The 57,671-nt window shown below is 59.3% G+C and carries 48 protein-coding genes and 1 tRNA gene (2 of these 49 running past the window's edge); 31 read left to right on the plus strand and 18 right to left on the minus strand.

Annotated features, from left to right (window positions below; genetic code table 11):
- From FHP24_RS15240 to FHP24_RS15255, 4 genes are all read right to left on the minus strand, one after another.
- Positions 1–120, minus strand: the start of a protein-coding gene (locus FHP24_RS15240; RefSeq protein WP_139677091.1) for a transglutaminase family protein. 759 nt of this gene lie to the left of the window's left edge; only the first 120 of its 879 coding nucleotides appear in the window; it begins with the start codon at positions 118–120; its stop codon lies beyond the left edge, outside the window.
- 21 nt (positions 121–141) lie between these two features.
- Entirely contained in the window at positions 142–2,532 is a 2,391-nt protein-coding gene (locus FHP24_RS15245; RefSeq protein ID WP_139677582.1) for a circularly permuted type 2 ATP-grasp protein, read from the minus strand.
- Between the two features lie 36 nt (positions 2,533–2,568).
- On the minus strand, positions 2,569–5,925 hold the full coding sequence (locus FHP24_RS15250; protein ID WP_139677092.1) for a transglutaminase family protein: 3,357 nt from the start codon (positions 5,923–5,925) through the stop codon (positions 2,569–2,571).
- Positions 5,926–6,098: 173 nt separating this feature from the next.
- A complete protein-coding gene (locus FHP24_RS15255; protein ID WP_139677093.1) occupies positions 6,099–6,563 on the minus strand; it encodes a cupin domain-containing protein in 465 nt (154 codons plus the stop codon).
- Positions 6,564–6,716: 153 nt separating this feature from the next.
- On the opposite strand from FHP24_RS15255, the gene FHP24_RS15260 reads away from it, so the two are divergent.
- Together FHP24_RS15260 and FHP24_RS15265 are read left to right on the plus strand one after the other, a co-directional pair.
- On the plus strand, positions 6,717–8,540 hold the full coding sequence (locus tag FHP24_RS15260; protein ID WP_139677094.1) for an ABC transporter ATP-binding protein/permease: 1,824 nt from the start codon (positions 6,717–6,719) through the stop codon (positions 8,538–8,540).
- Positions 8,537–9,271: a DUF1003 domain-containing protein gene (locus tag FHP24_RS15265; protein WP_139677095.1), complete on the plus strand. Its 735-nt coding sequence runs from the start codon at positions 8,537–8,539 to the stop codon at positions 9,269–9,271. The genes FHP24_RS15260 and FHP24_RS15265 overlap by 4 nt, the downstream gene beginning before the upstream one ends.
- A 4-nt stretch (positions 9,272–9,275) precedes the next feature.
- Here the strand turns inward: FHP24_RS15265 and FHP24_RS15270 are convergent, their stop codons facing one another.
- Positions 9,276–10,157 carry a DMT family transporter gene (locus FHP24_RS15270; RefSeq protein ID WP_246091769.1) on the minus strand — a complete coding sequence of 294 codons (882 nt, stop codon included), beginning with the start codon at positions 10,155–10,157 and terminating at the stop codon, positions 9,276–9,278.
- A gap of 399 nt (positions 10,158–10,556) precedes the next feature.
- Between FHP24_RS15270 and FHP24_RS15275 the strand changes: the two genes are divergently transcribed.
- Positions 10,557–11,117, plus strand: a complete 561-nt coding sequence (locus FHP24_RS15275; RefSeq protein ID WP_139677096.1) for a DUF308 domain-containing protein — start codon at positions 10,557–10,559, stop codon at positions 11,115–11,117.
- 28 nt (positions 11,118–11,145) lie between these two features.
- On the opposite strand, the gene FHP24_RS15280 is transcribed toward FHP24_RS15275, so the two are convergent.
- Positions 11,146–13,215, minus strand: a complete 2,070-nt coding sequence (locus FHP24_RS15280; protein WP_139677097.1) for an ATP-dependent helicase — start codon at positions 13,213–13,215, stop codon at positions 11,146–11,148.
- A 434-nt stretch (positions 13,216–13,649) separates the two neighbouring features.
- Between FHP24_RS15280 and FHP24_RS15285 the strand changes: the two genes are divergently transcribed.
- The 4 genes from FHP24_RS15285 to FHP24_RS15300 all read left to right on the plus strand — a co-directional run bounded on the left by FHP24_RS15285 (position 13,650) and on the right by FHP24_RS15300 (position 17,624).
- The gene (locus FHP24_RS15285) at positions 13,650–14,675 is read left to right on the plus strand and encodes an iron ABC transporter substrate-binding protein (RefSeq protein ID WP_394344630.1); all 1,026 of its coding nucleotides are present in this window, start codon (positions 13,650–13,652) and stop codon (positions 14,673–14,675) included.
- 89 nt (positions 14,676–14,764) lie between these two features.
- Positions 14,765–16,333 (plus strand): ABC transporter permease, encoded by a 1,569-nt coding sequence (locus FHP24_RS15290; protein ID WP_139677099.1) that lies wholly within the window; start codon positions 14,765–14,767, stop codon positions 16,331–16,333.
- A complete protein-coding gene (locus tag FHP24_RS15295; RefSeq protein ID WP_139677100.1) occupies positions 16,330–17,379 on the plus strand; it encodes an ABC transporter ATP-binding protein in 1,050 nt (349 codons plus the stop codon). Before FHP24_RS15290 ends, FHP24_RS15295 begins: the two co-directional genes overlap by 4 nt.
- Before the next feature lie 71 nt (positions 17,380–17,450).
- On the plus strand, positions 17,451–17,624 hold the full coding sequence (locus tag FHP24_RS15300) for a DUF1328 domain-containing protein (protein WP_112457707.1): 174 nt from the start codon (positions 17,451–17,453) through the stop codon (positions 17,622–17,624).
- A gap of 62 nt (positions 17,625–17,686) precedes the next feature.
- Here FHP24_RS15300 and FHP24_RS15305 read toward each other — a convergent pair whose 3' ends face one another.
- Entirely contained in the window at positions 17,687–17,923 is a 237-nt protein-coding gene (locus FHP24_RS15305; RefSeq protein ID WP_139677101.1) for a hypothetical protein, read from the minus strand.
- A gap of 291 nt (positions 17,924–18,214) precedes the next feature.
- Between FHP24_RS15305 and FHP24_RS15310 the strand changes: the two genes are divergently transcribed.
- A complete protein-coding gene (locus FHP24_RS15310; protein WP_139677102.1) occupies positions 18,215–20,254 on the plus strand; it encodes a methyl-accepting chemotaxis protein in 2,040 nt (679 codons plus the stop codon).
- Positions 20,255–20,469: 215 nt separating this feature from the next.
- Positions 20,470–20,670 carry a hypothetical protein gene (locus FHP24_RS15315; RefSeq protein ID WP_139677103.1) on the plus strand — a complete coding sequence of 67 codons (201 nt, stop codon included), beginning with the start codon at positions 20,470–20,472 and terminating at the stop codon, positions 20,668–20,670.
- A gap of 346 nt (positions 20,671–21,016) precedes the next feature.
- On the opposite strand, the gene FHP24_RS15320 is transcribed toward FHP24_RS15315, so the two are convergent.
- Positions 21,017–21,091, minus strand: a tRNA-Val gene (locus FHP24_RS15320).
- A 213-nt stretch (positions 21,092–21,304) separates the two neighbouring features.
- On the minus strand, positions 21,305–21,670 hold the full coding sequence (gene cpdR1, locus FHP24_RS15325) for a response regulator CpdR1 (protein WP_112457710.1): 366 nt from the start codon (positions 21,668–21,670) through the stop codon (positions 21,305–21,307).
- Positions 21,671–21,850: 180 nt separating this feature from the next.
- Here cpdR1 and FHP24_RS15330 point away from each other — a divergent pair, with 180 nt between their 5' ends.
- Both FHP24_RS15330 and hisN read left to right on the plus strand, forming a co-directional pair.
- Entirely contained in the window at positions 21,851–22,738 is an 888-nt protein-coding gene (locus tag FHP24_RS15330; RefSeq protein WP_139677104.1) for an N-formylglutamate amidohydrolase, read from the plus strand.
- A 324-nt stretch (positions 22,739–23,062) separates the two neighbouring features.
- The gene (hisN, locus tag FHP24_RS15335; RefSeq protein WP_139677105.1) at positions 23,063–23,839 is read left to right on the plus strand and encodes a histidinol-phosphatase; all 777 of its coding nucleotides are present in this window, start codon (positions 23,063–23,065) and stop codon (positions 23,837–23,839) included.
- 12 nt (positions 23,840–23,851) lie between these two features.
- Here hisN and FHP24_RS15340 read toward each other — a convergent pair whose 3' ends face one another.
- Complete coding sequence (locus FHP24_RS15340; RefSeq protein WP_394344634.1) at positions 23,852–24,823, minus strand: alpha/beta fold hydrolase; 972 nt, start codon at positions 24,821–24,823, stop codon at positions 23,852–23,854.
- 154 nt (positions 24,824–24,977) lie between these two features.
- Here FHP24_RS15340 and aztD point away from each other — a divergent pair, with 154 nt between their 5' ends.
- The 4 genes from aztD to mazF all read left to right on the plus strand — a co-directional run bounded on the left by aztD (position 24,978) and on the right by mazF (position 27,813).
- On the plus strand, positions 24,978–26,213 hold the full coding sequence (gene aztD, locus FHP24_RS15345; RefSeq protein ID WP_139677107.1) for a zinc metallochaperone AztD: 1,236 nt from the start codon (positions 24,978–24,980) through the stop codon (positions 26,211–26,213).
- Between the two features lie 400 nt (positions 26,214–26,613).
- Positions 26,614–27,096, plus strand: coding sequence for an Hsp20 family protein (locus tag FHP24_RS15350; RefSeq protein ID WP_139677108.1), 483 nt, complete (start codon positions 26,614–26,616; stop codon positions 27,094–27,096).
- Between the two features lie 139 nt (positions 27,097–27,235).
- The gene (locus FHP24_RS15355) at positions 27,236–27,478 is read left to right on the plus strand and encodes an AbrB/MazE/SpoVT family DNA-binding domain-containing protein (protein ID WP_139677109.1); all 243 of its coding nucleotides are present in this window, start codon (positions 27,236–27,238) and stop codon (positions 27,476–27,478) included.
- Entirely contained in the window at positions 27,475–27,813 is a 339-nt protein-coding gene (gene mazF / locus FHP24_RS15360; RefSeq protein WP_139677110.1) for an endoribonuclease MazF, read from the plus strand. Before FHP24_RS15355 ends, mazF begins: the two co-directional genes overlap by 4 nt.
- Positions 27,814–27,826: 13 nt before the next feature.
- Here the strand turns inward: mazF and FHP24_RS15365 are convergent, their stop codons facing one another.
- Entirely contained in the window at positions 27,827–28,825 is a 999-nt protein-coding gene (locus FHP24_RS15365; protein ID WP_139677111.1) for a bile acid:sodium symporter family protein, read from the minus strand.
- A gap of 102 nt (positions 28,826–28,927) precedes the next feature.
- Here FHP24_RS15365 and FHP24_RS15370 point away from each other — a divergent pair, with 102 nt between their 5' ends.
- Positions 28,928–29,782 carry a LysR family transcriptional regulator gene (locus tag FHP24_RS15370; protein WP_139677112.1) on the plus strand — a complete coding sequence of 285 codons (855 nt, stop codon included), beginning with the start codon at positions 28,928–28,930 and terminating at the stop codon, positions 29,780–29,782.
- Positions 29,783–29,852: 70 nt separating this feature from the next.
- Here FHP24_RS15370 and FHP24_RS15375 read toward each other — a convergent pair whose 3' ends face one another.
- Positions 29,853–30,905: a threonine aldolase family protein gene (locus FHP24_RS15375; protein WP_139677113.1), complete on the minus strand. Its 1,053-nt coding sequence runs from the start codon at positions 30,903–30,905 to the stop codon at positions 29,853–29,855.
- A 495-nt stretch (positions 30,906–31,400) separates the two neighbouring features.
- On the opposite strand from FHP24_RS15375, the gene gltB reads away from it, so the two are divergent.
- The 4 genes from gltB (at position 31,401) to FHP24_RS15390 (ending at position 39,448) form a co-directional block, all read left to right on the plus strand.
- Positions 31,401–36,101: a glutamate synthase large subunit gene (gltB, locus tag FHP24_RS15380; RefSeq protein WP_394344635.1), complete on the plus strand. Its 4,701-nt coding sequence runs from the start codon at positions 31,401–31,403 to the stop codon at positions 36,099–36,101.
- Between the two features lie 5 nt (positions 36,102–36,106).
- The gene (locus FHP24_RS28750; RefSeq protein ID WP_180356017.1) at positions 36,107–36,265 is read left to right on the plus strand and encodes a hypothetical protein; all 159 of its coding nucleotides are present in this window, start codon (positions 36,107–36,109) and stop codon (positions 36,263–36,265) included.
- 12 nt (positions 36,266–36,277) lie between these two features.
- Complete coding sequence (locus tag FHP24_RS15385; protein ID WP_139677114.1) at positions 36,278–37,732, plus strand: glutamate synthase subunit beta; 1,455 nt, start codon at positions 36,278–36,280, stop codon at positions 37,730–37,732.
- 210 nt (positions 37,733–37,942) lie between these two features.
- The gene (locus tag FHP24_RS15390) at positions 37,943–39,448 is read left to right on the plus strand and encodes a DASS family sodium-coupled anion symporter (RefSeq protein ID WP_139677115.1); all 1,506 of its coding nucleotides are present in this window, start codon (positions 37,943–37,945) and stop codon (positions 39,446–39,448) included.
- 54 nt (positions 39,449–39,502) lie between these two features.
- On the opposite strand, the gene FHP24_RS15395 is transcribed toward FHP24_RS15390, so the two are convergent.
- The gene (locus FHP24_RS15395) at positions 39,503–40,699 is read right to left on the minus strand and encodes an SGNH/GDSL hydrolase family protein (RefSeq protein WP_139677116.1); all 1,197 of its coding nucleotides are present in this window, start codon (positions 40,697–40,699) and stop codon (positions 39,503–39,505) included.
- A 58-nt stretch (positions 40,700–40,757) separates the two neighbouring features.
- Positions 40,758–41,975 carry a lytic murein transglycosylase gene (locus tag FHP24_RS15400; RefSeq protein WP_139677117.1) on the minus strand — a complete coding sequence of 406 codons (1,218 nt, stop codon included), beginning with the start codon at positions 41,973–41,975 and terminating at the stop codon, positions 40,758–40,760.
- A gap of 199 nt (positions 41,976–42,174) precedes the next feature.
- Between FHP24_RS15400 and galU the strand changes: the two genes are divergently transcribed.
- Complete coding sequence (gene galU, locus FHP24_RS15405) at positions 42,175–43,065, plus strand: UTP--glucose-1-phosphate uridylyltransferase GalU (protein WP_139677118.1); 891 nt, start codon at positions 42,175–42,177, stop codon at positions 43,063–43,065.
- A gap of 99 nt (positions 43,066–43,164) precedes the next feature.
- On the opposite strand, the gene fucP is transcribed toward galU, so the two are convergent.
- Positions 43,165–44,445 (minus strand): L-fucose:H+ symporter permease, encoded by a 1,281-nt coding sequence (gene fucP, locus FHP24_RS15410; RefSeq protein WP_139677119.1) that lies wholly within the window; start codon positions 44,443–44,445, stop codon positions 43,165–43,167.
- A 363-nt stretch (positions 44,446–44,808) separates the two neighbouring features.
- The gene (locus tag FHP24_RS15415; RefSeq protein WP_139677120.1) at positions 44,809–46,368 is read right to left on the minus strand and encodes an outer membrane beta-barrel protein; all 1,560 of its coding nucleotides are present in this window, start codon (positions 46,366–46,368) and stop codon (positions 44,809–44,811) included.
- 147 nt (positions 46,369–46,515) lie between these two features.
- Between FHP24_RS15415 and FHP24_RS15420 the strand changes: the two genes are divergently transcribed.
- A complete protein-coding gene (locus tag FHP24_RS15420; RefSeq protein WP_139677121.1) occupies positions 46,516–47,511 on the plus strand; it encodes a KpsF/GutQ family sugar-phosphate isomerase in 996 nt (331 codons plus the stop codon).
- Between the two features lie 11 nt (positions 47,512–47,522).
- On the plus strand, positions 47,523–47,888 hold the full coding sequence (locus FHP24_RS15425; RefSeq protein ID WP_180356018.1) for a nuclear transport factor 2 family protein: 366 nt from the start codon (positions 47,523–47,525) through the stop codon (positions 47,886–47,888).
- 6 nt (positions 47,889–47,894) lie between these two features.
- Here FHP24_RS15425 and FHP24_RS15430 read toward each other — a convergent pair whose 3' ends face one another.
- The gene (locus FHP24_RS15430; RefSeq protein WP_139677123.1) at positions 47,895–48,248 is read right to left on the minus strand and encodes an Atu4866 domain-containing protein; all 354 of its coding nucleotides are present in this window, start codon (positions 48,246–48,248) and stop codon (positions 47,895–47,897) included.
- Positions 48,249–48,274: 26 nt separating this feature from the next.
- Positions 48,275–48,997 (minus strand): SDR family oxidoreductase, encoded by a 723-nt coding sequence (locus FHP24_RS15435; protein ID WP_139677124.1) that lies wholly within the window; start codon positions 48,995–48,997, stop codon positions 48,275–48,277.
- Between the two features lie 111 nt (positions 48,998–49,108).
- Here FHP24_RS15435 and FHP24_RS15440 point away from each other — a divergent pair, with 111 nt between their 5' ends.
- The 8 genes from FHP24_RS15440 to hemH all read left to right on the plus strand — a co-directional run.
- Complete coding sequence (locus FHP24_RS15440) at positions 49,109–50,023, plus strand: LysR substrate-binding domain-containing protein (protein ID WP_139677125.1); 915 nt, start codon at positions 49,109–49,111, stop codon at positions 50,021–50,023.
- A 121-nt stretch (positions 50,024–50,144) separates the two neighbouring features.
- A complete protein-coding gene (locus tag FHP24_RS15445; protein ID WP_139677126.1) occupies positions 50,145–51,308 on the plus strand; it encodes an aminodeoxychorismate synthase component I in 1,164 nt (387 codons plus the stop codon).
- Positions 51,293–51,925 carry an aminotransferase class IV family protein gene (locus FHP24_RS15450; RefSeq protein ID WP_139677127.1) on the plus strand — a complete coding sequence of 211 codons (633 nt, stop codon included), beginning with the start codon at positions 51,293–51,295 and terminating at the stop codon, positions 51,923–51,925. Before FHP24_RS15445 ends, FHP24_RS15450 begins: the two co-directional genes overlap by 16 nt.
- Positions 51,926–52,002: 77 nt before the next feature.
- On the plus strand, positions 52,003–52,914 hold the full coding sequence (locus FHP24_RS15455) for a heme-dependent oxidative N-demethylase family protein (protein WP_139677128.1): 912 nt from the start codon (positions 52,003–52,005) through the stop codon (positions 52,912–52,914).
- 154 nt (positions 52,915–53,068) lie between these two features.
- Entirely contained in the window at positions 53,069–54,520 is a 1,452-nt protein-coding gene (locus FHP24_RS15460) for a homospermidine synthase (RefSeq protein ID WP_139677129.1), read from the plus strand.
- Between the two features lie 174 nt (positions 54,521–54,694).
- A complete protein-coding gene (gene omp10, locus FHP24_RS15465) occupies positions 54,695–55,057 on the plus strand; it encodes an outer membrane lipoprotein Omp10 (RefSeq protein WP_139677130.1) in 363 nt (120 codons plus the stop codon).
- Between the two features lie 215 nt (positions 55,058–55,272).
- Positions 55,273–57,186, plus strand: a complete 1,914-nt coding sequence (locus tag FHP24_RS15470; RefSeq protein ID WP_139677131.1) for a 5'-nucleotidase C-terminal domain-containing protein — start codon at positions 55,273–55,275, stop codon at positions 57,184–57,186.
- Between the two features lie 170 nt (positions 57,187–57,356).
- Positions 57,357–57,671: the 5' portion of a ferrochelatase gene (gene hemH, locus FHP24_RS15475; protein ID WP_139677132.1), read on the plus strand. The gene runs 720 nt beyond the window's last position; only the first 315 of its 1,035 coding nucleotides appear in the window; its start codon is at positions 57,357–57,359; its stop codon lies beyond the right edge, outside the window.

Here is a 57,671-nt window from a genome sequence, read left to right on the forward strand (position 1 = left end):
ACCGACGATCAGACGCTGACGATCCGGCAGGGAAAGGGGAAGGACGCGAATGACATGGCGGGCGCCGAAGGCCGGGGCGTCATAGGCGTAGCCCATGTGGAGAGAGAGGTCGTAGAGCATTCGTCGTTCCTCTCCTGTCGATCAGCTGAAATAGGTCTGGCCGAGAATATCGGAGAGTTTTTCCAGATCATTCTCCAATCGGCGGTAGACATCCTCGTTCATCGTTTCCGGCGTCATCACCGCAAGTCCGGAATGAAGGCGCATGGCCTCGCGGTAGAAGGGCGACATCTGGCCGTTGACGAAGGCGTTCGGCAGTTTTTCCACCTCGTTGCGGATCTCGTTGAGCTGGAACAGAATCGAGCGTGGGTTGAGCGGATCGAGCGCCAGCAGGTCGTTGACCGTCAGCCTTGCGGTATTGACGTTGTAGCGGCGCCGGTGGGTCATGACGCTGTCGCCGATCTCGAGCAACATGTCGAGCGCGCCATCGGGCGCATCCGGGCCGGAGAGGTGGGCAAGCAACCGCGTCATGTGCAGGGCGCGCTCCAGATGACGCCCGATCGACAGGAAACGCCAGCCGGTGAAGCGGTACATGTTTTCATGCACGAGGCCGGCAAAACCTGCGAGCTTGCGCAAGAGAATGGTCGAGGCGTGGGCCGCGTCATCTCCCGGCTGTGCCGCTTCATGAAAACGCTTGGTGGTCTTGGCGAGATCGGTCAAGGCCAGCCAGCCATCCGGCGAAAAACGGTCGCGGATATTGCTTGCCGAATAGATGGCGCTGTTGATGTTGGCGAGCAACGGCGCAGGCACGGCCTTCGCCATGTCCATGTCGATCGACTTCAAATAAAGCGTGACATCGGCAAGCAGCGGCGCGTCGGGATTGGCCGATTCCGCGTAGCGCAAGTGCCAGGCGCGCAGGATGCGCAGCGCCCCTTCGGCCCGCTCGATATAGCGGCCAAGCCAGTAGAGATTGTCGGCAGCGCGGCTCGGCAGCGAGCCCGGCATGGTGCGGGTGAAACTTTCTTCCGGCGGCAGAAGCGTCGATTTCGAGACCGGCTTGTCGGAGACGATCCACACATCGGCCGCAGCACCACCGGATTGCATGGCGATCGCCGCCACATCATCACCGGAGCCGATACGGGCGAAGCCGCCGGGCATGATCTCCCAGCCGTTTTCCGTACGGGCGGCAAAGACGCGCAGCGACATCGGCCTTGGCGTCAGCTTGCCGTCCACCCAGGCAGGCGTCGTCGAGAGCGTGACGACTTCCTGGCCGACGAGTTTTGCGCCTTCGCTGGCAAGCCAGTCACCGACCGTCTCTTTCGCGGTCTCGCGCAGCGACGAACCGAGCACGGACTGGCTGTTGTCGTCGAAGAAGGGCAGGCGGGAATAGGCGGGGCCGATGACCATGCGCTCGATGTTTTTTGCCACATGTTCCCGCTCGGACTGCTGGCCGCACCACCAGGTGGCGATCGAGGGCAGGATCGGGTCTTCTCCCAGCAGATGGCGGCAGATGGTGGGCGCGAATGCGAGAAGCGCGCGCGTTTCAAGGATGCCGGAACCTAACGCGTTGACCAGCGTCAGCGAACCGGACCGGAGCGCCTGCACCATGGCGGGCGTGCCGATATGGGAGTTCTGGTCGAGTTCGAGCGGATCGGCATAGGACGCATCGAGACGGCGCCAGAGCACGCCGACGGGCTTCAAGCCAGCGACGGTGCGTACCATGACGCGGTTGTTGACGACCGTCAGGTCCTCGCCTTCGAGCAGCATGAAACCGAGATAACGGGCTATATAGGCATGCTCGAAATAGGTCTCGTTGGCCGGGCCGGGAGACAATACGGCGATGCGGTCATCCGGATATTGCTTGCGGGACTGTAGTGCATCGCGGAATGCGCCGAAGAAAGAGGCGAGGCGGTGGACGTGGGTCTCGCCGTATATGTCGGAGAAGGAGCGGGTCGTGGCGACGCGGTTTTCGAGCGCGAAACCGGCACCCGAGGGCGCCTGGGTGCGGTCGGCAAGAACCCACCAGTTGCCATCGGGTCCGCGGCCGATCTCGAAGGAGCAGAAATGCAGGTAGTGGCCACCGACCGGCTTTACCCCGACCAGCGGGCGCAAAAATTCCGGATTGGCTGCGATCAGCTGCGGCGGTAGGAAACCTTCCTGCACCAGCCGGTTCTCGCCGTAGATATCGGCGATCATTGCTTCGAGCAGATCGGCACGCTGCTGCAGGCCGCGCGAGACGGTTTCCCACTCCCGGCCGTCGATCAGCACGGGGATGTGCGACAGCGGCCAGTTGCGCTCTCCGGTTCCACTGGCGCCCGGGCCGCCATAGGTTCTGTAGAAGACGCCGGCGTCGCGCAGATAACGGTCGGCGCGGGCAAAACGTTCGTGCAGGTCGCCTTCCGACAGGCGGCTGAGATGGTCGATGAGGTTCTGCCAGACCGGCTTGATTTCACCACGCGCATCGAGCATTTCATCGGCGATGCCGGGCAACGCGGCATAACCGAGGATCGGATCGTTTTCGATCTCCTCATCCATGCGGCGTTCGCTTGCCGGTCCTGTGCTCAATTGACGTCATACTCCTTGCGGTCGGCGTAGATCGAGCGTCAGAGGGAATTCGGGCGAAGGCGTCTCCGGCAGGAGGGGATAAGATCCCGCCGTATGACCCCAGGGCTCGAATCGCGCCAGACGCCGCGCTTCCGCCTCGTTGCCGTTCACCGGGAAGGTCTCATAATTGCGGCCGCCCGGATGTGCAACATGATATCTGCAGCCGCCGATCGCGCGGCCGGACCATGTATCATAGATGTCGAATGTAAGCGGCGTGTTAACCGGCAACATCGGATGCAGGCCGGATCTCGGCTGCCAGGCCTTGAAACGCACGCCGGCAACCGAGACACCGGACTGATCGGTCTGTTTCAGGGGAACGGCACGGCCAGCGCAGGCGACGGTGTAGCGTGAGGGGGTGGAGGTTTCGAGCCGCACCTGCAGCCGCTCGACCGAACTGTCGACAAAACGCACCGTACCGCCGATTGCGCCCTGTTCGCCCATCACGTGCCATGGTTCCAGCGCCTGCCGCAGTTCCAGCTTGGCGCCTTCGTATTCCACCTCGCCGAAGAAGGGGAAGCGGAATTCCAGCTGCGCCTCGAACCACTCGGAACGAAGATCGAAGCCGTTCTCGCGCAAGTCCTGAAGCACGTCCATGAAATCGGCCCAAATGTAATGGCCGAGCATGAAGCGGTCGGCGAGTGCCGTACCCCAGCGGGTGAACTTGCCCTGCAACGGGTTCTTCCAGAAACGGGCGATCAGCGCGCGCACGAGCAATTGCTGGGCAAGCGACATGCGGGCATTCGGCGGCATTTCGAAACCGCGGAACTCGACGAGGCCGAGGCGACCGGTCGGGCCGTCCGGCGAAAACAGCTTGTCGATGCAAATTTCCGAACGGTGGGTATTGCCGGTGACGTCGGTCAAGAGATTGCGGAACAGACGATCGACCAGCCAGGGCAAAGGCGGCTGGCCCTGGCCGGGTGCCGGCACCTGCGCCAGTGCGATCTCGAGTTCGTAGAGGCTGTCGTGGCGCGCCTCGTCGATGCGGGGGGCCTGACTGGTGGGGCCAATGAACAGGCCGGAGAAAAGATAGGAAAGCGAGGGGTGGCGCTGCCAGTGCAGTACGAGGCTCTTCAACAGGTCGGGCCGGCGCAGGAAGGGGCTGTCGTTCGGGTTGGCGCCGCCGACCACCACGTGGTTGCCGCCGCCGGTGCCGGTGTGGCGGCCGTCGATCATGAACTTGTCGGCGCCGAGCCTGCTCTGACGTGCCTCCTCATAGACGGCGGTGGTGATATCGACCGTCTCCTTCCAGCTCGCTGCCGGATGAATGTTGACCTCAATGACGCCCGGATCGGGTGCGACGCGAATGACGTTGATGCGCTCATCATGCGGCGGGGCATAGCCCTCGATATGAACCGCTAGCCCGAGCTCTGCGGCGGCATTTTCGGCCGCTGCTATCAGCTCGAGATAATCTTCGATCTTTTCGACCGGAGGCATGAAGACGCACAGGCGGCCGTCACGCGGTTCGACTGAAATTGCCGTGCGCACTGCGCCACCGATCTCGCCGAGCGTCTGCTCGACGCGGCCCGGGTTGGTCGGGTCGCCTGCCGTGAAAGATGATTCCGGCATGGCGCGGCCTTCCATCGCCGCGCGCCCTGCGGGTACGATGGTCTCGGGCAGTGAGGAACGGGGGATGGAGGGATCGGATTCGTGGATGTAGGGAAACTGAGACGGCGGGATATGAGGCAGAGTGCCGAGCGGCAGGCGGTAGCCGACGGGGCTGTCGCCGGGCACGAGGAAGATACGGCCGCGACGGGTGTTCCATTTCTCGCTAATCCAGCGCTTTTCGCCAGGCTTGCCGCGTGCCTGTGATTGCCAGGCCTGAACCGGCAGCACATAGCCGCTCGGGCTTGTCAGGCCGCGCTCGAAGACGCGGGCTATGCGGTTGCGCTCTTCCGGGTCCTTGAGTTTCGAGTTGGAGGGATCGACGTTGTCGGGCAGCGAGCCTTCCTTGATGATCCATTCCGCCGGGTCCTCGTAGGCGGGCACGACCATTTCCGGCTCTATCCCGAGTTCGGAGGCGAGTGCCGTCAGAAAGTTTTGCGAGTCCGTCTCGCCGACCTCATAGTCACCGCCTTCTTTTGCCACCAGATCCGGGTTCTTCCAGATTGGTTTGCCGTCCTTTCGCCAGTAGAGCGAAAAGGTCCAGCGCGGCAGGCTTTCGCCAGGATACCACTTGCCCTGGCCGTAATGCAGAAAACCGCCGGGCGCGAATTTTTTGCGCAGCTTGCGGACAAGGATGTCCGCCTTCTCACGCTTGGTGGGACCGACGGCGTCTGTGTTCCACTCTTCCGCCTCGAAATCGTCGATGGAGACGAAGGTCGGCTCGCCACCCATGGTGAGGCGCACGTCCTGTGCCTGCAGCACGCGGTCCACTTCTTCGCCCAGGCTGTTCAGGGCTTCCCAGCTTTCATCGGAGAATGGCTTGGTGATGCGCGGATGTTCGGCAACGCGGGTGACGTTCATGGCGAAGTCGAAAGACGTCTCCGCCTCGCCGAAATAGCCGCCGGAGATCGGCGCAGCGTTGCGGTAATGCGGCGTGGCGGCCAGCGGGATGTGACTTTCGCCCGTGAGCAGGCCAGAGGTCGGGTCGAGGCCCACCCAGCCGGCGCCGGGCAGATAGACTTCGCACCAGGCGTGCAGATCGGTGAAATCCACCTCGGTGCCGGAAGGGCCGTTAAGCGCCTTCAGGTCGGGTGTCAACTGGATGAGGTAGCCGGAGACAAAACGGCAGGCGAAGCCGAGATTGCGGAGGATCTGGACGAGCAGCCAGCTGCTGTCGCGACAGGAGCCGATCGCCGATGTCAGCGTCTGTTCAGGCGTCTGTACGCCCGGCTCCATGCGGATGACGTAACCGATCGCCTGCTGCAGACGGGCATTGATACCGACGATCATATCGACTGTCGGCTGGTCGGGCGACATGTCGAAATGTTTCAGATATTCGATCAGAGCCGGGCCGGGCGGTTCCGGGATCATGTAGACCGCAAGGTCTTCGGCGAGTTCCTCGGGATATTTGAACGGCCATCTGGTCGCCTCTTCCTCGACGAAAAAGTCGAAGGGATTGTAGACCGTCATATCCGCGACGAGATCGACCTCGATTTTCAGCTCCGTTGCCGGATCGGGGAAAACGAAACGGGCGAGATAGTTGCCGTAAGGGTCCTGCTGCAGATTGACGAAGTGGTTTTCAGGCGTGACCTTCAGCGAGTGGCTGAGTACCTTGGTGCGCGAATGCGCAGCAGGCTTGAGGCGGATGATCTGGGGTCCGAGACGGACGGGCTTGTCGTATATGTAATGGGTGAGATGGTAGATGCTCGCCTTGATCGACATGCTGTCCCTTCAATTGCCCTTGCCGGGCGTTCCCTTCGATCGCCGATATCCGGCCTCGTTGAGCGGGTCGGTGCATCGTCGTTGAACTAAGTTTGTGCAATGCATGAAAAGAATGCAAGGCGATCTTATGCTTATTTTTCAGCCTCGTCGCCTGGCATCCTATGTGACTGAGTTCAGCCTTCGTCCGAGTAGGGTCTGCCGTCTTTGTGGACGAAGCGGCCATCGGAATTGGAACTCTTCAAGTCTATGTCGGAGCACGTGGTCATGTCCTGATGATGGCGGGAACCGATCTCGATATAGATAGCAACCGTGTCAGACCTGTTGATCATGTGGTGACCATTGCCGGAGTTCTTGGGAAAGGCTGCCACATCGCCTGCGTGCAGCAGGGTTTCACTGTCGTCCTCGATCAGCACGAGTTCGCCTTTCACGACGTAGACCAGTTCGTCCTCGTGCGAATGCCAGTGGCGCTGGCTGGACCAGTTTCCCGGCGGCAGATGCATGAGGTTGACGCCGAAATCCTTGAGGCCACCGGCCTTACCGAGCCGTTGCCGCAGGCGGTCGGCACAGGGAGCGTCGAAAGGAGGCGGATAACCGGAGCCTTTTTCGGTCGGCATGGCAGCGAGATCGATCTTCGGCATGACTGTCTCCCAACTGAGCTTTCTCCAGGCATCATATAGGGTGATGAAAATCGGAAATCGAAGGTGAAGGCGTGTCGTCTGTACAACCCTTTACCGCGTGGTAAGTCTGCAGGCAGCATAGAGTCATGACATTGCGAGAGGAGCCCGTCGCAGATGTCTCAAGCGGCCACAGCAGCAACCGAACCATATGAACTTCCGCTTTCCGGCCAGCTTCGGATGATGATGGGGGCATTCTGGGCGTCACCCGTGCGTCGGCATCTGGTGATGCTCGCGAGCGCGCTTTTGATCATCATCGTCGCTACGACCTATGCGACCTATCGGCTGAACGAGTGGAACGGGCCGTTCTACGACGCATTGGAACGGCGCGACATGGCCGGCTTCCTTCGACAGCTCGGTGTGTTCGGTATCATCGCATTTTGCCTGACGCTGCTGAACGTCATCCAGACCTGGCTGAACCAGATCACCGCGCTGAAAATGCGCGAGGGGCTGGCGCGGGATCTCGCCAATGTCTGGCTGACGCCGGGGCGTGCGCTGAAGCTTGCCGGCGCGGGATCGATCGCCAACAATCCCGATCAGCGGTTGCATGAAGACACCCGTATCCTGGCGGAGAACACGACGGCGTTGTCGATCGGCCTCGTCAACTCCACCATCCTGCTCGGCAGTTTCATCGGCGTGCTCTGGGCGATCTCGACCGATTTCGGCTTCCAGATTGCCGGCCACCATGTCGTTATCCCGGGCTATATGCTGTGGGCGACAATCCTTTATGCGCTGATCGGCTCCGTGCTCAGCAATGTCGTGGGCAGCATGCTGGCGCGGCTCAACGCGGATCGATATGCCCGCGAGGCGGATCTGCGTTCGGCTCTCGTACGTGCCAATGAGAACCTGAAACCGATTACGCTGGCGCGTGGCGAGCCGAACGAGCTTTTACGCGTGCAGGATGCGATCGGCGGCGTACTCGGCATGTTGCGCAAGCTTGCATGGGCGCTCACCAATCTCACCTGGGTATCCTCCGGCTTCGGCTGGCTGGCGCTGGTGGCGCCGATCATCATCGCCTCTCCGATGTATTTTTCCGGCGAACTGACTTTCGGCGGGCTGATGATGGCGGTCGGCGCCTTCAATCAGGTGAACACGGCCCTGCGCTGGTACGTGACCAATTTCAGCGTCATCGCCGATTGGCGGGCAACGCTTGCCCGCGTTTCCTTTTTCCGCAATGCGCTGCTGATGGCCGACACGCCGGCAAAGGAAGGGGAGGTCATCAGCTATAAGCGCGGCACGAAAGACGATGGGCTTTCGGTGACGGGTGTCGAAGTTTATGGCGAGCCGGACAAGGGGGCCGATGGCCACGGCATCAAACTGAAAGAGGACGCATTTACCGTCGAACCCGGTGAGCGCGTGATGGTCAATGGGGATCCCGGGACGGACCGTCATCTGTTCTTCCAGGCGCTTGCCGGCATATGGCCCTGGGGCAAGGGCGAGATCCGGGTGCCGCAGGCAGACAGGGTGATCCTGATGCCGCAGGAAGGTTATCTGCCGACTGCGAAGCTGCGCGAGGTCATGACCTATCCTTCGGGCATTCCCGATGTCACCGACGAGGCGCTGAAGGCTGCCTTGCTGCAGGTGGGGCTCGATCGCTATGTCGAGCAACTGGATAGGGTGGAACGCTGGGACCGGGTTCTTGACAAGGAGGAGGAGGCGGCGCTGCAGGTGGCCAATGCCGTTTTGCGCAAGCCCGACTGGCTTTTCATGGACGATGTGCTGGAAGGATTGGAACCGGAGGTGCGCGTGCAGCTGATCGGCGTTCTTGACGGATTGAAGGACACGACGCTGATTTATGTCGGCCGCTCGGAAGATTTTGCCAACACATTCAAGCCGAAGATTTTCCATGTCGCACCGCTTCATCCGAACGGGACAAACGAAGCGAAACTTCAGGACGGGGATGGAATGGCCACTGCCTCGGACAATGGTGAAAAGCCATGAACAACCATTCTTCCGTCACCAGGAACGGTCAACCCAAAAGCGGGCAATGCGTCGTCTGTGGCCGAACCTTTCCGCTGTCGAAGCTGCACAAGGCAGGAAGCCTCAGGCCACACCTTTACGAGATGATCGCAGAGGAAGTGAAGGATTGCGCGCCGACCAGCCTGATCTGCGATGAGGATCTCGCGCGCTTCCGGCGCCGCTATGTCGAGAGGCTTCTGGAAGAGGAACGGGGCGAGCTTTCCGATCTCGACCAGAAGGTTCTGGACGGTTTCGAGAAAGGCACGCTGACGGTGCAGGCGAATTCCGTGACCGCATCCGACAGAAAGTCGACTTTTGGCGAGAGGGTTGCCGACAAGGTGGCTTCCTTCGGCGGGTCGTGGACTTTCATCCTGTCTTTCCTCGGCGTCCTCGTGATCTGGATGGGCGTCAATGTCGTCGGCATCTTCGCTCAACCGTTCGACCCCTATCCGTTCATTCTCCTCAACCTCGTGCTTTCCTGTCTTGCCGCGTTGCAGGCACCGGTCATCATGATGAGCCAGAAAAGGCAGGAGGAGAAAGACCGGCTCAGAGCCGAGAACGACTACATGATCAATCTGCGCGCCGAGCTCGAAATCCGGCAATTGCACGAGAAGATCGACCACCAGATGGCCAAGCAGTGGGAACGGCTGGCGGAATTGCAGCAGATCCAGATCGAGCTTCTGGAAAAGCGGGATGACCCGCGACGCGAGTGAGGCTTTAAGCTGGTGTCTGGGGGATGCGGCCGGCGTTGGGTCTGCGCAGGTTGAAGAGATTGCCGACGAGGATCAGTGTCGCGCCGACTGCCATCAGTGCATCGACCCCTTCGGCATACATGAAATAACCAATCGCGGCTGAAAGCGGCACACGCAGATAATCCATCGGCATCGCCACCGTCGCGTCGGCATGGGCCAGGGCTTTGGCTATGCAGAAATGCGCGAAGGTCCCCGTGAATGCGATGACGAAAATCCACGGCCAGACGCCGGCCGACGGCCAGGTCCAGGCGCGAAGCGCCGGTATGAGGCCGATGATCGACTGGATGATCAGCATCCAGAAGATGATCTTCGTGGCGCTGTCCGTGCGGGTCAAAAATTTAGTGGCGATGAATGAGACTGCGAAGAAGAAGGCTGCGCCAAGCACGACCAGATGACCTGGATCAAGCGGTGCTGCACCCGGCTTGATGATCAGCAACACGCCGACAAGGCCGAAGCCAATCGCCACACATTTGCGCCAGGTCAGGCGTTCGCCCAAAAACGCTGCCGCCATCAGTGCCGCCCAGATCGGCGCGGTGAACTCGATGGCAATCACCTGAGCCAGAGGTATCAAGGTGATACCCATCAGCCAGGCAAACTGGCCGACATAATGGGCAACGTTACGGGCTATATGGCTTGGCAGGATACCCGTCCGCATTGCCCGAAAGCCGCCTTCGCGAAAGACGAACGGAAGAAGCATGAAGAAGGCGATGACCGAGCGCATCTCCATCGCCTGGAAAACGTCGATTTCGCGAGTGACCTCGCGCCCGGAAACCGCCATGAGCAGAAAAAGGGCGATCGATGCCATCATCCATGCGGCCGCCTTTGCGATCGATTGCGTGTTCTCCACCCGTGTCTCCTCCTGCGGTATGCCAAGTCCGGCAATGCCCTATCGTGTTTCAGCCCGCAATGGAAACGGCCTTATCGCCACACGCGATCGGGTGGGGTTACGAGGATCGCAGCCTTGCCATCCGAAGAGCATGAGTTGCTGCATGGAGGGCAGAATTGCCGATGGCTGATGCCGGCTGCACCTGCATCATGTGTCGCATACACGGTGCGGATCGCGTCCAGAATATAGGCATAGCCGACGCCGGAATGTGCGCCCGTTGCCACAAGCGAGTCGGTCGAATCCGATTTTCCGCCGGTGAGCACCACCCGACATTTTCGACCTATCGGTTGGAAGTTCGGCCGCTGTTGACTCTTTAAATCTATCTACCTATTAGTAGGTAGATAAAATCAGGAGTTTATGATGCCCGTTCAATCTTCCACCCAAGCCAACTGGCTGCGGACCTATTATTTTGTGAGAGCTTTGTTCTCTGTCACCTGGATCACCGCGGCCGTTCTCTCCGGCCAATCGGTGCTGGCACCCTTGCTGCTCGTCATCTATCCGGCGTGGGATGCTTTGGCCAATCTGGTCGATGCCCGGGCCAATGGCGGGTTGGCCGCGAACCGCTCGCAGGCACTGAATGTCGCCGCCAGTTCTTTCATGACACTTGTGGTCATCCTTGCGGTGATGAAAAGCAATTATGCCGTTCTGGCGGCTTTCGGTGTATGGGCGGTGCTGTCCGGCCTGTTGCAGCTCTATACCGGCGTTCGGCGCTGGCGTTCTTTTGGCGCGCAGTGGGTGATGATCCTCAGCGGTGCGCAATCGACATTGGCCGGCGTCTTCATGGTCAGCCGATCGGTGGGGACTACGGCTCCCAGCATTCTCGATATCGTGCCTTATGTCGGATTTGGCGCCTTCTATTTTCTGCTTTCCGCCCTGTGGTTGACGGTTGCCGCCTCTCGCAGCGCGAGATCCGGCGTGTAGAGCATTTCCGGCTTTTGCTGGGATTGCTCTATCGCCACATGCCGCGCATGCGGGCGGTGACGTCGATGCGAACCTGCTGGCGATGCTGTCTCTCGGCATCCGACATGGGGGCGACCACCGGCCATGCGGCGGTTTCGAAAAACTGCAGCAAGGTCGCCGGGATAAAACGGGTGCGGGCGGCGTAGACATGCCGATCGCCCTGCGAATGTTGCCCATGCACGAAAAAGCGCTGCGGGGTGATGAGATGCAGATGATCCTTGGCGCGGGTCATGGCGACATAGAGCAACCGGCGTTCCTCCTCGATCTCGGCAGTCGAGCCGACGCCGAGATCCGATGGAATGCAGCCATCGACGCAATTCAGCAGAAAGACCGAGCGCCATTCCTGCCCCTTGGCGGAATGGATGGTCGAGAGGATCATGTAATCTTCATCTAGCAACGGCACGCCGGCCTGGTCGCTCGTCGCATCGGGCGGGTCCAGCGTCAGCTCGGTCAAGAATCGTTCGCGTGAGGCATAACCCGAGGCGATCTGTTCGAGCTGCAAAAGATCCGCCTTGCGGGTCTCGGCATCCTCGTGGACGCGTTCGAGATGCGGCTGATACCATTCACGGGCGGTGCCGATTTCAGCCGGCCAGCCGTCGTTTTTCCGGATGGCGGTCAGCATTTCGATAAAAGCGGGCCAATCCGCACCGGAACGGGGCGGGGCCGGGATTTCCTGCAGTGCGGCCAGCGGTTCCGGGTCGGTCGCGATCGCATCCAGGATTTTGCCGGCGGTCTGCGGACCAATGCCGGGGATCAGTTGCATCAACCGGAAGCCGGCGACGCGGTCGCGCGGGTTCTGCGCAAAACGCAGTGCGGCGAGCATGTCCTTTACATGGGCGCTGTCGAGAAATTTCAGGCCACCGAATTTTACGAAGGGGATGTTGCGGCGAGTGAGTTCCACTTCCAGCGAGCCGGAATGGTGCGAGGCGCGAAACAGCACGGCCTGCTGTTTCAGCGTCATGCCGGTCTCCCGGTTTTCCAGCACTTTTTCGACGATATAGTTGGCCTGTTCCGTTTCGTCCTTCACCGCGACGAGCCGCGGGCGCTCTTCCGACTGACGCTCTGTCCAGAGGTTTTTGGTGAAGCGTTCGCGGGCGAGTTCGATGACACCATTCGCAGCAGCAAGGATGGTGTTCGTCGATCGGTAGTTGCGGTCGAGGGTAACGATATTTGCCGGCGGATCGAATGTGTTGGGGAAGTCGAGAATATTGCGGATCGTTGCAGCGCGGAAGGAATAGATCGACTGTGCATCGTCGCCGACGACGGTCAAGCCTAGGCCGCCGGGTTTCATGCCCATCAGGATCGAGGACTGCAGCCTGTTGGTATCCTGGTATTCGTCGACCATGACGTGATCGAAACGCGCACCGACATCTTCGGCGATCGACGGTTCGCTCATCATCTGCGCCCAGTAGAGCAAAAGGTCGTCGTAATCGAGCACGTTCTGGGTCTGCTTGGCCTCGACATAGGATGCGAAGAGTTCGCGCAGCTGTTTCTCCCAGGCCTGACACCACGGGAACCAGTTCTTTAGCACTTCCTCCAGCGGTGTCTCGGAATTCACCGCGCGGGAATAGATGGCGAGGCAGGTGCCTTTTGTCGGAAACCGACTTTCCATCTTGGAAAAGCCGAGCTCGTGACGGACGAGGTTCATCAGGTCGGCGGAATCTTCGCGGTCATGGATGGTGAAATCCGGGTCGAGGCCGATCTGGTAGGCATAGATGCGCAAAAGCCGCGAGCCGATGCCGTGAAAGGTTCCGGCCCATGCCAGCGCATCGGTCATGATACCGGCATTGGCGCCGAGCACCTGCTTGCAGATACGCTCGACACGGCGCCCCATTTCGGAGGCTGCGCGGCGGGAAAAAGTCATCAGCAGGATGCGACGCGGATCGGCGCCGGAGACGATCAGATGCGCGACACGGTGGGCGAGCGTGTTGGTCTTGCCCGAGCCGGCGCCTGCGATGACGAGAAGAGGGCCTGAGGGACCACCATTCGGCACGTCAGAACCGTGCTCCACCGCACGGCGCTGGGCGTCATTGAGTTTTTCCAGATAGGCGACCGACATGCTTCTCCGTGACGCTGGCTAAGTCCGCTTCCGCGGCCTTGTTCCCGATGTGTTCATCTTAGCCTTAGCTGATTCGTGCTGGAACAGGCATATGGTCGTGTTCATCCGGGTGAAACGCCGGATCGAGAAACATGAAAGTTGCGGGCCATCACGACGGTGAAGCGTTCAGGTGGCTGTCAGACTTGTGGATCAAATCCCTTGACCAATATCAGGCGAGTGAAGGTTCGGCAGCAAGCTCAGAGTATTTTTTCAGACGTATAATCTGCATCTGCCGAACTTTTCCCATCCGGTCCGGGTAGTCCAGACCGCAAGTGTAAGTTATTGTATTTATTTATATAAGTTTGATTTTGTTGATATTTTCGTCCGAATTAAACTTGACGATTGTTCTCCTGTTTCGCTAAAAGACCGCCATTGGTTCTTCCATGGAGGCGATCTTGAAAACTTCTTTTCTTCTGGCAGGCGTTGCGCCCGCCTTTTCCATTCTGGCCTTTTCCGTTCTCGCTTTTTCCACGCCGGCATCGGCCCAGGTGGCCGACAGTCTGACGATCTATAATGCCCAGCACGAAGGGCTGACGAAGGAATGGGTGGACGCGTTCACCGAAGAGACCGGCATCGTCGTGACGATCCGCAACGGCGGCGACATGGAAATCGCCAACCAGATCGTTCAGGAAGGGGCAAATTCCCCCGCTGACGTCTTCCTCACCGAGAATTCGCCGGCCATGGCGCTGGTGGATGGCGAGGGTCTGTTCGAACCGCTCGAAAAGGCGACGCTCGATCAGGTGCCGGAACAGTTCCGCCCGGCGAACGGCCACTGGACGGGTATTGCGGCGCGCTCCACCGTCTTTGCCTATGACAAGACGAAACTGACCGAGGACAAATTGCCGAAGTCGCTGCTCGATCTGGCCAAGCCCGAGTGGAAGGGCCGCTGGGCCGCGTCTCCGTCGGGCGCCGATTTCCAGGCTATCGTCGGTGCTTTGCTGCAGCTGAAGGGCGAGGAAGCAACTGCCGCGTGGCTGAAAGGCATGAAGGAAAACTTCACTTCGATCCGTGGTAATTCGACGGCCATGAAGGCGGTCAATGCCGGGCAGTTTGAAGGCGCTGTGATCTATCACTACTACTATTTCGGCGATCAGGCGAAGACCGGCGAAAACAGCAAGAACGTCTCGCTGCATTATTTCAAGAACCAGGATCCGGGCGCTTTCGTCTCGATTTCCGGTGGTGGCATTCTTGCATCCTCCAAGCACAAGCAGCAGGCGCAGGCCTTCCTGAAATGGGTTGCCGGCAAGGGCGGCCAGAAGATCCTGCGTGATGGAAGCTCGTTCGAGTACGCCGTCGGCAAGGACGAAGCTTCGAACAAGGCACTGGTGCCGCTTGCCGACCTGCAGGCGCCGAAGGTCGAGCCGGCCGAGCTTAACAATGCCAAGGTTACCGACATGCTGACCGCGGCCGGCATTCTCTAAAGCCTGCGGCCTTTCATGAGGCTATGATTCCAGTTAAACGGAAACATCGCACGGCACACCTGCGGTGTTTCGTCATTTTCAGGTATTCCATGACGTCTTTCGCCGACAGCAAGCCGCTTTCCTTGCCGCTTCCCCGTTTCAGATCGGGAACACGCGGGACATTCGTTCTGGCCATCGTGATCGCATTTCTGGCGCTGCTGCCGCTTGGTTTCGTTTTCTGGGCGACTGCGGTGACTGGGTGGGAGGCTGCGTCGCAGCTGATCTTCCGGCCGCGTGTCGGCGAATTGATGACGAATACGCTGCTGCTGGTGCTGTTCACGGTGCCGCTTGCCACGTTATTGGCCACGGCGCTTGCCTGGTTGACCGAGCGCAGTGACCTGCCGTTTGCCAGAATATGGTCTGCGCTTTGCGTGGCGCCGCTTGCGATCCCGGCTTTCGTGCATTCCTATGCATGGATCGGTATGTGGCCCGGTTTTCACGGGCTTCCGGCGGGCATCGCGATTTCGGTTACCGCTTATTTCCCGTTTCTCTATCTGCCGATCTCGGCGACGCTGCGGCTTCTCGATCCGGCGCTTGAGGATCAGGCGGCTTCGCTCGGCCTTTCCGATACAGCCGTCTTCCGGCGCGTGGTGCTACCGCAACTGCGCCTGCCCATCCTCGGCGGCGGACTGCTGGTCGGGCTGCATCTTCTGGCCGAATACGGCCTCTATGCGATGATCAGGTTTGATACGTTTACAACCGCCATCGTCGATCAGTTCCAGTCGACCTACAATGGTGTGGCTGCAAACATGCTGGCTCTAGTGCTGGTTCTGTGCTGCCTTGTCCTGCTCGGCTTCGATGCTGGCTTGAGAGGCAGCCGGCGTTATGCGCGGATCGGGTCCGGGGTTGCACGGAGGCCAAGAAAAATCTCCCTTGGACGATGGCGATACGTCTCGGTGTTGTTGCCGCTTGCGGCTATCGCCTTCGCTCTCGGTGTTCCGGCTATCACCCTGTCGCACTGGCTGATCGCCGGCGGCGCGGAAATCTGGCGAATGGACGAGATCGGTCTGGCACTCAGCCAGACGCTCGTCATCTGTGTGGTCGGCGGGATTGCGACGACGCTTGCGGCACTTCCCATCGCCTGGCTTTCCGTCCGTCGCCCGAGCCGAAAAAGCCGGATCATCGAGGGATGTTATTACCTCGCCAGCTCCATGCCGGGTGTGGTCGTGGCGCTTGCATTGGTGACGGTCACCGTGCGGGTCGCCTTGCCGCTTTACCAGACGGTGGCGACGATCGTGATCGCCTATGTCATCATGTTCCTGCCGAGGGCGCTTGTCAGTCTTCGCGCGAGCATCGCGCAGGTGCCGGCAGAACTGGAACAGGCCGCGGCCAGTCTTGGCCGTTCTCCCGTCAACGCGCTCTGGTCGACGACCGTCAGGCTGGCGGCGCCGGGGGCTGCTGCCGCGGTGGCACTGTCATCGCTCGGCATCATGAACGAACTGACCGCCACACAGATGCTGGCGCCGAACGGCACTCGCACGCTCGCCATGGCCTTCTGGGCGCTGACCAGCGAGATCGATTATGCCGGCGCTGCACCCTATGCGCTGCTGATGGTGCTGTTCTCGCTGCCGATGACGGCGCTTCTCCACCATCAATCGAAAAAGATTTCAGGCCGATGAGTTTTGTAGACATCCAGGCGCTCCGTAAACGTTTTGGGCCTGTGGCGGCTCTCGATGGCGTCGATCTCACTGTAGAGCGCGGCAGCAGAACCGTCGTCGTTGGACCGTCCGGCTGCGGCAAGACCACGTTGCTGCGCCTGATCGCCGGTTTCGAGGCGCCCGACGCGGGCCGCATCGTTATCGGCGGGGATACGATGGCCGAAGGTGTGACGGCGATGCCGGCGCACAAGCGCAATATCGGCATCGTCGCGCAGGACGGATGCCTTTTTCCGCATCTCACCGTCGCCGGGAATATCGTCTTCGGCATGACGGAGGAACAGTCGGTCAGGCGGGCCAGGGCTGCGGAACTGATGGAGATGGTCGGGCTGGAACGCTCGATGCTATCACGCCGTCCGGACGAGCTCTCTGGCGGACAGCAGCAGCGCGTGGCGCTTGCCCGCGCGCTTGCCCGCAAACCGCGGCTGATGCTGCTTGATGAGCCGTTCTCGGCGCTCGATACGGGTTTGAGAGCTGCCACGCGCAAGGCCGTCGGTGACGTGCTGAAGGCCGAAGGTATCGCGACGCTGCTCGTTACCCATGATCAGTCCGAGGCGCTTGGTTTTGCCGACCAGCTGGCCGTGATGCGGTCAGGGCGCCTTGTGCAATCCGGTCGTCCGCGTGACGTTTATTCCCGTCCTGCTGATCCGGCCACGGCCGCCTTCCTCGGAGAGGCGGTTATCCTGCGGGCGGAGCTGAAGGATGGACATGCCCACTGCGTGCTGGGCCATCTGCCCGTGTCTGCATATGGTTCTTCAGCGGGGCAGGGGATGATCATGTTGCGGCCCGAACAAATCAATGTCGCCGAACAGGAAAGCACCGCAAGCGAGGGGGCTATCCGCGGGCGCGTGGTAGAAACAGGTTTCCGCGGATCGACCTGCGATGTGCGCATCGTTTTGCGCGACGATGAAAACGTCGTTCTCAATGTCGAGGTCGCAAGTTCGATGGATCTCGCTCTTGGTCAGGAGATCTATCTTAATGTCACGGGCGAGGCGCACGTCTTCGGCTGAATTTGTTCCAGCGATGGAACCGGGAACACTGAAAAACGTTATCCGGCCATCGCAATCAAGGACATAAATCCATGCTGAAATGGGCTCTCATTTTCCTCGTCATCTCCCTGATTTCAGGCTTCCTCGGCTTCTCGGGCGTCTCTGCCGCGACGGCAGGCATCGCCAAGATCCTGTTCTTCCTGTTCCTGGTGATCTTCCTGATTTTCCTGGTGCTGGCACTGATGGCCGGCAGCGCGATCATGTGATCACGCACGATCCTTGAAACGACAAAGCCGCCCGGGGAGGGCGGCTTTTCTGTGTGATGGTGTCAGCGCCCGGGATGCTTCTGGGCGAAGATGAGAAGCTGCCAGACGACCGGTCCAAGAAGCGAATGATCGTGATGGCTTTTCGGGATCGCTGCGCCCTTGTCGACGACGATCTCGTCACCACAGGCCCGACAGCGATAGATGCCGGCGTTGGTGACAGATTGCCCAGGCTTGTAGTCCTGGTCGAAAGCCCATGAATTGGCCTGAACGAGGCGGTCAGAATATTTGTACTGTGCCATCCTGCTTCTCTCGGATCGATGCCCTTGTTTCGTAGAAGATTGCCCAAAACAAGTGACCAAACAGTAATTTAGGGGCGAGGATTTGCAGCTTTATTGCTTTTAGGCATGCCCGAAGCGGGTTTTGTCGCGATAAGGTTGCATAAGCGGTCTGTGCTTTAACCCATGGTAAAAGATCTGCGGCTAAAATGATTGTCGTTCCGGGGGAGTGGGACCATCATCGCAACCTTAAGCGATCTATGGGCGTCAACGCGCCGAGACCACTTCGCCTCCACGCTTTTGGTCAGGTTTGCGATGAAACACATATCGATTACCGGCAAGTTCTTCGTCCTTCTCGCATCCTTCGGCCTGTTTACGCTGGCGCTGGCCTATTATGCCGGCAGCCAGATCCTCAGGGTCGATGCGGACTATTCCCGTCTTGTGACCACGGAAGGCGATGCCTCGACCTCATTGTCGCGCGCCAGCCAGACGTTCCAGACAATCCGCGGCGCGATCGGCGACAGTCTTCTGACAACGGCCAAGGAGCAGGAGAGGAAGGCGCAGGAAGAGCTCACCGCGTCTCGTACTCTCTTCATTGCCCAGATCGACCATGCAGCATCATCGCTGCCGAAGGATGGTTCGATTGCCGAGTTGAAGGCGAAGGCGATGGCTGTGCTCGACCAGTCCTGCGCCAACACGATCGCGCTCGGCGCCAAGGCCCTGACCTATCTGGACATCAAGAACGCGATGGACGTGTTCTTCCGCGAATGCCAGCCGCAGTTCCAGGTGATGTCGAAGGCGCTCAACGACAAGGTCGATGAGCTGGCCACAGCGACGGCAAACAGCACGGCCGGGCTTTCGGCAGATGCGCGCGGTATCTATTGGACGACGATCGGCGGTGTGCTTGCGGCGCTCCTCATCATTTCGGCGATCAGCTTCGTCGCGATCCGGACATGGCTGGTGCATCCCATTCAGGCGCTGGGCCTGACGATGGGGCGTCTCTCGGGCGGGGATCTCTCCGCAGATGTCGCGGGTGGCGAGCGCAAGGACGAGATCGGTGGCATGGCGCGCGCCGTGCTTGTATTCAAGGAAAGCGGTTTGCGCGCCCTTACGCTGGAAACAGACGCGGCCAGTGAGCGGGACCAGAGCGAACAGCAGCAGCGCCGGACGGCCGAGCAGGATCGCCGGAGATCTGTGGCGATGACCGAGGCAACGCAGGGGCTGGCGGAAGGCTTGAAGCATCTGGCCTCCGGTGATCTCAGTTTTCGCCTCGACAAATCCTTCGCCGAGGATTTCGAAAGTCTGCGTGCCGACTTCAACCGCACCGTGGAGCAGCTTTGCGATACGCTCGCAGCAGTCACGACCGCAACCGGATCGATCGACAGCGGTGCCCGCGAGGTCAGCCACAGCGCTGACGATCTTTCGAGACGGACCGAGCAACAGGCGGCCTCTCTCGAAGAAACCGCGGCGGCGCTGGACGAGATCACGGCGAATGTCGCCAACTCCTCCAAACGTGCCGAGGAAGCACGCACCGTTGCCATCCAGGCGAATGAAAGCGCTCGAACCTCCGAAGCGGTGGTCGCCGATGCCGTCCGGGCGATGAGCCGGATCGAGCAATCGTCCAGCCAGATTTCGAGCATTATCGGCGTGATCGATGACATCGCTTTCCAGACAAACTTGCTGGCACTCAACGCCGGTGTCGAAGCCGCACGTGCCGGAGAAGCGGGCAAGGGCTTTGCCGTCGTCGCCCAGGAGGTCCGCGAACTCGCACAACGATCCGCGACCGCTGCAAAGGAGATCAAGGATCTGATCCGCAACTCCTCGGCAGAAGTGGGCAGCGGCGTAAAGCTCGTGAGCGCCACGGGCGATGCCCTGAAGACGATCGAGGCCTATGTCGCGACCATCAACCAGCACATGGACGCGATCGCCACATCGGCGCGTGAACAGTCGACCGGGCTTGCCGAGGTCAACAACGCGGTCAACCAGATGGATCAGGTGACGCAGCAGAACGCCGCGATGGTGGAGGAGGCCAATGCCGCCGGTGCGACGCTTGCCAGCGAAGCCGGGCGGCTGCGTGAACTCGTCTCGCAGTTCCAGCTGGGTGATGCGCACGCCCGACACCTCGATATGGGTAAGCCCACCTCGGCTGAGGCGCCTCAGCTTTCGGCGCACGGCGCCTCGGTTGCAGCCAGCCTGCGCCGGTCGTTATCCGTCCGTTCTGCCGACGAACGCTCGCGGCCGAAAGCGTCGCCGGCGCACCATATGGCGGACAAGCTTTCGCATGCATTCGGAGGCAAGATGTCAGGTCCGAGCCCTGCAGCGGCCAATGCTGCGGATGATTGGGAAGAATTCTGATTCGCGTCCTATACGCGTTAAGGCCCTGTCTTCATCCAACCCGGCTTGCATCGCAGGTCGGGCTTTTCTTTTATCACTTTAGAAATGGATGGTGAGCGTGCCCGGTTATACCGATGGATTGCCGGTGTTGACGACAGTCCGCCAAGCAGGGCAGTCAGGATACGGAGTTGGTCGGCAAGCGCAAAGCGTGTCGTCCCGTCAGCGGGAGATGGTCCATGAATGTCAGTGATCCTGTCGAAAGCGATAAGCCGCCACCAAAGCGCAGGCCGATATGGCCATGGCTGGTTATGCTGGTCCTTACGCTGGCGGCCATCTACGCCCACTACCGGATATCCCTGATGATCGATGACCTGGCGCAGATGGCGAGAGACTTTGTCCAGCTACTGCAATGGATCCTGACAAAGTTGGAGGGCTGAGCGGAAGGCGCCTAAAGCCGGGCGTCGCGGGAGCGTTTTGGGGTGGGGTGCCCCTATCCATGGCCGATGATGCACAAGGGTTTTCACGAGCGCAATTCGAGGGGTGGCTTCTTCGGGTTAAGACACTTTGGTTGCTCAGGTTCATCAAACCTGAGGGGCACTACGCATGGAAGTATTCATTGCGGAGCAGGGTCTCGTAATGGGTCTAAAAAGCGAAGAACACGAGGGGCAGCGCAGCTGGTTGTCCAGTGATCTCAGTGGATACTGCAGACCGCAATCGATAGATTTGCACCTTATCTAGAAATGCAAAAGGCCCTGTCGAAACAAGGCCTTGCGAAGGTTCGGATGGTGGGCGTGACAGGGATTGAACCTGTGACCCCTACGATGTCAACGTAGTGCTCTCCCGCTGAGCTACACGCCCATCCGATGTCGGCGCATAGACCATACAGTGATCGGGCCGTCAACTGGTTTTTTGGAGGAAATGCGAAGCTTTTTTGACAGTCCCGCATTTCCGGTATTTTGGCGGCTGTGGATGATCGCGGGCGGTGCCTGGATCGATCGCTACGATGCCTGAAAACAGATGAGGCGCCCGGATGGACGGCTCGATCAGGTGCTTGATTCTGAAAAAAATGCTTCAGGCTGCTGCGAGCATCTTGTTCACTTCATCGACCAAGTCGCGAAGGTGGAATGGCTTGGAAAGAACCTTTGCGTCCTTCGGTGCCTTCGAGTCGGAATTCAGCGCAACGGCGGCAAAGCCAGTGATGAACATCACCTTGAGGTCCGGATCGAGTTCGGTCGCGCGGCGCGCGAGCTCGATGCCGTCCATTTCCGGCATCACGATGTCGGTCAGGAGGAGCGAGAAGGGTTCTTCGCGCAGCCTGTCATAGGCGCTTGCGCCATTGTCGAAAGAGGCGACCTTGTATCCCGCCTTTTCCAGTGCCTTCACCAGAAAACGGCGCATATCGTTGTCGTCTTCGGCGAGAAGGATTTTCTGTATCATCGTCGGGACCGTATCCGTGCATGCCTGAGGTTGTATGAGCTGTCCATAATGCCTGCTTAGGGTAAATTTCCGTTTAACCGGCATGGAACGGCGTTTGGTGGGATATACATAGTATGGACTTGGCGTCGGGCAACTGGCAACATGCCACATCAGACTTGTTCGTGACATGGTAAAGGCAGGATGGATCAGTCCGCGGCAGATTTTCAAGGGTTCGAGGTCAGAGAACCGGCGGCGCAGACAATCCCCTTCGTCTTTAATTCACCGCATAGCGGCAACCATTTTCCTGTGGATTTCCTCGCAAGCAGCTGTCTCGACTCCCTGTCCATCCGCCGTTCGGCCGATCATTACGTCGATGAGCTGTTTGCCGACGCCCCGGAACTGGGGGCGCCGCTTCTCGTCGCGCACTTCCCGCGTGCATATCTGGATGTCAACCGGGAACCTTACGAACTCGACCCGCGCATGTTCGACGGGCCGCTTCCGCCCTATGTGAATATCGGCTCGATGCGGGTTGCCGGAGGGCTGGGTACCATCCCGCGCATCGTTGCCGAAAACATGGATATCTACCGGAAACGGCTGTCGGTCGATGAGGGGCTGTCTCGAATCGAGACGATCTATAAACCTTATCACGCCTGCCTGCGCAAATTGATCGCCCGCACCCATGCGCGATTCGGCATGGGCATCCTGATTGACTGCCACTCGATGCCGGGCAATATCCGGCTTTCGGGTTCAGATGTCCGGCCGGATTTCATTATCGGCGATCGTTACGGGACCAGTGCCTCGGCGGAGCTTTCCCGCGCAGCATTGCAATTCTTCGACGACATGGGTTTTTCGGCCGTGCGCAACAAGCCTTATGCGGGCGGGTTCATTACCGAGCATTACGGTCGCCCGGTACGCGGCCTGCATGCCCTGCAGATCGAGATCAACCGCAGCCTCTATGTCGATGAGATAACGCTTGAGAAAAAGGCGGAATTTCCGCTGGTTGCGGCGGCTTTGTCTACCTTCATGCGCCAGATGGCCGAGTTCGTCGGCGAATTTTCCGATGGCGCGGATGCGCTCGCGGCCGAATAACTCGTTTTAACCTGTCTCGATAGCTTGGCGCCCGGCAGCGATGGCTGTGATGAGGGGAAAAAAAACCGCGCTCATCGCGCGGCTAAGTCTAGGGAGGAAACACCCAAGGAGGGTATTTACAGTCAAAGACTGTGATTAAGAAAATACGGCTAGATATGCACATTTGTCAAGCATATTTTTTCTGTGATTAAAATTGCATCATATTTGTGCGTTATGATTAAGGCGATGGCACCGAAGGCGGTTTTCTTTGGCAGCAAGAGGTCTTATGAAAGACGTGTCCTGCCATTGCCTCATGCTTTCACTTCATAATCCAAGGATCCGCCGATGTTGCCTGACCGCGATTTCTTCCATGCGCTTGCCGATGCCGCCAAAGGTGAAACGCTGCCGCGGTTCCGCACGGGAGTTTCGGTTGTTAACAAGGTTGCCGGCGGTTTCGATCCGGTAACGGAGGGGGATCGGGCCGCCGAGACGGCGATCCGGGCGCTGATCGAGGAACGCTTTCCCGATCACGGCATTCTTGGTGAGGAGCATGGGAATATCGGCCTCGATCGCGAGCATGTCTGGGTGATCGATCCGATCGACGGAACGAGGGCGTTCATTTCCGGCCTGCCGGTGTGGGGCACTCTGATCGGTTTCCGCTCCAACGGTCGTGCGACCATGGGGTTGATGGACCAGCCGTTCATCGGCGAGCGTTATTTCGCCGATGGCATCCGTTCCTGGTATTCGGGACCGGATGGCGAGCGGCAGATTTCGGTGCGTGATTGCGGGTCGCTTTCCGATGCAATCCTTTTCACGACGTCGCCGCATATCTTTCAGGGCGAGGATCTTGCGCGCTATCGCTCTGTCGAAGAGAAGGTGCGGCTGTTCCGCTATGGCTGCGATTGCTATGCCTATGCGCTGCTGGCTGCGGGGCATATCGATCTGGTGGTCGAAAACAGCCTTCAGCCCTATGATGTCGGCGCGCTGATTCCGATCATCGAACAGGCGGGTGGTATCATTACGACCTGGGACGGCGGGCGGCCGGAGAATGGTGGCAATATCATCGCGGCCGGATCCAAGGCTGTTTATGAACAGGCTATGGCTCTGTTGGCGGAGCGATAACAGGCGGCGTGTTCAAGCTGCGGTTTCGGCAAGGTCCAAACCGCCATCAAGGCCCGGCATAAAGGTCTCGATCGCCGTCATGGCCTGGGCGCGGTAGATATCCTTTTCCTGAAACAGTTCGTGTCTTGCGCCGGTGACGGTGATGAGCTGCCCGGCGCGAAAATTGCGGGACAGGTTTTCCTGCAGGCGATAAGGCACGACGCCGTCGAGCATCGGCGCGAGGATCAGGGTCGGGATGGTGATTTCGGTCAGGTGGGTCTGTAGCGAAACGCGGGTTGCGGCTTTCAGTGTCTCGTGGACCCATCTTGCCGTCGGCGCGCCGACGGTCAGATCCTTGAAGGCGCGGTAGAGATCGAGATTGCGTTCGAAGCGCGTCCTGTCGCCGGTCAATCCATTGCCTTCGAAGGGGATTACCCGCCGATCGCCGCCTAGCTGGGTGCCGCCAAGTCCGGTCCACGAGAGCAACCGTGCCAGCGGGCGAGCGAGTTTTTCCGATGCGGGCTGATTGTGGAAGCCGATATAGGGGGAAGCGAGCGCCATCCGACTGATCCGGTTCGACAGGCGTGGTGCAGCCGAAAGGGCAATCAGCGCTCCGGTGGAGTGGGCGACAAGGAAAAAGGGCAGGCGGGCATCCGGCAGCACGACCTGTTCCAGAAAGATCTCCAGATCCTTTTCGTAATCGGAAAAGCGCCGGACATGACCTTTCTTCGGATCCTTCTTCAGGCGATCCGACCCGCCTTGGCCACGCAAATCATAGGTCGCGACCCAGAGGCCCATGGCGTTCAGGTCGCGGATCGTCTCGAAATATTTCTCGATGAATTCGTTGCGCCCCTGGACCAGCACGATGGTGCCGCGTGCCGGCACGACATCCGACCGGAACAGACCGTAACGGATTTTTGCGCCGCGGTGGCCGGTGAAATAGCCCGCGGAGTAATTCTCCGGTGCGGGATTGGCCGAGGTGAGACGGAAGATATCGTCGCTGATTTGGTTCTCGCTCATATTTTCAGCGTTAGGCGAGTGTGCAGAGAGGTCAAGCAAAAATCGCTGCTTCCGCGACTGCGCTTCTTGCGAAGGGTGGACATGGTGGGTGTAACTGTATAACGCAGATTTTGTAATGTTATTACATATAGGAGAGGTTATGTCCCATTTGTTGCGTGCCGCCGCGTTGTCGGCTGCCCTTCTCGCCTCCAGTGCGGTGTTTGGACCGGTTGCATTTGCAGAAGAAGAAAAAGCTGAGACCTGGCGGCTTTTCGTTGCCGATCACAGCCTGCCGGTTGTGCGCGCCATCGATCTCGTATCCGGCACGGAGATCGGCAAATTCGATCTTGAAGGTTATGCTGCTCTTTCGTTGAGCGACAGCGGCCGTACGGTTTTCGCTGTGCAGGGTGACGAGAATGTCGTTCACGCCATCTCGTCCGGAATTTCCCTGTCGGATCATGGCGAGCATCGAGATATCGAAATCAATGAGCCGCAACTGACCTCGACGGTGATCAAGGGACAGAAGCCCGGTCATGTCGTTACCCATGGCGATCAGGTTGCCGTCTTCTACGATCGGGAGGCGAAGTTCGATCTCGTCAGTGAGGAGTCTCTGGCGCAAGGAGATGCAGAGCTGAAAGCCTTCGACACCATCGCGGCGCATCACGGTGTTGCCGTTCCGGCCGGCAAGCATTTTCTCGTCTCCGTGCCGAACACCGAGGTGGCCGTGACTGAAGGCGAGTTGCCGCCGAGGCTCGGCCTGCGCGTTGTCGATGGCGATGGAAAGCAGGTCGGCGAGATCGCAACCTGCACCGGCCTGCATGGTGAGGCCAGTTCCGCGCGTCTCGTTGCCTTCGGTTGCGAAGAGGGCGTTCTCGTGGCGCGTCCGGGTGGCATGGATGGGCCGAAGCTCGAAATGCTGCCGTATGGCGACCAGTTGCCGAAAGGAAAGGTTTCCACGCTGCTCGGCGGAAAATCGATGCAGTTCTTCCTTGGCAATTACGGGGAGGACAAGATCGTGCTCGTCGATCCGGACAGTGCGGATGAGACTTATCGCCTGATCGAGCTGCCGACGCGGCGGGTCGACTTCGCACTCGATCCTGCCGATCCGCGCAGCGCCTATGTTCTGACCGAAGATGGCAAGCTGCACCTGATCGACGTGGTGAAAGGTGAGATTGTCAAAAGCGAGACGATTACGGAGCCTTACAGCAAGGACGGGCATTGGCGTGATGCGCGTCCAAGGCTGGCCGTTGCCGGCGATCAGATCGCCGTTACCGATCCCCGCAAAAGCCTCGTTCGCATTGTCGATGGCGACAACCTGAAGGAGGTGCGCACGATCGCTGTGGAGGGGCAGCCGTTCGGTCTCGTGGCGGCCGGAGGATCTGGCGCGGTACACTGATAAGCCGCTCTATGGATTCGAGCGAGCGTCGGCCTGACCGGCGCTCGTTGATGCTCTTTCTGAGAAAAAGAGGGCCGGAACCGGCGACACGGGGATGACAGCGCGGTTCCGGCAAGGCTGACCGAAGCGAAGGGACGAATGATGCTTCGGCCGAAGGAGGCATGCCGCCTTCCAGAGCCTGCTTTCTAGCAAGGTGGCGCTGAACCGCAGCAAAACCGGCCGTTCATACGGCATTCACTGGCAAGGCAGCTGTGGCGCGGGAGGGTCTTGAAGGGCGTGGCCGCAATTCCCATCTTGGTTCTGCAGGCGCCGAAAGGGTCTGCTCAACGGGATCTTCATCGCCATTACGGGATGAGGATGCCCAAGTGAAAACCGCAACGTCGCTTCAATGGAGGACATTATGCGCCACGTCGATTTCTCTCCGCTTTACCGCTCCACCGTCGGTTTCGACCGCCTCTTCAATCTTCTCGACAATCGCAACTTTGGCGATCAGGGGCAGAGCTATCCGCCCTATAATATCGAGCGCACCGGTGAAAACACCTACCGCATCACCATGGCTGTCGCCGGCTTCGACGAAACGGAACTTTCGATTGAATTCCAGGCTCATGCGCTGACCGTGAAGGGCGAAAAAGCCGAGGAAGATGGTGTCGATCAGAACAAGTTTCTTTATCGCGGCATCGCCAAGCGCGCCTTTGAGCGTCGCTTCCAGCTCGCAGACCATGTGGAAGTCGAGACCGCTTCGCTGAAGAACGGCTTGCTCCATATCGATCTTGTGCGGAACATCCCGGAAGCGATGAAGCCGCGCCGTATCTCGATTGCAGCCGAGGCCGGCGATACGGCCAAAACGATCGAAGCCCAGGTTGCTCCGCAGCAGGTGAACTAACGCTTTCGTCCTCTGATCCTCCCATCAAGGACTGCAAGCCGACGCCCCTTCCTTCCGAGGAGGGGGCGTTTTTGTAGGTATTGACCAGTCTTGTGGTCAGCCCTGATGTATCTACATTGTTGCTACACCGGAGATTTCAATGCGCGCGACCGTGAAGAAGTGGGGTAACAGCGCTTCCGTTCGCATCCCAGCTGCCATCATGGAGGCAGCCAACCTGACAATCGACACGGTTGTGGAGATAACCGAAGAAAATGGCCGGGTGATCATTGAGCCGGTGAGTAATGATGTTGTCGACCTCGAACAGTTGCTTGCCGGCATCACTTCGGAAAACCAGCATAAGGAAGCCGACTTTGGCGCTGCGGTGGGCACGGAAGCCCTATGAGTGCTGCGAGCTATGTGCCGGAGGCGGGTGATATCGTCTGGCTCGATTTCTCACCGCAAAGCGGACATGAGCAAGCCGGCAGACGGCCGGCTGTCGTCCTTAGCCCGTCAGCCTATAACCGCTTTGGGTGGATGCTCTGTTGCCCGCTGACGACGAAAGTCAAAGCTTATCCGTTCGAAGGGCCGGTTGCCGGCAACCGAGGCGGTGTTGTGTTGGCCGACCAGGTTAAGAGCCTTGATTGGAAGGCTAGAAACGCACAGCGCAAGGGCGTCGTTTCGGGTGCCGAGCTTCGCGAGATCAGAGCGAAGGCCGTAGCCCTGATCGGCAAACCCTGAAAATTATCGAAATCTAAGCCGCTGCCGGTTCCGCCTTCAGTTCCTTTGCCTTCAGGCGCTCGGCGTATTTCTGTGCCAGCACTGCGCAGGTCATCAACTGGATCTGGTGAAACAGCATGATCGGCAGCACGATCGCACCGATCGATGCGGAGTTGCCGGCGAAGATGGCGTTGGCCATCGGCACGCCGCTTGCCAGCGACTTCTTCGAGCCGCAGAAGGTGATGGTGATCTCGTCTTCCTTGTTGAAGCCGAGCAGCCTGCTGCCGAACATGGTGATGCAGAGAACGGTTGCGAGCAGGAGGATGTCGAGGCCGATGACAACCGCGATATCGGTGAGCGAGAAGGTTTGCCAGATGCCTTCCATCACGGCAGTCGAAAAGGCGAGATAGACCACCATCAGGATAGAGCCGCGGTCGAAAGGCGTCAGCAGCTTTTTCTTTGAGCGGATCCAGCCGCCGATCCATGGCTGCAGCACCTGGCCGAGGATGAAGGGTGCGAGCAGCTGCAGCGCAATTTTTTCCAGCGCATCGAGCGATACGCCGCCGCCACCGGTCGTCGACAGCAGAAGTGCGATCAGGGCAGGGGTCAGGAACATGCCAAGAATATTGGAGCCGGATGCGGCGACGATGGCGGCCGGAACATTGCCACCGGCCATCGAGGTGAAGGCGATGGACGACTGTACCGTCGAGGGTAAAACGCAGAGAAACAGCATTCCCAGATAAAGCGGCGCCGGCAGGATGCTTTCGGGAATGAAACCGAGAGCCAGCCCCAGAAGCGGGAAAATGGCGAAGGTGGTGAGCACGATCGTCAAGTGCAGGCGCCAGTGAAGGACGCCGGCGATCACCGTGTCGCGTGCCAGGCGCGCGCCATGCAAAAAGAAAAGCAGGCCGATTGCGATGTCCGTCGCAATCGCAAACCAGTCCGCCCAGATGCCGTGAATGGGGAGAATAGACGCGAGGATCACGGTCCCCAACAGCATCATCGTATATTGGTCGGGCAGGAAACGCTTCATCACATGATCCTCAGACTGCACCCTTCAAGGTAGAACAGTTGTGGTTTCTCTTATCGTGAATTAGAATTCAACCATTAACAGTTATCATGAAATGAAATGGCGATGCTGAACCTTCATCATCTCGACAGTTTTCTCATGTTGCAGCGGACGGGCAGCTTCACCGAGGCGGCGGTAAGGCTCGGGGTCGGGCAGTCGACGGTGACGCAGCATATCCAGCGGCTGGAGAAATCGCTGGGACGCCAGCTTGTGTTTCGCGACACCCATCAGGTGAGGCTGACGGTGGATGGTGAAGCGCTTGTCGGCTATGCGCGCGGGATGCTGGATCTCAATGGCCAGGTCCTGTCGCTCTTTGGCGAAACTCGCCTGCGCGGACGCCTCAGGCTTGGTGTGTCGGAAGATGTCGTCGCCAACCGGCTGACAGGCATTCTGGAGGACTTCATCCGCCTCCATCCGCTGGTCGATCTGGAGCTGACGGTGGCGCTGTCAGCTGTGCTCAACCAGATGCAGGATGCCGGCGATCTGGATCTGGTGCTCGCCAAGCGGCATATCGGCGAAACGCATGGCAAGTTCCTGTATCGCGAGCCGTTGGTGTGGCTGGCGCGTGATCCTCATTTTGCTCCGGCCAAAGACACGGCGCTGCCGCTGATTGCCTTTCCGCCTCCTTCCATCACGCGACGAGTGGTGCAGGAGGCGCTGGACCGGGAAAAGCTTGCCTGGCGCGTCGTCTGCACCTGCGGCAGCCTGAGCGGGCTGACGGCCGCGGCGCGTGCCGGCATGGGCGTGATGGTTCAGCCGCGCAGCATGGTGCCGGAGGGGTTGCGGGAAATCGCCGGTGACCGCCTGCCACGGCTCGAAGACGTCGAGTTCGTGCTGATCCCGCGACGCGGCGCCGATGCCGTGATGGTCGAAGCACTGTCGAGTCTGATTGCGGCACGGATCGTGCCGCAATCGATCTAGTTGGCCTCCCGACAAAATCTCTCTGCCTTGGCAGGAATCGATGGCTGTCGTTAAGCGAGATGTGGTGTGTTCAGGCGGAGGCGCAGATCGACAGGAACTGATCCACGTCTTCCTGGGTCGTGGCGAAGGACGTCACCATTCGGATGAGGACCTCGTCCTTGCCGACCTTTTCCGGGATGTCGCGGGGTTCCAGCCAGTCGTAGAATTTTGCGCCCTGTTCCGACGCTGCCTTTGCGGATGCCTTCGGAAGGACAGCGAAGACTTCGTTGGATTCAGTTTGCCAAGCGAGGCGGGCGCTGTTCAGAGAGCCGAAGCCGGTACGCAGGCGATCGGCCATGGTGTTGGCGTGGCTTGCGAGACCGATCCAGAGGTCGTCCTTCAGATAGGCTTCGAACTGCGCCGCGATAAAGCGCGACTTGGAGAAAAGCTGGGCTGTACGCTTGCGCAGAAAGGCAAAGTCCTTGGCGAGCTGTGGGTCGAAGAAAACGATCGCCTCGGCGCACCAGCAGCCGTTCTTCGTGCCGCCGAAAGAGAGGACGTCGACGCCGCGTTTCCAGGTCATTTCGGCCGGCGAGCAGCCGAGCGAAACGAGAGCATTGGCAAAACGCGCGCCGTCCATATGCAGCGGCAGACCATTGTCCTTGGCGATCTTCGAGATCACGTCGATTTCGTCGAGCGAATATATGGTGCCGACTTCGGTCGCCTGGGTCATGGTGACGGCGGCGGCGCGACCATGGTGGACCGAATCCTGCGGATAACGTGCGATGCGTTCAATGAGATTTTCCGGCAGCATCTTGCCGGCGGGGCCTTCGACGCCGACCATGCGCATGCCCGAGAAAAAGTCCGGCGCACCGCATTCGTCTTCGATCACGTGAGCTTCCGTGTGGCAAAAGGTCAAGCCGCCCGGACGAGCAATACTGGCAAGCGACAGTGAATTGGCTGCCGTGCCGGTGGCGACGAAAAAGACCGCGACTTCCTTTTCGAAGATTTCGTTGAAGCGCTGCTCGATCGCCCGGTCGAGATCACTTGTTCCATAAGCCGCAGCGAAACGGGTCGATTCCTTCGACAAACGTTCGTTGATGGCAGGATGGGCTCCTGCCCAATTGTCGGAGGCGAAGAACATGGAAAGCTACCTTGGTATTGTTGGGAGGGACGGCATCGGACATTAAGACTTTTTGGCATTGGTGCAACGATTAAGCCCATGGGTAGCCCGATGACCTTTTGCGTAGGCAATGAAATGCAATCGAAGCGCAGGATGACGTAATTAAATTGCGCACAAGCTGCGACATTGGCAACAGAGTGTCCGCGGCTGCTTAGAAATTTGTGGTGGCACTCTTGTGAGAAAGTTAAAATCGTGCGATAGAAAGAGAATAATTAGGTCAGCTTTTCTGTCCTAATTTTTGCGCAAGGGCATCGGTTTGATCCTTGAGTTGCAGATCTTGACGCCGATCCGGGTTAGAGTGCGCCTCCTTAAGGGGGCTTGCCACTGATGCTGGAGCGGCGCCGTTGCATGACTGGGGATGGCGAGTGTCATCTCCTGAATTTGATAAAGTGCCACCTTGCTCGCCTAAGATAGCGGCCAACAGGAGGAATGACGATGACGAAGAAGGTTATTGATATGCACTGTCCCACCGACATTGCCTCGGCGAAAGCCGAGCAGAGCGTGCCTTTCGTCGCGTCCGGCTTTCCGGCCGCCCAGGGTCTCTATAATCCGCGCAACGAACACGACGCCTGCGGTGTTGGCTTCATCGCCAACATGAAGGGGCAGAAGTCCCACCAGATCGTCAAGGACGGGTTGTTCATTCTGGAAAACCTGACGCATCGCGGTGCGGTCGGCGCCGATCCTCTGATGGGCGATGGCGCGGGCATTCTGGTGCAGATCCCCGACCGTTTCTTTCGCGAAGAAATGGCCAAGCAGGGCGTAACCCTGCCGAAGGCCGGCGAATATGCCGTCGGGCATTTCTTCCTGCCGCGTGATGCCGAGCAGATCGAGCATTTCAAGAAGGTGATCGTCGATGTGATCGCTGAGGAGGGGCAGCAGTTCCTCGGCTTCCGCGATGTACCTGTCGATAATTCTTCGCTCTCCAAGGCGCGGGCGATTGCCGCGACCGAGCCGTATCACGTCCAGGTCTTCATCGGTGCCGGACACGACGCTGCGACAAACCATGAATTCGAGCGTAAGCTCTTCCTAGTCCGCAAGGTCATCTCCAACCGTATTTACGATCAGTTCGGCGGCCAGGAAACCGGCTTCTACCCGGTGTCTCTGTCGTCCTCGACGATCGTCTACAAGGGTATGTTCCTCGCCTATCAGGTCGGCGCCTATTACAAGGATCTGGCCGATCCGCGGTTCGAAACGGCTGTGGCTCTCGTCCACCAGCGTTTCTCGACCAACACATTCCCGTCGTGGAAGCTGGCACATCCGTACCGTATGGTTGCCCATAACGGCGAAATCAACACGCTGCGTTCCAACGTCAACTGGATGGCTGCGCGCCAGGCATCGGTCTCTTCGCCGCTGTTCGGCGACGACATTTCCAAGCTCTGGCCGATCTCCTATGAGGGCCAGTCGGACACGGCCTGCTTCGACAACGCGCTCGAGTTCTTGACCCGTGGCGGTTATTCGCTGGCGCATGCAATGATGATGCTGATCCCGGAAGCATGGGCCGGCAACCAGTCGATGTCGAAGGAGCGCAAGGCGTTCTACGAATACCACGCCGCCCTGATGGAGCCGTGGGACGGCCCGGCTGCCGTCTGCTTCACCGATGGCAAGCAGATTGGCGCAACGCTTGATCGTAACGGCCTGCGTCCAGCCCGTTATCTCGTCACCGATGACGACCGCGTCATTCTCGCATCCGAAGCCGGCACGTTGCCGGTGCCGGAAGAAAAGATCATCAAGAAGTGGCGCCTGCAGCCGGGCAAGATGCTGCTAATCGATATGGAGAAGGGCCAGATCATCTCCGACGAGGAGCTGAAGACGACGCTTGCTACCCGCCATCCGTATGGCAAATGGCTCGATCGCACCCAGCTCATCCTCGAAGACCTGAAGCCGGTCGAACCGCGGGCTCTGCGCCGTGACGTGTCGCTGCTGGATCGCCAGCAGGCTTTCGGCTACACGAGCGAAGACACCAAGATCCTGATGTCGCCGATGGCGACGACCGGCCAGGAAGCCGTTGGCTCGATGGGCACCGATACGCCGATCTCGGCGATGTCGGACAAGTCGAAGCTGCTCTATACCTATTTCAAGCAGAACTTTGCGCAGGTGACCAACCCGCCGATCGACCCGATCCGCGAAGAGCTGGTCATGAGCCTCGTATCGTTCATCGGTCCGCGCCCGAACATTCTCGACCATGAAGGCATGGCGAATGCCAAGCGTCTGGAAGTGCGCCAGCCGATCCTGACCAATGGCGATCTGGAAAAGATCCGCTCGATCGGTCACACCGAGGATCGTTTCGACACCAAGACGCTCGACTTCACCTACGACATCGAGCGTGGCGCCGATGGCATGCCGGAAATGCTCGATCGTCTGTGCGAACGTGCAGAGGCTGCGGTCAAGGGCGGTTACAACATCATCGTACTGTCCGACCGCCAGATCGGTCCGGACCGCATCGCCATCCCTGCGCTTCTGGCGACGGCTGCCGTGCACCATCACCTGATCCGCAAGGGGCTTCGCACCTCGGTCGGTCTGGTCGTGGAATCCGGCGAGCCGCGCGAGATCCATCACTTCTGTCTGCTGGCCGGTTACGGTGCGGAAGCGATCAACCCCTATCTCGCCTTCGATACCCTGACCGACATGCATATGCGCGGCGAATTCCCGAAGGAAGTCGATGCGAGCGAAATCGTCTACCGCTATATAAAGGCGGTCGGTAAGGGCATCCTCAAGGTCATGTCCAAGATGGGCATTTCGACCTACCAGTCCTATTGCGGTGGCCAGATCTTTGACGCCGTCGGCCTGAACTCGGAACTGGTCAACCAGTATTTCTTCGGTACCGCGACATCGATCGAAGGCATTGGCCTTACAGAGATCGCCGAGGAAACAGTCAGCCGCCATGCATCGGCCTTCGGCAAGGACCCGGTTCTGGCCTCGTCGCTCGATATCGGTGGCGAATATGCCTACCGCATGCGCGGCGAAAGCCATGCCTGGACGCCGGATGTCGTTGCGACCCTGCAGCATGCGGTTCGCGGCAACAGCCAGGAACGTTACCGCGAGTTTGCCCAGATGGTGAACGAGACGGCGGTCAGGATGAACACGATCCGCGGCCTGTTCAAGATCAAGAGTGCCGACGTTCTCGGCCGCACGCCGGTTTCGATCGACGAGGTCGAACCGGCGGTCGATATCGTCAAGCGTTTCTCGACCGGGGCGATGTCCTTCGGCTCGATCAGCCGCGAGGCGCATACGACGCTTGCGATCGCGATGAACAAGATCGGCGGCAAGTCGAACACCGGCGAGGGCGGCGAAGAAAGCGATCGTTACCTGCCGCTGGCCGATGGGTCGATGAACCCCGAACGTTCGGCGATCAAGCAGATTGCGTCCGGTCGTTTCGGCGTCACGACCGAATATCTGGTCAATGCCGATATGTTGCAGATCAAGGTGGCGCAGGGTGCAAAGCCCGGCGAAGGCGGCCAGCTGCCCGGGCACAAGGTCGATGCGACGGTTGCCAAGACCCGCCACTCGACGCCGGGCGTCGGCCTCATCTCGCCGCCGCCGCATCATGACATCTATTCGATCGAAGATCTGGCGCAGCTGATCTACGACCTGAAGAACGTCAACCCGACGTCCGATATTTCCGTCAAGCTGGTCTCCGAAGTCGGTGTCGGCACGGTTGCTGCAGGCGTCGCCAAGGCACGCGCCGACCATATCACGGTTGCCGGCTTCGATGGCGGTACCGGTGCGTCGCCGCTCACCTCGTTGAAGCATGCAGGTTCCCCTTGGGAAATCGGCCTTGCCGAAACCCAGCAGACGCTGGTGCTGAACGGGCTTCGTTCGCGTATCGCGCTGCAGGTCGATGGTGGCCTGAAAACCGGCCGTGACGTGATCATCGGTGCGCTTCTCGGTGCCGACGAGTTTGGTTTCGCGACGGCCCCGGTCATCGCGGCCGGCTGCATCATGATGCGCAAGTGCCATCTGAATACGTGCCCGGTTGGCGTTGCAACGCAGGACCCTGTCCTGCGCAAGCGCTTCAAAGGCACGCCGGAACATGTGATCAACTACTTCTTCTTCGTCGCTGAAGAAGTGCGCGAAATCCTGGCATCGCTCGGCTTCACCCGGTTCGACGAGATCATCGGCCTGTCCGATCTTCTCGAAAAGGACGACATGCTGGCCCATTGGAAGTCTCAGGGCCTCGACTTCTCGAAGATCTTCCACAAGGTGGAAGCGCCAAAAGAAGCGACTTACTGGACTGAACGCCAGAAGCATCCAATCGACGACATTCTCGACCGCAAGATGATCGAGAAATCTCAGGCTGCACTTGAAAGCAAGGAGCCGGTCGTCTTCGACGTTTCGATCAAGAACGTCGACCGGTCCGCCGGCGCGATGCTTTCGGGCGCGCTTGCCAAGCGCTGGGGCCAGAAGGGTCTAAAGGACGACACGATCCATGTGACGCTGACCGGTACCGCCGGCCAGTCGTTCGGTGCCTTCCTCGCACGTGGCATCACCTTCGACCTTGTTGGCGACGGTAACGACTATGTCGGCAAAGGACTTTCGGGTGGCCGCATCATCGTTCGTCCGCCGGATAATTCGAAGATCGTCGCCGAGAACTCGATCATCGTCGGCAATACCGTGCTTTACGGCGCGACCACCGGGGAATGTTATTTCCGCGGCGTGGCAGGCGAACGCTTCTCGGTGCGCAATTCGGGCGCGATCGCCGTCGTCGAGGGCGTGGGTGACCACGGCTGCGAATACATGACCGGCGGCATCGTCGTCGTGCTCGGCGAAACCGGCCGCAATTTCGCAGCCGGCATGTCGGGCGGCGTGGCCTACGTGCTCGACGAGAAGGGCGATTTCGCCAAGCGCTGCAACATGGCGATGGTCGAGCTTGAGCCGGTTCCGGAAGAGGACGACATGCTGGAGAAGCTGCACCATCACGGCGGCGACATCATGCACAAGGGACGCGTCGACGTGTCCGAGGACATGACGCGCCACGATGAGGAGCGCCTTTACCAGCTGATCTCTAACCATATGCACTATACCGGCTCGACCCGCGCCAAGGACATCCTTGATCGCTGGACCGAGTTCCGGCCGAAGTTCCGCAAGGTCATGCCGGTGGAATACCGCCGTGCGCTGGTCGAGATGGAACGGGCGCGGATGGGTATCGCGGCGGAGTAAGCCAGATGGCTCTCGTTCATCGATTGGTTTCGGTGGGCATCGCGGTCGCTGTGCCAGCGGCCGCATTCTTCGCGAGCGGCAATGTCGCAATAGAATTTATCGTGCTGGGGGCGGTTATGGGTTTCGCCTACTGGTACTGGGGCCCTGCGGGCACCCTGCTTTGAAGAGGGAATGACATGGGCAAGGTTACGGGTTTCATGGAAATCGACCGGCAGGTGGGCAAGTATCAGCCTGCATCGGATCGTATCCGCCATTTCCGCGAATTCACCATTCCGATGTCGGATGCGGAAGTGACCAAACAGGCTGCCCGCTGCATGGATTGTGGCGTCCCCTATTGCCACGGTCCGACCGGCTGTCCCGTGCACAACCAGATTCCCGACTGGAACGATCTGGTTTATAACAACAAGTGGGAAGAGGCGATCCGCAACCTCCATTCCACGAACAATTTCCCGGAATTCACCGGCCGCGTCTGTCCCGCGCCGTGCGAGGAGGCTTGCACGCTCAACCTCGAGGATGCGCCGGTCGCGATCAAGACGGTCGAGCAGGCGATTGCCGACAAGGCCTACGAGCTTGGTTATATCGTGCCGCATCCGGCTACGGTGAAGACCGGCAAGAAGGTTGCCGTGATCGGTTCGGGTCCTGCCGGCATGGCGGCTGCCCAGCAGCTTGCCCGCGCCGGCCACGAAGTTCATGTCTATGAGCGCGAAAGCAAGGCCGGCGGTCTGCTGCGTTACGGTATTCCGGACTTCAAGATGGAGAAGAACTTCATCGACCGTCGTGTCGAGCAGATGACGGGCGAAGGTGTGACGTTCCACTATGGCGTCAATATCGGCGTCGACAAGAAGTTCGAAGAACTGACGGCCGAGCACGATGCCGTCGTCTATTGCGGCGGCTCGGAAACCCCACGTCCGGCCGGCATTCCGGGTGCTGACCTGCATGGCGTCTATGATGCGATGCCGTATCTGGTTCAGCAGAACCGTCGCATCGGCCGCGAGAATATCGACAGTGTCGCCTGGGCGGCAGAACCGATCCTCGCCGGTGCCAAGCATGTCGTCGTTGTCGGCGGTGGCGATACGGCGTCCGACTGCGTCGGCACGGCTTTCCGCCAGGGTGCCGTCAAGGTGACCCAGCTCGACATCCGTCCGCAGCCACCGGAAAAGGAAGACAAGCTTGCCGTCTGGCCCTTCTGGGCGACAAAGATGCGTACCTCGTCTTCGCAGGCGGAAGGTGCAAACCGCGAATTCCAGGTGGCAACGCTCGAATTCATCGGCGAAGACGGCCAATTGACGGGCGTCCGTTGCTGCGAAGTCGATGAGTGCCGCAAGCCGATCGCCGGCACCGACTTCATCATCAAAGCAGATCTCGCCTTTATCGCAATCGGCTTTTCCGGCCCGATGACGGAAGGCGTGCTGAGCGAACTCGAAGGCAAGCTCGAGATCAATGTCGATCGCCGCGGTTCGACCAATGTCGTTGCCAGCGAGCGCGACTACAAGACCTCGGTCGACAAGCTGTGGACGGCAGGCGACGTCCGCCGAGGCCAGTCGCTGGTCGTCTGGGCTATCCGCGAAGGCCGTCAGGCAGCCCGTGCCATCGACGAAGCATTGATGGGAAGCTCGCTTCTGCCACGCTGAGATTTTTATCAGTAAGCCTGCAGAAGGATCATAGTCAGATTGAAGCCGCTGTCTTTCCTCACAGGGAAAGGCGGCGGCTTTTGTTTTGGAGGATATTCACGGTTTCGGTCAATTTGATCAACGTCAAGGGGAGGGTGGTGCGATCGTGTAAGGCCTTGTCTGAACGGACCTGACATTCATCAAGGTCCTGGACACCCAAAGGACAAGGTAATGCGCTTCAGTATTCCCGCTATTTTAAACTATTTCAAAGGCATGGTTCCGTTCCGGATCGTTCCGGCGATCGTCACCACGATCTTTCTTCTCACTTTGCTGGCGATACCGGCTCCTACAGGTCTGGACGAAAACGGCTGGAAGATGCTGGCCATCTTCCTGACCACGATCCTGGCGATCATTTTGAAAGTCATGCCGATCGGCGTCATGGCCTTGATGGCGATCGTTATCGTTTCGCTGATGCAGGTCACCTCGCCCAATTCCAAGGGTGCCGTTGCTGATGCGCTGAGCAGTTTCGCCAATCCGCTGATCTGGCTGATCGTCATTGCAGTCCTGATCTCGCTTGGTCTGCGCAAGACCGGTCTTGGCCGGCGTCTCGGCCTCGGCTTCATCGCGCTTCTCGGCAAGCGGACGATCGGTATCGGTTACGGGCTCGTATTCTGCGAGCTGATCCTTGCGCCGTTTACGCCGAGCAACACCGCACGCGGCGGCGGCATCATTCACCCGATCATGAAGTCGATCGCCAATGCTTTCGATTCGGATCCGGCAAAGGGCACGCAAGGCAAGGTCGGTACCTATCTGGCGCTGGTGAACTATCACGCCAACCCGATTTCGTCGGCAATGTTCGTCACCGCGACCGCTCCCAATCCGCTTGTCCTCGAATATATCTCGAAGTCGACCGGTGGTGCGATGCAGCTGACCTGGGTCACCTGGGCCTTAGCGATGTTCGTGCCCGGGATCGTGGCCCTCATCGTCATGCCGCTCGTGCTTTATTTTCTCTCGCCGCCCGAACTGAAGCGGACGCCTGACGCCGTCGCTTATGCCAAAAAGGAACTGGCCGGCATGGGGCCGTTGTCGGGCAAGGAAATGGTGATGATCGGCACCTTCGCCATGCTGCTTTTGCTCTGGGCCAATGTGCCGGCGATGATCTTCGGGCCGGCCTTCACGCTCGACCCGACTGTTGTCGCTGTCCTCGGTCTCTTTGCACTGCTGATCACCGGCACGATCAACTGGGACGACGTACTTTCGGAAAAAAGTGCCTGGGATACGCTGATCTGGTTCGGAGCGCTTGTCATGATGGCCGACCAGCTCAACAAGCTCGGTGTGATCGGCTGGTTCTCGAACGGCATGAAGGACATGATCTCGCATGCCGACCTGAGCTGGCAGATGACTGCGGCCATTCTGGTGCTGATCTTCACCTTCGCCCATTACATGTTTGCCAGCACCACCGCCCATGTCAGTGCCATGATGCTCGCCTTCCTGACCGTCGGCGTGATGCTGATCCCGGCTGAATATCAGGCGGTGTTCCTGCTGATGATGGCTGCCTCGTCGTCGATCATGATGACGCTGACCCACTATGCCACCGGCACGTCGCCGATCATCTTCGGTAGCGGCTATATCACCATGGGCAAGTGGTGGGGCGTCGGCTTTATCATGTGCCTGGTCAACCTCGCCATCTTCGCGGTCGTCGGTGCGGTATGGTGGAGAGCGCTTGGCTACTGGTGATCGGTCAAGATCATCGAAAGCGAAGAGCTGCAGGCGCCGTCAGCGGCGCCTGTTTTATTGTGTCTTGGAGATCTTGTAGTCGTCGACACGTCCGACAGGAGCCGGATCCATCTCGCCTTTTTTGACCAGCTTCTCACGCGGGGACTGGGACAGGCTGTCCCTTGTGGGGATTGCGCTTAAAAGTTCCTTGCCGCCGTCCAGATCCGGATCGGAGAGGCTGATCGGGAGGGCCGGGAGAACTTTGTCAGGATCGACGGGAAGGCCGAGATCCGGCAGCGTGCCGGGGCCGAGGTTCACCAGCTCGGGACTTGCCATGTCGCCGAGATGGCGACGCGCCAGCTTCTCGACATAAAAGGCAAGCTTCTGCTTGCCGGCGGTGGTGAAGGTAATGCCGTCGGAACCACGCAGGCGCACCTGCTGGCCGCTGACGTCGGAGCCGGTCAGGATGAACTTGCCGTCCTCGTCGACGAACCCGTCCCAGATATCAACGAACTCGCCGCCCGCCTCTTCGGTGCGGGCGCGGTAGATGGCGTTGAGCTTGACGGCATCGGCCATCATCGAAGGTGACTGGAAGGAAGGCAGGCCGACCCAGAGCAGTGGCAGCTTGCGGCTGGTAACGACACGAGCGACCTCTGCCACACGTCGCCGATATTCACCAAACCATGCATCGGTGCGGAATTTTTCCTTCGCGCCGGATGTCATCTGCTGCCGATCGTTGGCGCCGATCATGACAACGACGATTGCGGGCTTGGCCTCGTCTATGATGCCCGGCAATTCCTTCAGCCAGTCGTAATGATCGTCGCGAACCAGTCCCGACGAGCCATCGCTGCGGGTAAATACGGCAACGCCGGGAGAGGCTTCGAATGTGGTCTCCAGTTCGCCGCCGATATTGCCGGCAAAAAAGTCACCGACAACGAGGATCTTGCGGGCGTTCTCAAGTTTTGCAACCGGGTCGGGTTTCAGCGGTGCAAGCGGTATCGGGGGCCGGGGAGCAGGCGACCTGACGGCAGCACGGTTTCGCTCCCGGCGCGGAGCCATTTCGATGATAGAGCCGTCGCGGCGGTCATAGCGGGCTGGTGGCTCTTCCCGCTCGTAACGGGGGCCGCCGAAAAGCAGGTCGAACAGGTTCCGGCGCCTCACCGGCTCCTGTGCACCGGCAGCGACAGGGAAACTACCAGCCACGATGACAGCCGCCAGCACACCGCAGCCGATACGCCGAACGAAGCTTTTCTCCACGGATTTGCCAGACATCGTCATCAATCCCGACAGGCTATCATCGCCACAAATCTTGCGCCGGCCGGTTCACTTGTCAACGCAAGGCGCGAAGCAGTGATTGCGACGGTTCGCCGTTCTGGTCCATGCCAAGTCGCTTCTGGATCGCCGAGATCGCAGCCTTCGAGCCGGAGCCGAAGTTGCCGTCGACTTCGCCGTCATAATAGCCGAGTTCCTTCATCCGGCTCTGCAGCTCGAATTTTTCCTTGATATCGAGTGTGCCGGTCGGGCGCGGCCAGGACTGCTGCATACCGCCGTAACCTGCGATTTCGTCGGCCAGAAGCCCGACTGCCAGAGCATAGCTGTCTGCGGCGTTGTATTTCTTGATGGTGAAGAAGTTTTTCATCATCAGGAATGCCGGTCCGTTGGAGCCGCCCATCAGCTTCAGCGTGGCTCGGTCGGCGCCGCGCGGAAAAGCTTTACCGTTGGCGCGAACGAAACCGAGCGCTGCCCATTGGGCAAGCGTCTTGGTCTGGCCTTCGTATTTGCCAGCGCCTGACGGAAGCACGGCTTCGTAACCCCAGGTCTTGCCTGTAGTCCAGCCATTCTTGGCGAGCAGGTTGGCGGAGGTCGCCAGCGCATCGGGGATGGAGTGCCAGATGTCGCGCTTGCCGTTGCCATCGGCGTCAACCGCGTAAAGCAGGTAGCTGGTCGGGATGAACTGCGTATGGCCCATGGCGCCTGCCCAGGAGCCGGTAAGTTGTTTGGCAGTGACGTCGCCCGCCTGCAGGATCTTCAAGGCGGCGATCAACTGGCTACGGGCGAATTTCGCGCGCTTGGGGTCGGCCCATGCAAGGGTTGCCAGCGCCTGAGGCACATGATGCAGCCGATCCGGCTTTTCGAGCACGGCGCCGTAATTGGATTCCATCGACCATATGGCGAGGAGAATGTTCTTGTCGACACCGAAATGGCGCTCGATGGCGTTCAACGTCCCACCGTGGCGGGCAGCCATCTGGCGGCCGATCTGTACCGTATATGGATTGACGCGGCTGTCGAGATATTCCCAGATCTGCGACTTGAATTCGGGCTGATACTGCGCCTTCTGCAGTGCTTCCGGATCCGGCTCATTGATGCCGGCAAACGCCTTCTGATAGGTCGAACGGCTGATACCACTCTGAGCGGCGGTCTCGTAGAAATTTGCAACCCAAGTCTTGAAACCGGCATCGGCTTGGGCATTTAACGGCATCATGACCGTCACAAGACCGGCTGCAAGCAGGAGAGCGAAACTACGCGAGCGGGTGCGGAATCTGGTCATCGGCAGTCGTATCCATTCCTTCATTCGCCGTTCATGGCGTGTCTGGTATGCGGCTCAACGATGTTTTAACGTAATAGAGTCAACAAATTCTTTACCATAGATCACAGGTTCGTGGGAGCCTTTTGCGAAACGGTAGCAATTGAGCTTTAGAACCCTGCAAGTTTCAAATCCGCACAATGGCGTGCATCAGGAGGCATGAGTGTCTGAGCAGCGTAAGATCCGCAAAGCAGTTTTCCCGGTTGCCGGGCTCGGAACGCGTTTCCTTCCGGCGACCAAGGCCGTTCCGAAGGAAATGCTGACCGTCGTCGACAAGCCGGTCATCCAGTATGTGGTGGACGAGGCGGCTGAAGCCGGTATCGAGCATTTCGTTTTCGTCACCGGCCGTGGCAAGGGCGTGATCGAGGACTATTTCGATATCCAGTTCGAACTGGAACAGATGCTGCGCGAGCGCAACAAGAATGCGGAACTGACGCTCCTATCGCACATCCTGCCGAAGGCCGGCACAGCCAGTTTCACCCGCCAGCAGGTTCCGCTTGGCCTCGGTCATGCCGTCTGGTGCGCCCGTGACATCGTCGGCAATGAGCCTTTTGCAGTTCTGTTGCCCGACATGATCATGTCTTCGGAGAAAAGCTGCCTCAAGGGCATGGTCGAGCTTTACGACCAGACAGGCGGTAACGTGCTCGCCGTCGAGGAATGCGATCCGGAACAGGCGCATAAATACGGCATCGTCGGCAAGGGTGCTGCCGTCGGGGACGGCGGTTTCAAGATCACCGAGATGGTCGAAAAGCCTGCCAAGGGTACGGCGCCGTCTAACTTCTTCATCAACGGCCGCTACATCCTGCAGCCTGAAATCTTCAAGATCCTGGAGACCCAGGAACGTGGCGCCGGCAACGAAATCCAGCTGACCGACGGCATGCTGGCGCTTGCCAAGTCGCAGGAATTCGCCGGTTACCACTTCAAGGGCGAAACCTATGACTGCGGCGCAAAGGATGGCTTCATCCTTGCCAACCTGGCATTCGCCCTGCAGCGCCCGGATATCCGTCCTGCGATCGAAGGCCCACTCAAGGCGCTTGCCGCCAAGCTGAAGTAAGTTCGACACAGCCCCCAAATAAAAGAAGCCGCCGGGCATGCCCGGCGGCTTCTTTCGTTCATGCTGCGTGGAGATATTCCCCGCGCCTGATCGGTATCATCAGGCGACCTTGTGGCCCTTGATGCCGTAATAGAAGATGTAGACGTAGCAAAGGACCGGCATCAGGAAGGCGAGGTGAATGCCGACCGTATCGGCCAATGCACCCATGACGACCGGCAGGATCGCACCGCCAACGATTGCCAGGCAAAGGATGCCCGAACCCTGGCTGGTGTGACGGCCAAGGCCCTTCAGCGCGAGGCTGAAAATAGTCGGGAACATGATCGAGTTGAACAGGCCGACTGCGAGAACCGCCCACATGGCCAGCTTGCCACCGGCAAAGACGGTCACGAGCAGCAGCACCGCGGCAAGGATGGCGTTGAAGGCGAGTGCCTTGCCGTCCTCGATGTAACGCATCGCGTAGGCACCGATAAAGCGCCCGACCATCGCGCCACCCCAGAAATAGGCAACGTAATGCGCTGCTTCTGCTTCCGGCAGGTTGGCAATGCTCGGCTCGGCGAGATAGTTGACCAGGAAGCTGCCAATCGAGACTTCACCGCCAACGTAGACGAAAAGGCCGATGGCACCCAGGACGAGGTGAGGATAGGACCACGCGGATTTACGCTCGTCACCTTCCGACGTTGCCTGTCCCTCTTCGACATGCGGCAGCTTGAGAGCGGCAAAGATCGCAGCCAGAACCAGGAAGGCAATTGCCAGGATCATGTAAGGGAAGCGAACGGCGCCGGCTTCTGCCAGGCGCAGGGCTTCCAGCTGCTCGCCGGTCGCGTTGGTAACGTCACCGGTTGCGGCCGACAGGATCAGGAAAGCGCCGAAGAGCGGCGCGATCGTCGTGCCGAGGGCGTTGAAAGCCTGGGTCAGCGTCAGACGGCTGGCGGCTGTTTCAGGTGCGCCAAGTTCGGTCACATAAGGGTTGGCTGCGACCTGCAGGATGGTCACGCCGGATGCGAGCACGAAAAGCGCGCCGAGGAACAGTCCATAAACGCGATAGCTTGCTGCCGGGATGAAGAGCGCGCAGCCGATGGCGGCGATCAACAGGCCGACCACAATGCCCCACTTGTAGCTGATGCGCTTCACAAGTGCACCGGCGGGAAGGGAGACGATGAAATAGGCACCGAAGAAGCAAAGCTGAATCAACATCGACTGTGTGTAGTTCAGCGAGAAGACGTTCTTCAGATGTGGGATCAGGATGTCGTTCAGGCAGGTGATGAAGCCCCACATGAAGAACAGCGATGTCAGTGCAATAAGAGCAAACTGATAATTGTTGGCGCCGGCGCGGGAAGACGTGCTTCCGGCCTTTGTGCCGTTGTTGGTAAGACTAGCCAATTTGAAACCTCGAACTTACGCCATGCGGCAATGCTGCATTGCGGCAAAAATATGCCGAATGCGCGGCTATATGCTGCATCTGCTAACAGTTGAAAGGGGTAGAGGTCGGGAAATACCACTATTCCACGAGGAACTGCCTTGAGGATGGCAACGGGTGGTGTTCTCACCATTGCATTTCGAGCATGGGAAAGATGCGCTATACCGGTCGATACGAAACATTTGTTCGCACGCCTGCGGATTGCGACAATTTGTCATGCCATTTTGAATGAGCGCGGGAGTTTTCGCTCATTTTGGAGGCAAAAGCCCGATGTGGAAAAGGCGATGTATGCTTGCTGCGCATCGCGAGATATCACGAAAATGTGATCATCTCCGGAGCGTCAAGCCAACTCCTGCGCGCAGGATATCCTGATCGGACCCTCCGCCGGTCGTGGTTTCGTATTCGATGTCGCCGGTCATATCGAGGTAGCGATTGATGCTCCAGGTCAGGCCGGCGCCGGCAATCCAGGTTACGTTGTTGTCGGCGGAGCCTTGAAAATCGCGAAGTGTCGCGCTTCCCGTCAGGCGGGCAACGAGATGGTCGCGCATCTGATGAGCAAGAGCCGAACTCAGTTGATACTCCGCCCATCCGCCCTGGCCGGCGGTTGTCGAGTCCTGGACGGTGGTGCGAAGCCCGAGATTGATGTCTGTTCCGCGTCTCGGCGACCAGCTTACATTGCCGTCCGCGGAAAATGCATCAATCGCTTTTAGCCGTGCATCGTCATAAGCGACCCGCTCATAACCACCTGCCAGCTCGCCCCTGAGCTTTTCGCCGAAATCGAAGGCGATGCCGGTGCGTGGCGCGTAGCTGTCGGAAGAGCGCTGATAACCGGCACTGTCGCGTCTGTTATCGTAGAATGTGTGGCCCAGCGCGATTTCGGCGAACGGAATGATCGCCGGCGAAAGCTCGTAGCCAAGGCGCAAGCGTCCGTCGATGCCGGTCCGGTTTCGGTCCTTCATGCTGAAGACCGAGCCGTCGGAGAGTTTTGCATCCGTGTAAATATCGCGGCTGGCGCCGATCGCTGCCAGTCCCCGAATGCGTCCCACTTCACGCTCGATGGACGCTTCTCCTTCGAACTGATGGACGCCGGCCTGCTCCGAGGCGTCGCCGATCGCGTTCGGATCCGCGACATCTTCGCGCTCGAAACTGTAGTTTCCGGTGATATGCGCAATCGTATCGTCGGCAAGGTCAAGCCGGAGGTCTGCGCCGAGCCGTGCATTCGGATCGGTGTCGTTCTGGTTGCCGCTGAAATTGCGTTCGAACACGCCTTGCCCGGTAATCGTCAGTGCATGTCGCGACCAGTCTGAGGTCAGCGTCCCGCGTATCCCTGTCGCCAGGTAATTGCGCGTCTCCTTTGAGCCGTGATCGCGGGTAATCTCGGTGTTGATGCTCTGGTTGACGGAGGGTCGAAGAACGAAGGTGCCAAGACGTACGCCGGGTGCCTCAGCGGCCTCTCGCTGCTGTTCTTCCCATTCCGGCCGGTCGATCGGTGTGGTGCCGGGATCGAGCGGCTGGTCGAATTGCTGGTTCAGGTCCTGTTCGGCAGTTTGGTTCAGATCTTCGTTTTCGGTCGTGTTTTCCGCCGGGGCCGGTTGTTGTGCTGCCGGAGCAGCCATCGGATCGTAGAGGCCGGATGCGCTCTGGTCCGTGCCGTCCAGTGCAGACGTCGCAGGCCAGGTCGTCGTTGTCGCGCCACCCGTAACGCTTGTCGTGCCGGCGGTTCCGAACTGACTGTCGGGAAGGCCAGGCAGCGGGCTCGTATTGCTTGGGAAAAGGCTCTGAGCATAGACGGCGCCGGCTCCGGACATGGCTACAGCTGCGACAACAAGGCCTAAAGCCGTCCGCCGCCCGCGTCGGGCCGTACCTGTCAGGAGCGTATTTTTCATCGAATGCCCGGCAACCTCAAATGCTTACCCAAATGTAAATCGATGTGGTTAAGGATTGGTTGAAGACGGGGCTTGGTGGTGGATGGACAACTGGCCGCTATCAAAGTTGATGGACTTGGAGGGGAAAAAGGACTAAGCCTGCCGACCATGATCAAGCGCGCATTACAACTCGTCGAACACGACGTCGTCGATTCCGCCTTGCGGACAATTTCCTTCGGACAACAAGGGCTTAGTGCTCTTGAGGAGAGTCTCAAGGGTGATCTCGCGCAGGTTTTTCGACAGGCGGTAGAGACGATCGGTGCAATCGACGGTCGAGTCGTGATCACCGGCGTCGGCAAGAGCGGGCATATCGGCCGCAAGATTTCGGCCAGCCTCGCGTCAACCGGGACACCTTCTTTTTTCGTTCATCCGGTTGAGGCAAATCACGGCGATCTCGGTATGATAGCGCCGGGCGACGTGGTGCTTGCTCTGTCCTGGAGCGGCGAAACTGCCGAACTTCAGGGCATCGTGTCCTTCACCCGCCGTTTCTCGGTGCCCTTGATTGCGCTCACCTCCGGTGAAACATCGACGCTTGCGCGTGAAGCCGATATCGTTCTTCTGCTGCCGAAGGCGCAGGAAGCCTGCCCGCATGGGCTGGCGCCGACGACATCGACCTTGATGCAGCTTGCGCTCGGCGATGCTCTTGCCGTGGCCCTGCTTGAAGCACGTGGTTTTTCGGCGGCGGATTTCCGCGTTTATCATCCGGGTGGCAAGCTGGGTGCGATGCTCTCCCATGTCAGCGACCTGATGCATACGGGCGATCGGGTGCCGCTGGTGAATAAGGGTGTTTCGATGCCAGAGGCCATCCACGAGCTTTCGGCCAAGCGGTTCGGCTGTGTCGGCGTGATCGATGACGAGGGGCGTATCTGCGGTGTTCTGACCGATGGTGACATTGCCCGTCACCTCGACGGCAATCTCAGCATGATGACCGTCGACGAGGTCATGACGGCAAACCCGAAGACAGTCAGCAAGTCGACGCTCGCGACTGCGGCCATGGCGCTTCTCAACAAGCACAGCATCGGCGCGCTGCTGGTGGTTGATGAGGAAAAACGGCCGGTTGGTATCGTACACTTCCACGACCTGTTGCGGGTCGGGGTGGCCTGAGGTCAAACCTGTTGCCTGATCTGGATGCCCATCTCTTTGCTCTCGAGGCGGCGATCCAGACAAAAGACGTACGCTCTTCAAAGAAGCGACTGCTCGAAATGCTTGCGCCGGATTTTCGCGAATTCGGTCGCTCGGGCAAACGTTACGATCTTGAGGAAATCCTGTCGGGGCTGACGACCGAAGTGACGGTCGCCAAAACGGCAATCGAGGATTTTACGATTTCACATCTGAGCGAGACCGTTGTGCTCGCAACCTACCGCGGCATTCGCTTCACGGATGACAAGATTAAGCTGGTGACCAACCGTAGTTCGATCTGGCGACTGGATGCGGACGGCAACTGGCGCATGGTTTTTCATCAGGGAACGCCAGCTGCCTGATCCCGCTTATTTCTCCCGGTAAAATACCATGCCGCCGTGATGCAGAACGTCGTTTTCGACGAATGTCCCATCAGCGGTAAAGCCGGTGTCGTCCCAGTAATCGATGTGACTGCCGCTGACGACATAACGTCCCTGGTATGCGCTTCTTCTGTTTCCTCGGGCTTCGTCGTAACGGCCGGTGGGCAGAAGTTCCTGGCGAATACGGCCGTCGCCGGTTACCCACATGCCGAGATAGGGGTGGTTCTGGACTTGTGCCTGATCGTTCATGCTGTCTTCTGCCTTTGCCAGATGTATGGCCGCGCCGAGCGACGCGGTGGTGGCGATGATGATTGTGGTGATAATCAAGAGGGGCTTGCTCATGACGGCTCTCCCTTGGAATTAGTCGGTCAATACGGAGAGCGAGTCGGGCGGATGACGATCTCGCTGACATCGACATCGTCCGGCTGTTCGATGGCATAGCGGACGGCGCGGCCGATGGCATCTGGCTGCAACGCTATGGCACGCCAGGCTTTCATGCCTTCGGCTGCAACCGGATCAGTGATCGTGCCTGCCAGCTCGCTTTCCACCACGCCCGGATGGATGCAGGTGACGCGAAGCTTGTCGTTCTCCTGCCGCAACCCGTCCGAGATCGCCCGAACGGCGAATTTCGTGGCGCAATAGACGGCGGCGGTGGGGGAAACACTGAGTGCGCCGATCGAAGCGATGTTGATGATATGGCCCGAACCACGTGCCGTCATCTCCGGCAGCACTGCAGCCACACCATAGAGCACGCCCTTGATGTTGACGTCGATCATGCGATCCCATTCGTCGACTTTCAACGAGGACATCAGGGAAAGCGGCATGACGCCGGCATTGTTGACGATCACGTCGATGCGGCCGAATTCATCTCTCGCAGCGTCGGCGAATGCGGCAACATCGGCGCGATCGGTGACGTCCAGCTTGCGGGTCATAACCTTGCCGCCGCCCTGACGGATTTCATCGGCCAATGCTTCTAGCCGCTCGGTGCGTCGGGCGCCAAGCACGACGGTCGCTCCTGCTTTTGCCAGTTCTCGGGCAGTTTCTGCTCCGATGCCGCTGGAAGCGCCGGTAATGAGAACAACCTTTTCCATGACTTTTCCTTCCTTGTTCACTGCCTGATTGCAGTTGCCAGAAAGGTAGTCCCAAGCCATTGTTGCGATAAGCCGTTCAGTGATTTCCAGTTTGGTAAGTGAGGCTAACCAATGTTGCCCGACTTCAATGCCCTTGCGGCTTTCGTGATTGTTGCCGAAGAAAAAAGTTTTCGCGCTGCTGCAGATCGTTTGGGCGTGACGCGATCGGCTGTCAGCCAGACGATCCGCAGGCTCGAAGAGACGCTTGGCATTGCGGTGGTTTCCCGGACCACTCGCAGTGTTGCGCTGACGGAAGCGGGAGAGCGGCTTTATGCGGAAGTGGCGCCGGCTTTTGCCGGCATGCAGACCGCCATCGAGACGGCGGCAAGTCTGCGGGATCGGCCACGTGGGCAGTTGCGGCTTGCTGTATCGTCGATCGCCGACAGCTTTCTGTCGGGCGCGATGCTCGCGTCATTCGCGGAGAACAATCCGGAGGTCAAACTGCATGTTACCGTGACCGACGAGGAGTTCGATATCGTCGCGGAAGGCTATGACGCCGGGGTGCGACTGGGGGAGGTGATCGCGCAGGACATGATTGCAGTGCCGGTCTCGGGCGAGCAGCGTCAGCTTGCCGTCGCCTCGCCGGCTTATATCGAGCGTTTTGGCGCGCCCGCTCATCCGGGCGAACTGACCGAGCGGCGTTGCATAGGCTGGCGCAGGGCACCGAACCTGCCGGCCTACCGCTGGGAATTTTCCGAGAACGAACGGGAGTTTTCGGTCTCAGTCAACGATGCAATCACGACGACCGACATGGCGCTGATGATAAAACTCGCCATCGCCGGTGCCGGCATCAGTTTCGGCATGGAAGACAGTTTCGAGGTGCCGATCAGGCGCGGCGAACTGGTGCCGATACTGGAGAAATTCTGCCCGCGGTTTCCGGGCTTTTATCTGTATTATCCGAGCCGTCGCAACATGGCGCCGAAGTTGCGTGCGCTGGTGGACCATCTGCGCGGCTTCCGACAGGGGCAGGTGCGTGCAGATGCATAATATGCGGCAGTGGATTTCGCAGTCCGTGCTTCAAACTGCAGGGCGGCAATGTTATGGCGCGTGAGGCCGCGATGCTGGCGGGATGAAAAGAACGGTCAGGGAGCCGCCGCAGGCAAGGGACATGGATCAGAATTCTTCTCCCTATATCCTCTTCCGTGACGATATTGCCGGACGGCTGCTGTTGTTTGCATCTCCAATCGAAATGGTTGTCGCGCGCAATGTGGATGAGGTCATCCCCGCATTGCTGCGGCTGGAGGAGTGCAAGGCCTCCGGCAAGTGGCTTGCGGGTTATGTCGCCTATGAAGCCGGGTTCGCCTTCGAGGAAAAGCTCCGCCCGCTTGCGCCGGAGGGCAGGGAGACACCGCTCGTTTGCATGGGGGTGTTCGACGGACCGGTCGAAGATGGTGATCCAAGGCTGGAGCCCCCGATAAGAGCCAGATCCGATGCGATCTTGGGTGATCTACACGCTGCCTGGAATGAAGAGACCTATGCTGCTCGGTTTGCCATTCTTCATGACCATTTGCGCAAAGGGGACTGTTTTCAGGGCAACCTTACAATGCCGATTGAAGCACATTGGCCGGGGGATGCGCGGGAATTGTTCTGGTCTTTGATCGCGCGCCAGCCGGTTCGTTACGGTGCGCTTGCAGAACTCGGCGGGCCTGCGATCGTGTCGCGTTCGCCGGAGCTGTTCTTTTCTGTCGATAGCGATGGCTGGATCGAGACCCATCCGATGAAGGGGACTGCAGCACGGGGGGCGTCATCGGAGGAAGACGAGGCGATTAAAGAGCAGATGCTTGCGGATGAGAAGACGCTTGCCGAAAACCGGATGATCGTCGATCTGCTGCGCAACGATATCTCGCATGTCAGCGAGGCGGGCACGCTTTCGGTGCCGAAACTTTTCGAGATCGAGACCTATCCGACGGTGCATCAGATGGTCAGCCATGTCCGGGCCAAACTGTTGCCGGATGCAGGCCTGCCGGAGATCATGCGGGCGCTGTTTCCCTGCGGCTCGATCACCGGTGCGCCGAAGCTGAGTGCCATGACCATATTGCACAAGCTGGAATCCGGCCCGCGCGATGTTTATTGCGGAGCGATCGGCTGGTGCGATCCGGCAGGGTCGATGCGATTTTCAGTGGCAATCCGCACGATCAGTCTTTTTTCCGGCGGAAGGGCGGTCTTCAATGTCGGCGGCGGCATCGTCTTCGATTCGGTGCCGCAGGCGGAATACGAAGAGTGCCTGTTGAAGGCCAGGTTTGCGGTGGGAGACCAATGGATTTCTCGTTGATCGAGACGATGCGCTGGACGCCCGAGGATGGGTTCCTCCGTCTGGAGCATCATTTGAGACGGCTCAGCCGCTCGGCGGATGCGCTCGGCTTTCGCCAGCCGCAAAATGCGGAAAAGCAACTCGATGATGCGGTCGATGGCGACGAGCCGTTGCGCGTTCGTCTGGTCATGTCGTTTCGCGGCAAGATCGAGGTGACGACCGCGCCGTTCGTTCTGCAGTCGCCGGATGGCGTCTGGAAAGTCAGGATCGGAACGGTCAAGCTGAAATCCGACGACCCGCTGTATCGCCACAAAACGTCACGCCGCGAGCCCTATGAGGCGGCGCGTGCGGAGTTTTCTGCCGACGAGGCCGACGAGGTGCTGTTGACCAACGAACGGGGCGAGATGTGCGAGGGCACGATCACCAATCTGTTCGTCGAGGATCTGGACGGCATGCTGCTGACCCCGCCGATCACCAGCGGTATTCTGCCCGGTGTGCTGAGGGCGGATCTGATCCGAGAGCGTCGCGCCAAGGGGGCGATCCTCACGCCCGCCGACTTGCAGGACGCGATGATGGCCGGGCGAAAGATCTTCGTCGGCAACTCGCTACGTGGGCTGATCAGGGCCGAGCTGGTCTGATAGTTGCTTTTCGGACAGGGCTTGCAAAGACGCTGCCTTGAAACGAAGCTGTGGCAAACAGGAGATCTCGCAGATCCATGCCTGCCGACACGCTTCCAGCCTACGTGCCTTATGATGGCTCATCAAAACCGTTCACCATCGGCCTTCTGCAACTGGAGCCGGAGCGCTGGATCGAGCCTGATGGCGAACTGGCCGAACAGGTTTTGCTGAAACGCCGATTGGTGGCGGAGCATGGCGAGCATGTGCTGCGAGCCGAGCCGGGTACGCAAGAAGCGCAACAGGAAGTTCTCGATCTGCTGACGGAATATCTGCCGCAGCATCATCCCGAGCATTATTCTCTGAATGATGCGCGCATGGCTGTGGCGGGTGTCGATACGGACATCGCCGACGAAACGATGACGCCGCTCCATCGTGCCGGGCTGCTGGTGCAGGACGATCTCGTCATCATGCGCAAAGGTGAAAACGGCTGGCGGATTGCAGCGGCATTTCTTGCCTTTCCGTCGTCGTGGAGGTTATCGGAGAAATTCGGTCTGCCGATGGACGAAGTGCATGCGCCCGTACCCGGTTTCGAAGGCGGCAGCCGCAATGCCGGGCTGATCAATCGTATGTTCGACAACCTTTCCGCAGATCGGATCGTGGTTCGTTGGAACTGGTCGGTGAATTGGTCGCACGCGCTCTATCATCCAAACGCCGCGTCCGAGGAAGAAAAGCATGCTGTGCCGCCGGAGAAAGCCGTGATCCGCGTGGAGCGGCAGACGCTGAGGAAACTGCCCGTATCCGGCGATATCCTTTTCACCATTCGTATCTATCTGGATCCGGTGTCGGCCATTCTCGCACAGCCGAATGCCGCAGACCTTGCCGTCTCCATGGCGGATCAGCTGGAGGCAATGTCGGATGCCGAAGTCGCCTACAAGGGGCTGACGGAAAAACGAGCGGAGCTTGTCGGTTTGCTACGCCAAAAAGAGGCCGTTAATACTTTGGCCGGATAGTGCCTTGCCCTTGCCGCGTTCGTGGAACAAGCCCTTTATTGTGACTGATTTTTGTGATCTAGGGCCGCGCATAAGAACACGCGTCACACTCGCTGATTATGCGTGAAGCCAGGCTGCGGTTTCAATCGAGCAGTCGATTTTTAGGGAGTATGACATGTCGGATACCAACTACCCGATTTATGCCGAAATCACCGGCCCGGTCGTGATGATCGGCTTTGGCTCGATCGGTCGCGGCACGCTGCCGCTGATCGAGCGCCATTTCAAGTTCGACAAAAGCCGGATGGTGGTCATCGACCCGCGCGAAGATGCCGCCGACATGGAAATCCTTGCCAAGCATGGCGTCCGCCACATCAAGGAGCATGTGACCAAGGAGAACTACAAGGACCTGTTGAAGCCGCTGCTGGACGACGGCAAGGGCGGTCAGGGTTTCTGCGTCAACCTGTCGGTCGATACCGGCTCGCTGGACCTGATCAAGCTGTGCCGCAAGCTCGACGTTCTCTACATCGATACGGTCATCGAGCCGTGGCTTGGCTTCTACTTCGACAAGAGCATGAAGAATTCCGAGCGCACCAACTATGCGCTGCGCGAAACCTTGCGCCATGAGAAGAAGAAGAACCCGGGCGGCACGACAGCCGTTTCCACCTGCGGCGCAAATCCGGGCATGGTCTCGTGGTTCGTCAAGCAGGCGCTGGTCAACCTTGCCAATGACACGGGTCTGAAGTTCGACGAGCCGGACCAGAACGATCGCGAAGGCTGGGCCAAGCTGATGAAGAAGCTCGGCGTCAAGGGCGTTCACATCGCAGAGCGCGATACCCAGCGCACCAAACATCCGAAGCCGCTCAATGTGTTCTGGAACACATGGTCGGTCGAGGGCTTTATTTCGGAAGGTCTGCAGCCGGCCGAACTCGGTTGGGGCACTCATGAAAACTGGATGCCGAAGAACGCCAAGAAGCACAAGAAGGGTTGCCAGGCCGCCATCTATCTGGAACAGCCGGGCGCCAACACCCGCGTTCGCAGCTGGTGCCCGACACCCGGCCCACAATACGGTTTCCTGGTCACCCATAACGAGTCGATCTCGATTGCCGATTACTTCACCGTCGAAAAGGATGGCGAAGTCGTCTATCGCCCTACCTGCCATTATGCCTACCACCCGGCCAATGATGCGGTTCTTTCGCTGCATGAAATGTTCGGCAATGGCGGCACCCAGCAGCCGGTCCTGCACGTTCTGAACGAGGACGAGCTTGAGGATGGCGTCGACGAACTCGGCGTGCTGCTCTACGGCCACGAAAAGAATGCCTACTGGTATGGTTCGCGCCTGTCGCTGGAGGAAACCCGCCGCATCGCGCCTTACCAGAATGCCACCGGCCTGCAGGTGACATCCGCCGTTCTCGCCGGCATGGTCTGGGCGCTGGAAAACCCGAAGGCCGGCATCGTCGAGGCCGACGAGGTGGATTACAAGCGTTGCCTTGAAGTGCAGACGCCTTACCTCGGGCCGGTCGAAGGCCATTACACCGACTGGACCCCGCTCGAAGGTCGTCCGGGCCTGTTCCCGGAAGATATCGACGAGAAGGACGCCTGGCAGTTCAGGAACATCCTGGTCCGGTAACCACTGGCCTGTTGCCGGAATTTCTGTGTATTTTGGAAACGCCCGCCTTCAAGCGGGCGTTTTCTGTCGAGACAGAATGTCCCGACACTGTACAAGCGGGCGGCTTGCCATAGATGAAGCGGGACGCCATGGTCTTAGTTAATGAATGACCGAGCGAATCGCGGGAGATAGATCATGAAACTGAAAATGGGCTTTGCGCTGATCGCAGCTGCCAGTCTGAGCGCCTGTGTGTCCTCGCCGCCGCCGCGCCAGATGGCCGCAGCACCGCAGCCGCAGGGCGTAGAAGGAAGCTGGGTCGATCCGAATGGCATCGTTTCCACCTTCCAGGCTGGTACGTTCAACACGCGCGCCAGCGACAGCAATGCGCTGCTTGCATCCGGAACGTATACGACGCTGTCACCCACCATGGTCGAAATCAACATGACGTCGCTCGTGCGCAAGACCCAGTCGCGCGTCAATTGTGCGCTCGTTACCACCAGCCAGCTGAATTGTACCCAGGATAGCGGAGCACAATTCTCGCTGTCGCGCCGCAGCTGATCTGTCCTCAATATTCGATTTTCATGGAGAACCCCGCGTAAGCGGGGTTTTCGCGTTATGGAGGCAAAATGATGCAGTGCGCCCTTGTCATATTTACCTTGAAACCGATTTTGCTTGGTGAAAGCATGCACTGCACAAACACTGTCACGCTGAAACAGTAAGACAATCGGGAACAGCCGGGCGTTCTGCACGGCAATAATTCAAGGAGAGAGATTATGATGAAGACGATGGGATTAGGGCTGTTGACCGCATCGGTCATGGCCTTGTCGAGTGGAGTGGCCTTTGCCGACTACGAGCTCAATATCCTTCACATCAACGATTTCCACTCCCGTATCGAGTCCGTCAACAAGTCGGATTCAACCTGCTCGGACGCAGAAGAGGGCAAGGGCGAATGCTTCGGTGGAGCTGCACGTCTGCTGACCGCCATCAACCAGACGCGCGACGCGCTGAAGGCAGACAACAAGAATGTCCTGCTCCTGAATGCCGGCGACAACTTCCAGGGTTCGCTGTTCTACACGACCTACAAGGGCGCCGTGGAAGCCGAAGTGCTGAACGCGATGAAGTTCGACGCGATGACCGTCGGCAACCACGAATTCGACGATTCGGACGACGTGCTCGCCACGTTCCTCGACAAGATCCAGTTTCCGGTCGTGACCGCCAACGTCGTTGCCACTGCGGCTTCCAAGGTCGGCGATCGCATCAAGCCGCATATCGTTCTCGAAGTCGGCGGACAGAAGATCGGCATCGTCGGCGCAGTGACCAATGATACGCCGGAAATCGCAAATCCTGGCCCGAACATCACGATCGCCAACGATATCGCCAAGATCACCGAAGCGGTGCAGGCGGTGAAGGCTGAAGGCGTGACCAAGATCATCGCGCTCACCCATGTCGGTTATCCGCGCGACCTCGCCTATATCGCCAAGATTCCGGATGTCGACGTCGTCGTCGGCGGTCACACGCACACGCTTCTGTCGAACACCGTCAAGGGTGCGGCCGGTCCGTATCCGACCTGGGTGGACAATCCGGGCGGCTACAAGGTTCCGGTCGTGCAGGCCTTCCAGTACAGCCGTTATCTCGGCGACCTGAAGGTCGTGTTCGATGATAATGGCGTGGTCAAGTCGGCCGAAGGCGAGCCGATCCCGGTCGACGTCAAGTTCCAGCCCAATCCGGACATGGTCAAGCGCGTCGATGAATTGAAGGCCCCGATCGACGAACTGAAGAAGAAGGTCGTCGGTTCGACCGAAACGGCGATCGAGGGTGACCGCAAGATTTGCCGCGCGGCGGAATGCTCGATGGGCAACCTGCTGGCCGACGCACAGCTTGATCGCGTCAAGGATCAGGGCATCACCATCTCGATCCAGAATGGTGGCGGCCTGCGCGCTTCCATCGATTCGGGCGAAGTTACTATGGGTGAAGTACTGACAGTGCTGCCCTTCCAGAACACGATCGCCACCTTCCAGATCAAGGGTTCCGATATCGTCGCCGCTCTCGAAAACGGCGTGAGCCAGATCGATGACGGCGCCGGTCGCTTCCCGCAGGTAGCGGGCCTGAAGTTCTCCTTCGACAAGTCGAAGCCGGTCGGTTCGCGGACCAGCGACGTGCAGGTCAAGGAAGGCGAGGCCTTTGTGCCGATCGACCCGAACAAGGTCTATGGCGTCGTGACCAACAACTACGTTCGTGGCGGTGGCGACGGTTTCAAGATCTTCGCAACTGCTGCGCAGAATGCCTATGACTTCGGTCCGAACCTCGAACAGGCGGTTGCCGACTATCTCGGCGCGCATAACCCTTACAAGCCTTATACGGATGGACGTATCACCGACCTGACGCCAGCCGGTTACACACCGCCTGCGCCGCCGGCCCCGGCTGCTGCTCCTGCTGCTTCCGCTCCGGCAACGACTGCACAGGCTCCGGCCGCAACGGCACCTGCCGCCGTCGAGGCGCAGGGCCAGACAACGCCGCCGGCTGCCGGCCCGAGCAAGTACACGGTCGTCAAGGGCGACTCGCTCTGGAAGATCGCCGAAAGCACCTATGGTGACGGCGAGCGCTGGACCGAGATTGCAAAGGCCAACAGCCTGCGCCATCCGAACCTCATCCAGGTCGGCGCAGAGCTGGAACTGCCTGCCAAGTGATGTTCTTGATCCCGGTCAAGGCTGGGATCGATGAACTAAATCATGGATCGGGACAAATTGTCTCAGCGACGATTGCGGCTCGGGGTTTCCCGAGCCGTTTTTTATTTCTAAGTAATCCGCAGCCCGTCGAATACCGTAATGGTTTCGGTTCGATTTTCTGGAAAGCTTTCATGAGCACTTCGTCTTCCTCCATGCCTGCCTCGCATCCTACCGTGTCCTTCGGCAAGGTGGGCGTCCTGCTGGTCAATCTCGGCACGCCCGACGGCACGGATTACTGGTCGATGCGGCGCTATCTGGCCGAATTCCTGTCGGACAGCCGCGTCATCGAATGGTCGAAACTCTATTGGTATCCGATCCTCTACGGCATCGTGCTCAACAAACGCCCGCAGAAGGTAGGCAAGGCCTATGAAGCGATCTGGAACAAGGATCTCAACGAAAGCTACCTGCGCACCTATACCCGCAACCAGGGTGAGTTGATGGCGCAG

Origin of the sequence: Aliirhizobium smilacinae, from assembly GCF_006335145.1 — a bacterium.
GTDB classification, from domain to species: domain Bacteria; phylum Pseudomonadota; class Alphaproteobacteria; order Rhizobiales; family Rhizobiaceae; genus Neorhizobium; species Neorhizobium smilacinae.

Bases quoted from the DNA above. Each gene is read 5' to 3' on its own strand.
- FHP24_RS15440 (WP_139677125.1), top strand. From the start codon at position 49,109: ATGTTGCCCGACTTCAATGCCCTTGCGGCTTTCGTGATTGTTGCCGAA.
- FHP24_RS15365 (WP_139677111.1), bottom strand. From the start codon at position 28,825: ATGAAGCGTTTCCTGCCCGACCAATATACGATGATGCTGTTGGGGACC.
- FHP24_RS15455 (WP_139677128.1), top strand. From the start codon at position 52,003: ATGCCTGCCGACACGCTTCCAGCCTACGTGCCTTATGATGGCTCATCA.
- FHP24_RS15315 (WP_139677103.1), top strand. From the start codon at position 20,470: ATGAATGTCAGTGATCCTGTCGAAAGCGATAAGCCGCCACCAAAGCGC.
- FHP24_RS15300 (WP_112457707.1), top strand. From the start codon at position 17,451: ATGCTGAAATGGGCTCTCATTTTCCTCGTCATCTCCCTGATTTCAGGC.
- FHP24_RS15280 (WP_139677097.1), bottom strand. From the start codon at position 13,215: ATGTCGGTCGCCTATCTGGAAAAACTCAATGACGCCCAGCGCCGTGCG.
- aztD (WP_139677107.1), top strand. From the start codon at position 24,978: ATGTCCCATTTGTTGCGTGCCGCCGCGTTGTCGGCTGCCCTTCTCGCC.
- FHP24_RS15445 (WP_139677126.1), top strand. From the start codon at position 50,145: ATGGATCAGAATTCTTCTCCCTATATCCTCTTCCGTGACGATATTGCC.
- FHP24_RS15275 (WP_139677096.1), top strand. From the start codon at position 10,557: ATGCCCGTTCAATCTTCCACCCAAGCCAACTGGCTGCGGACCTATTAT.
- FHP24_RS15245 (WP_139677582.1), bottom strand. From the start codon at position 2,532: ATGGATGAGGAGATCGAAAACGATCCGATCCTCGGTTATGCCGCGTTG.
- gltB (WP_394344635.1), top strand. From the start codon at position 31,401: ATGCACTGTCCCACCGACATTGCCTCGGCGAAAGCCGAGCAGAGCGTG.
- FHP24_RS15430 (WP_139677123.1), bottom strand. From the start codon at position 48,248: ATGAGCAAGCCCCTCTTGATTATCACCACAATCATCATCGCCACCACC.
- FHP24_RS15330 (WP_139677104.1), top strand. From the start codon at position 21,851: ATGGATCAGTCCGCGGCAGATTTTCAAGGGTTCGAGGTCAGAGAACCG.
- FHP24_RS15450 (WP_139677127.1), top strand. From the start codon at position 51,293: ATGGATTTCTCGTTGATCGAGACGATGCGCTGGACGCCCGAGGATGGG.
- FHP24_RS15375 (WP_139677113.1), bottom strand. From the start codon at position 30,905: ATGTTCTTCGCCTCCGACAATTGGGCAGGAGCCCATCCTGCCATCAAC.
- FHP24_RS15305 (WP_139677101.1), bottom strand. From the start codon at position 17,923: ATGGCACAGTACAAATATTCTGACCGCCTCGTTCAGGCCAATTCATGG.
- FHP24_RS15310 (WP_139677102.1), top strand. From the start codon at position 18,215: ATGAAACACATATCGATTACCGGCAAGTTCTTCGTCCTTCTCGCATCC.
- FHP24_RS15350 (WP_139677108.1), top strand. From the start codon at position 26,614: ATGCGCCACGTCGATTTCTCTCCGCTTTACCGCTCCACCGTCGGTTTC.
- FHP24_RS15420 (WP_139677121.1), top strand. From the start codon at position 46,516: ATGATCAAGCGCGCATTACAACTCGTCGAACACGACGTCGTCGATTCC.
- FHP24_RS15370 (WP_139677112.1), top strand. From the start codon at position 28,928: ATGCTGAACCTTCATCATCTCGACAGTTTTCTCATGTTGCAGCGGACG.
- FHP24_RS15435 (WP_139677124.1), bottom strand. From the start codon at position 48,997: ATGGAAAAGGTTGTTCTCATTACCGGCGCTTCCAGCGGCATCGGAGCA.
- FHP24_RS15470 (WP_139677131.1), top strand. From the start codon at position 55,273: ATGATGAAGACGATGGGATTAGGGCTGTTGACCGCATCGGTCATGGCC.
- FHP24_RS28750 (WP_180356017.1), top strand. From the start codon at position 36,107: ATGGCTCTCGTTCATCGATTGGTTTCGGTGGGCATCGCGGTCGCTGTG.
- FHP24_RS15385 (WP_139677114.1), top strand. From the start codon at position 36,278: ATGGGCAAGGTTACGGGTTTCATGGAAATCGACCGGCAGGTGGGCAAG.
- omp10 (WP_139677130.1), top strand. From the start codon at position 54,695: ATGAAACTGAAAATGGGCTTTGCGCTGATCGCAGCTGCCAGTCTGAGC.
- FHP24_RS15395 (WP_139677116.1), bottom strand. From the start codon at position 40,699: ATGTCTGGCAAATCCGTGGAGAAAAGCTTCGTTCGGCGTATCGGCTGC.
- FHP24_RS15265 (WP_139677095.1), top strand. From the start codon at position 8,537: ATGAACAACCATTCTTCCGTCACCAGGAACGGTCAACCCAAAAGCGGG.
- FHP24_RS15255 (WP_139677093.1), bottom strand. From the start codon at position 6,563: ATGCCGAAGATCGATCTCGCTGCCATGCCGACCGAAAAAGGCTCCGGT.
- FHP24_RS15390 (WP_139677115.1), top strand. From the start codon at position 37,943: ATGCGCTTCAGTATTCCCGCTATTTTAAACTATTTCAAAGGCATGGTT.
- hisN (WP_139677105.1), top strand. From the start codon at position 23,063: ATGTTGCCTGACCGCGATTTCTTCCATGCGCTTGCCGATGCCGCCAAA.
- cpdR1 (WP_112457710.1), bottom strand. From the start codon at position 21,670: ATGATACAGAAAATCCTTCTCGCCGAAGACGACAACGATATGCGCCGT.
- FHP24_RS15290 (WP_139677099.1), top strand. From the start codon at position 14,765: ATGACGTCTTTCGCCGACAGCAAGCCGCTTTCCTTGCCGCTTCCCCGT.
- FHP24_RS15400 (WP_139677117.1), bottom strand. From the start codon at position 41,975: ATGACCAGATTCCGCACCCGCTCGCGTAGTTTCGCTCTCCTGCTTGCA.
- FHP24_RS15260 (WP_139677094.1), top strand. From the start codon at position 6,717: ATGTCTCAAGCGGCCACAGCAGCAACCGAACCATATGAACTTCCGCTT.
- FHP24_RS15295 (WP_139677100.1), top strand. From the start codon at position 16,330: ATGAGTTTTGTAGACATCCAGGCGCTCCGTAAACGTTTTGGGCCTGTG.
- FHP24_RS15250 (WP_139677092.1), bottom strand. From the start codon at position 5,925: ATGTCGATCAAGGCGAGCATCTACCATCTCACCCATTACATATACGAC.
- mazF (WP_139677110.1), top strand. From the start codon at position 27,475: ATGAGTGCTGCGAGCTATGTGCCGGAGGCGGGTGATATCGTCTGGCTC.
- FHP24_RS15355 (WP_139677109.1), top strand. From the start codon at position 27,236: ATGCGCGCGACCGTGAAGAAGTGGGGTAACAGCGCTTCCGTTCGCATC.
- FHP24_RS15415 (WP_139677120.1), bottom strand. From the start codon at position 46,368: ATGAAAAATACGCTCCTGACAGGTACGGCCCGACGCGGGCGGCGGACG.
- FHP24_RS15460 (WP_139677129.1), top strand. From the start codon at position 53,069: ATGTCGGATACCAACTACCCGATTTATGCCGAAATCACCGGCCCGGTC.